This window comes from Streptomyces phaeofaciens (assembly GCF_014648915.1).
Taxonomy (GTDB): Bacteria; Actinomycetota; Actinomycetes; order Streptomycetales; family Streptomycetaceae; genus Streptomyces; species Streptomyces phaeofaciens.
The window spans coordinates 114,160-169,719 of the sequence record NZ_BMSA01000012.1 but is presented as its reverse complement, the minus strand read 5'-3'; the positions used below and the strand labels follow the sequence as shown (position 1 = coordinate 169,719).

Annotated in this window: 52 protein-coding genes and 3 tRNA genes (2 of these 55 cut by a window edge); 28 read left to right on the top strand and 27 right to left on the bottom strand. The window is 70.4% G+C overall.

Going from position 1 to position 55,560, the window contains the following annotated elements; genetic code table 11:
- From IE275_RS21340 to IE275_RS21320, 5 genes are all read right to left on the bottom strand, one after another.
- Nucleotides 1–853, bottom strand: the 5' end (the start) of a protein-coding gene (locus tag IE275_RS21340) for a copper resistance CopC/CopD family protein (protein WP_189712936.1). It extends 1,169 nt beyond the left edge of the window; the window shows 853 of its 2,022 coding nt (coding positions 1–853); the start codon lies at nucleotides 851–853; the stop codon falls past the left edge of the window.
- 13 nt (nucleotides 854–866) lie between these two features.
- A complete protein-coding gene (locus tag IE275_RS21335; protein ID WP_189712935.1) occupies nucleotides 867–1,340 on the bottom strand; it encodes a copper chaperone PCu(A)C in 474 nt (157 codons plus the stop codon).
- Between the two features lie 14 nt (nucleotides 1,341–1,354).
- The gene (locus tag IE275_RS21330) at nucleotides 1,355–2,008 is read right to left on the bottom strand and encodes an SCO family protein (RefSeq protein WP_189712934.1); all 654 of its coding nucleotides are present in this window, start codon (nucleotides 2,006–2,008) and stop codon (nucleotides 1,355–1,357) included.
- 138 nt (nucleotides 2,009–2,146) lie between these two features.
- The gene (locus IE275_RS21325; RefSeq protein ID WP_189712933.1) at nucleotides 2,147–2,893 is read right to left on the bottom strand and encodes a YcnI family copper-binding membrane protein; all 747 of its coding nucleotides are present in this window, start codon (nucleotides 2,891–2,893) and stop codon (nucleotides 2,147–2,149) included.
- Nucleotides 2,894–3,072: 179 nt separating this feature from the next.
- Entirely contained in the window at nucleotides 3,073–3,942 is an 870-nt protein-coding gene (locus tag IE275_RS21320; protein WP_189712932.1) for a hypothetical protein, read from the bottom strand.
- A gap of 264 nt (nucleotides 3,943–4,206) precedes the next feature.
- Here IE275_RS21320 and IE275_RS21315 point away from each other — a divergent pair, with 264 nt between their 5' ends.
- From IE275_RS21315 to IE275_RS21305, 3 genes are all read left to right on the top strand, one after another.
- Entirely contained in the window at nucleotides 4,207–4,656 is a 450-nt protein-coding gene (locus IE275_RS21315) for an ATP-binding protein (protein WP_189712931.1), read from the top strand.
- Nucleotides 4,657–4,816: 160 nt separating this feature from the next.
- Nucleotides 4,817–5,767 carry an intradiol ring-cleavage dioxygenase gene (locus IE275_RS21310; protein WP_189712930.1) on the top strand — a complete coding sequence of 317 codons (951 nt, stop codon included), beginning with the start codon at nucleotides 4,817–4,819 and terminating at the stop codon, nucleotides 5,765–5,767.
- A gap of 35 nt (nucleotides 5,768–5,802) precedes the next feature.
- Complete coding sequence (locus IE275_RS21305) at nucleotides 5,803–6,633, top strand: triphosphoribosyl-dephospho-CoA synthase (RefSeq protein WP_189712929.1); 831 nt, start codon at nucleotides 5,803–5,805, stop codon at nucleotides 6,631–6,633.
- Between the two features lie 79 nt (nucleotides 6,634–6,712).
- Here the strand turns inward: IE275_RS21305 and IE275_RS21300 are convergent, their stop codons facing one another.
- Both IE275_RS21300 and IE275_RS21295 read right to left on the bottom strand, forming a co-directional pair.
- The gene (locus IE275_RS21300) at nucleotides 6,713–8,179 is read right to left on the bottom strand and encodes an aminopeptidase P family protein (protein WP_189712928.1); all 1,467 of its coding nucleotides are present in this window, start codon (nucleotides 8,177–8,179) and stop codon (nucleotides 6,713–6,715) included.
- An 89-nt stretch (nucleotides 8,180–8,268) separates the two neighbouring features.
- Nucleotides 8,269–9,786, bottom strand: coding sequence for a PP2C family protein-serine/threonine phosphatase (locus IE275_RS21295; RefSeq protein ID WP_189712927.1), 1,518 nt, complete (start codon nucleotides 9,784–9,786; stop codon nucleotides 8,269–8,271).
- Between the two features lie 515 nt (nucleotides 9,787–10,301).
- Here IE275_RS21295 and IE275_RS21290 point away from each other — a divergent pair.
- Nucleotides 10,302–10,967, top strand: a complete 666-nt coding sequence (locus tag IE275_RS21290) for a bifunctional DNA primase/polymerase (protein WP_189712926.1) — start codon at nucleotides 10,302–10,304, stop codon at nucleotides 10,965–10,967.
- A 55-nt stretch (nucleotides 10,968–11,022) separates the two neighbouring features.
- Complete coding sequence (locus IE275_RS21285; RefSeq protein ID WP_189712925.1) at nucleotides 11,023–11,682, top strand: hypothetical protein; 660 nt, start codon at nucleotides 11,023–11,025, stop codon at nucleotides 11,680–11,682.
- 316 nt (nucleotides 11,683–11,998) lie between these two features.
- On the opposite strand, the gene IE275_RS21280 is transcribed toward IE275_RS21285, so the two are convergent.
- The 3 genes from IE275_RS21280 to IE275_RS21270 all read right to left on the bottom strand — a co-directional run bounded on the left by IE275_RS21280 (nucleotide 11,999) and on the right by IE275_RS21270 (nucleotide 14,986).
- Nucleotides 11,999–12,964 carry a DUF5926 family protein gene (locus IE275_RS21280; protein WP_189712924.1) on the bottom strand — a complete coding sequence of 322 codons (966 nt, stop codon included), beginning with the start codon at nucleotides 12,962–12,964 and terminating at the stop codon, nucleotides 11,999–12,001.
- Nucleotides 12,965–13,239: 275 nt separating this feature from the next.
- A complete protein-coding gene (locus tag IE275_RS21275) occupies nucleotides 13,240–13,878 on the bottom strand; it encodes an ATP-binding protein (RefSeq protein WP_189712923.1) in 639 nt (212 codons plus the stop codon).
- A gap of 271 nt (nucleotides 13,879–14,149) precedes the next feature.
- A complete protein-coding gene (locus IE275_RS21270; protein WP_189712922.1) occupies nucleotides 14,150–14,986 on the bottom strand; it encodes a glycerophosphodiester phosphodiesterase in 837 nt (278 codons plus the stop codon).
- A 259-nt stretch (nucleotides 14,987–15,245) separates the two neighbouring features.
- Here IE275_RS21270 and IE275_RS21265 point away from each other — a divergent pair, with 259 nt between their 5' ends.
- Nucleotides 15,246–16,898, top strand: coding sequence for a S1C family serine protease (locus IE275_RS21265; RefSeq protein ID WP_189712921.1), 1,653 nt, complete (start codon nucleotides 15,246–15,248; stop codon nucleotides 16,896–16,898).
- 64 nt (nucleotides 16,899–16,962) lie between these two features.
- Nucleotides 16,963–17,047, top strand: a tRNA-Ser gene (locus IE275_RS21260).
- A 116-nt stretch (nucleotides 17,048–17,163) separates the two neighbouring features.
- Here the strand turns inward: IE275_RS21260 and IE275_RS21255 are convergent.
- On the bottom strand, nucleotides 17,164–17,361 hold the full coding sequence (locus IE275_RS21255) for a hypothetical protein (protein ID WP_189712920.1): 198 nt from the start codon (nucleotides 17,359–17,361) through the stop codon (nucleotides 17,164–17,166).
- Between the two features lie 466 nt (nucleotides 17,362–17,827).
- On the opposite strand from IE275_RS21255, the gene IE275_RS21250 reads away from it, so the two are divergent.
- Nucleotides 17,828–18,406, top strand: a complete 579-nt coding sequence (locus IE275_RS21250) for a hypothetical protein (protein ID WP_189712919.1) — start codon at nucleotides 17,828–17,830, stop codon at nucleotides 18,404–18,406.
- A 466-nt stretch (nucleotides 18,407–18,872) separates the two neighbouring features.
- Here the strand turns inward: IE275_RS21250 and IE275_RS21245 are convergent, their stop codons facing one another.
- Nucleotides 18,873–19,607 (bottom strand): GntR family transcriptional regulator, encoded by a 735-nt coding sequence (locus IE275_RS21245; RefSeq protein ID WP_189712918.1) that lies wholly within the window; start codon nucleotides 19,605–19,607, stop codon nucleotides 18,873–18,875.
- Nucleotides 19,608–19,846: 239 nt separating this feature from the next.
- Between IE275_RS21245 and IE275_RS21240 the strand changes: the two genes are divergently transcribed.
- The 5 genes from IE275_RS21240 to IE275_RS21220 all read left to right on the top strand — a co-directional run bounded on the left by IE275_RS21240 (nucleotide 19,847) and on the right by IE275_RS21220 (nucleotide 24,014).
- The gene (locus tag IE275_RS21240) at nucleotides 19,847–20,122 is read left to right on the top strand and encodes a hypothetical protein (RefSeq protein ID WP_189712917.1); all 276 of its coding nucleotides are present in this window, start codon (nucleotides 19,847–19,849) and stop codon (nucleotides 20,120–20,122) included.
- Between the two features lie 47 nt (nucleotides 20,123–20,169).
- Nucleotides 20,170–21,549 (top strand): replication initiator protein RepSA, encoded by a 1,380-nt coding sequence (gene repSA / locus IE275_RS21235; RefSeq protein ID WP_189712916.1) that lies wholly within the window; start codon nucleotides 20,170–20,172, stop codon nucleotides 21,547–21,549.
- A complete protein-coding gene (locus tag IE275_RS21230; RefSeq protein ID WP_189712915.1) occupies nucleotides 21,546–21,761 on the top strand; it encodes an excisionase family DNA-binding protein in 216 nt (71 codons plus the stop codon). Before repSA ends, IE275_RS21230 begins: the two co-directional genes overlap by 4 nt.
- The gene (locus IE275_RS21225) at nucleotides 21,761–22,939 is read left to right on the top strand and encodes a tyrosine-type recombinase/integrase (protein WP_189712914.1); all 1,179 of its coding nucleotides are present in this window, start codon (nucleotides 21,761–21,763) and stop codon (nucleotides 22,937–22,939) included. The genes IE275_RS21230 and IE275_RS21225 overlap by 1 nt, the downstream gene beginning before the upstream one ends.
- Nucleotides 22,940–23,357: 418 nt before the next feature.
- Nucleotides 23,358–24,014, top strand: a complete 657-nt coding sequence (locus IE275_RS21220) for a hypothetical protein (RefSeq protein WP_189712913.1) — start codon at nucleotides 23,358–23,360, stop codon at nucleotides 24,012–24,014.
- Here the strand turns inward: IE275_RS21220 and IE275_RS21215 are convergent.
- Nucleotides 24,004–24,918 (bottom strand): bifunctional DNA primase/polymerase, encoded by a 915-nt coding sequence (locus IE275_RS21215; protein ID WP_189712912.1) that lies wholly within the window; start codon nucleotides 24,916–24,918, stop codon nucleotides 24,004–24,006. The genes IE275_RS21220 and IE275_RS21215 overlap by 11 nt on opposite strands.
- Before the next feature lie 363 nt (nucleotides 24,919–25,281).
- Between IE275_RS21215 and IE275_RS21210 the strand changes: the two genes are divergently transcribed.
- The 6 genes from IE275_RS21210 (at nucleotide 25,282) to IE275_RS21185 (ending at nucleotide 30,763) form a co-directional block, all read left to right on the top strand.
- Nucleotides 25,282–25,596 carry a hypothetical protein gene (locus IE275_RS21210; protein WP_189712911.1) on the top strand — a complete coding sequence of 105 codons (315 nt, stop codon included), beginning with the start codon at nucleotides 25,282–25,284 and terminating at the stop codon, nucleotides 25,594–25,596.
- Nucleotides 25,597–25,796: 200 nt separating this feature from the next.
- Nucleotides 25,797–26,711, top strand: coding sequence for a bifunctional MaoC family dehydratase N-terminal/OB-fold nucleic acid binding domain-containing protein (locus tag IE275_RS21205; protein WP_189712910.1), 915 nt, complete (start codon nucleotides 25,797–25,799; stop codon nucleotides 26,709–26,711).
- The gene (locus IE275_RS21200; protein ID WP_189712909.1) at nucleotides 26,708–27,103 is read left to right on the top strand and encodes a MaoC family dehydratase; all 396 of its coding nucleotides are present in this window, start codon (nucleotides 26,708–26,710) and stop codon (nucleotides 27,101–27,103) included. Before IE275_RS21205 ends, IE275_RS21200 begins: the two co-directional genes overlap by 4 nt.
- Nucleotides 27,100–28,269: a lipid-transfer protein gene (locus tag IE275_RS21195; RefSeq protein WP_189712908.1), complete on the top strand. Its 1,170-nt coding sequence runs from the start codon at nucleotides 27,100–27,102 to the stop codon at nucleotides 28,267–28,269. Before IE275_RS21200 ends, IE275_RS21195 begins: the two co-directional genes overlap by 4 nt.
- Nucleotides 28,270–28,416: 147 nt before the next feature.
- Nucleotides 28,417–28,965 carry a SigE family RNA polymerase sigma factor gene (locus IE275_RS21190; RefSeq protein WP_189712907.1) on the top strand — a complete coding sequence of 183 codons (549 nt, stop codon included), beginning with the start codon at nucleotides 28,417–28,419 and terminating at the stop codon, nucleotides 28,963–28,965.
- Nucleotides 28,966–29,083: 118 nt separating this feature from the next.
- Nucleotides 29,084–30,763 carry a long-chain fatty acid--CoA ligase gene (locus IE275_RS21185; protein ID WP_189712906.1) on the top strand — a complete coding sequence of 560 codons (1,680 nt, stop codon included), beginning with the start codon at nucleotides 29,084–29,086 and terminating at the stop codon, nucleotides 30,761–30,763.
- 207 nt (nucleotides 30,764–30,970) lie between these two features.
- On the opposite strand, the gene IE275_RS21180 is transcribed toward IE275_RS21185, so the two are convergent.
- On the bottom strand, nucleotides 30,971–32,197 hold the full coding sequence (locus tag IE275_RS21180; protein WP_229870418.1) for an MFS transporter: 1,227 nt from the start codon (nucleotides 32,195–32,197) through the stop codon (nucleotides 30,971–30,973).
- 188 nt (nucleotides 32,198–32,385) lie between these two features.
- On the opposite strand from IE275_RS21180, the gene IE275_RS21175 reads away from it, so the two are divergent.
- On the top strand, nucleotides 32,386–32,967 hold the full coding sequence (locus IE275_RS21175; RefSeq protein ID WP_189712905.1) for a TetR/AcrR family transcriptional regulator: 582 nt from the start codon (nucleotides 32,386–32,388) through the stop codon (nucleotides 32,965–32,967).
- Between the two features lie 73 nt (nucleotides 32,968–33,040).
- Here IE275_RS21175 and IE275_RS21170 read toward each other — a convergent pair whose 3' ends face one another.
- A complete protein-coding gene (locus IE275_RS21170; RefSeq protein WP_189712904.1) occupies nucleotides 33,041–37,348 on the bottom strand; it encodes a PAS domain-containing hybrid sensor histidine kinase/response regulator in 4,308 nt (1,435 codons plus the stop codon).
- A gap of 433 nt (nucleotides 37,349–37,781) precedes the next feature.
- Nucleotides 37,782–38,282 (bottom strand): SSI family serine proteinase inhibitor, encoded by a 501-nt coding sequence (locus tag IE275_RS21165; protein ID WP_189712903.1) that lies wholly within the window; start codon nucleotides 38,280–38,282, stop codon nucleotides 37,782–37,784.
- A gap of 157 nt (nucleotides 38,283–38,439) precedes the next feature.
- Between IE275_RS21165 and IE275_RS21160 the strand changes: the two genes are divergently transcribed.
- A tRNA-Ser gene (locus IE275_RS21160) sits at nucleotides 38,440–38,530 on the top strand.
- Nucleotides 38,531–38,740: 210 nt separating this feature from the next.
- A tRNA-Arg gene (locus IE275_RS21155) sits at nucleotides 38,741–38,813 on the top strand.
- A gap of 92 nt (nucleotides 38,814–38,905) precedes the next feature.
- On the opposite strand, the gene IE275_RS21150 is transcribed toward IE275_RS21155, so the two are convergent.
- From IE275_RS21150 to IE275_RS21125, 7 genes are all read right to left on the bottom strand, one after another.
- Entirely contained in the window at nucleotides 38,906–40,189 is a 1,284-nt protein-coding gene (locus tag IE275_RS21150) for a site-specific integrase (RefSeq protein ID WP_189712902.1), read from the bottom strand.
- A complete protein-coding gene (locus tag IE275_RS21145) occupies nucleotides 40,189–40,371 on the bottom strand; it encodes a helix-turn-helix domain-containing protein (RefSeq protein WP_132835788.1) in 183 nt (60 codons plus the stop codon). The genes IE275_RS21150 and IE275_RS21145 overlap by 1 nt, the downstream gene beginning before the upstream one ends.
- Entirely contained in the window at nucleotides 40,368–41,831 is a 1,464-nt protein-coding gene (locus IE275_RS21140; protein ID WP_189712901.1) for a replication initiator, read from the bottom strand. The genes IE275_RS21145 and IE275_RS21140 overlap by 4 nt, the downstream gene beginning before the upstream one ends.
- Nucleotides 41,832–41,983: 152 nt before the next feature.
- Nucleotides 41,984–42,679: a DUF2637 domain-containing protein gene (locus IE275_RS21135; protein WP_189712900.1), complete on the bottom strand. Its 696-nt coding sequence runs from the start codon at nucleotides 42,677–42,679 to the stop codon at nucleotides 41,984–41,986.
- A 50-nt stretch (nucleotides 42,680–42,729) separates the two neighbouring features.
- Nucleotides 42,730–44,133, bottom strand: a complete 1,404-nt coding sequence (locus IE275_RS21130) for an FtsK/SpoIIIE domain-containing protein (protein WP_189712899.1) — start codon at nucleotides 44,131–44,133, stop codon at nucleotides 42,730–42,732.
- A complete protein-coding gene (locus tag IE275_RS46830; RefSeq protein WP_268255280.1) occupies nucleotides 44,130–44,255 on the bottom strand; it encodes a hypothetical protein in 126 nt (41 codons plus the stop codon). Before IE275_RS46830 ends, IE275_RS21130 begins: the two co-directional genes overlap by 4 nt.
- A gap of 83 nt (nucleotides 44,256–44,338) precedes the next feature.
- On the bottom strand, nucleotides 44,339–44,689 hold the full coding sequence (locus IE275_RS21125; RefSeq protein WP_189712898.1) for an SCO3933 family regulatory protein: 351 nt from the start codon (nucleotides 44,687–44,689) through the stop codon (nucleotides 44,339–44,341).
- Between the two features lie 171 nt (nucleotides 44,690–44,860).
- Here IE275_RS21125 and IE275_RS21120 point away from each other — a divergent pair, with 171 nt between their 5' ends.
- On the top strand, nucleotides 44,861–45,349 hold the full coding sequence (locus tag IE275_RS21120; protein WP_189712897.1) for a GntR family transcriptional regulator: 489 nt from the start codon (nucleotides 44,861–44,863) through the stop codon (nucleotides 45,347–45,349).
- A 961-nt stretch (nucleotides 45,350–46,310) separates the two neighbouring features.
- Here the strand turns inward: IE275_RS21120 and IE275_RS21115 are convergent.
- From IE275_RS21115 to IE275_RS21105, 3 genes are all read right to left on the bottom strand, one after another.
- Nucleotides 46,311–47,147: a protein kinase domain-containing protein gene (locus tag IE275_RS21115; RefSeq protein ID WP_189712896.1), complete on the bottom strand. Its 837-nt coding sequence runs from the start codon at nucleotides 47,145–47,147 to the stop codon at nucleotides 46,311–46,313.
- 69 nt (nucleotides 47,148–47,216) lie between these two features.
- The gene (locus IE275_RS21110) at nucleotides 47,217–47,660 is read right to left on the bottom strand and encodes a glycine-rich domain-containing protein (RefSeq protein WP_189712895.1); all 444 of its coding nucleotides are present in this window, start codon (nucleotides 47,658–47,660) and stop codon (nucleotides 47,217–47,219) included.
- A gap of 195 nt (nucleotides 47,661–47,855) precedes the next feature.
- Nucleotides 47,856–48,098: a hypothetical protein gene (locus tag IE275_RS21105; protein WP_189713013.1), complete on the bottom strand. Its 243-nt coding sequence runs from the start codon at nucleotides 48,096–48,098 to the stop codon at nucleotides 47,856–47,858.
- Nucleotides 48,099–48,205: 107 nt separating this feature from the next.
- Between IE275_RS21105 and IE275_RS21100 the strand changes: the two genes are divergently transcribed.
- Nucleotides 48,206–48,949, top strand: a complete 744-nt coding sequence (locus tag IE275_RS21100; protein WP_189712894.1) for a helix-turn-helix domain-containing protein — start codon at nucleotides 48,206–48,208, stop codon at nucleotides 48,947–48,949.
- 2 nt (nucleotides 48,950–48,951) lie between these two features.
- A complete protein-coding gene (locus IE275_RS21095) occupies nucleotides 48,952–49,422 on the top strand; it encodes an NUDIX domain-containing protein (RefSeq protein ID WP_189712893.1) in 471 nt (156 codons plus the stop codon).
- A gap of 101 nt (nucleotides 49,423–49,523) precedes the next feature.
- On the opposite strand, the gene IE275_RS21090 is transcribed toward IE275_RS21095, so the two are convergent.
- Nucleotides 49,524–50,462, bottom strand: a complete 939-nt coding sequence (locus IE275_RS21090; protein ID WP_189712892.1) for a DUF3800 domain-containing protein — start codon at nucleotides 50,460–50,462, stop codon at nucleotides 49,524–49,526.
- A gap of 334 nt (nucleotides 50,463–50,796) precedes the next feature.
- On the opposite strand from IE275_RS21090, the gene IE275_RS21085 reads away from it, so the two are divergent.
- From IE275_RS21085 to IE275_RS21075, 3 genes are all read left to right on the top strand, one after another.
- Nucleotides 50,797–52,317 (top strand): type I restriction-modification system subunit M, encoded by a 1,521-nt coding sequence (locus IE275_RS21085; RefSeq protein WP_189712891.1) that lies wholly within the window; start codon nucleotides 50,797–50,799, stop codon nucleotides 52,315–52,317.
- The gene (locus IE275_RS21080; RefSeq protein WP_189712890.1) at nucleotides 52,314–53,525 is read left to right on the top strand and encodes a restriction endonuclease subunit S; all 1,212 of its coding nucleotides are present in this window, start codon (nucleotides 52,314–52,316) and stop codon (nucleotides 53,523–53,525) included. Before IE275_RS21085 ends, IE275_RS21080 begins: the two co-directional genes overlap by 4 nt.
- Nucleotides 53,526–53,726: 201 nt before the next feature.
- Nucleotides 53,727–55,560: the 5' portion of a DEAD/DEAH box helicase family protein gene (locus IE275_RS21075; protein WP_189712889.1), read on the top strand. Its footprint extends 1,763 nt past the window's final position; 1,834 of the gene's 3,597 nt are visible here — the first part of the coding sequence; its start codon is at nucleotides 53,727–53,729; its stop codon lies beyond the right edge, outside the window.

Below are 55,560 nucleotides of genomic sequence, written 5' to 3'. Positions count from 1 at the left end.
GCTTCTCCTCGGCCTCCCTTGAATCGGGCAGGCGGCGCGAAGTGCCGTCGTTCTGGGTGGTGGTGGGAGACGGGCGCGCGAACGCGCCGAAGAGCACGGCGATGAACAGCGCGGCGGCGGCGAGCAGCATCAGCCGGGAGACCAGTGCGGCGCCCGTCTTGGTCTGGAGGACCTGGCCGAGCAGCTCCAGGTCGAAGACGTCTCCGACCTTCCCGGAGCTCGTGTAGGAGCCGCGCAGAAGCAGCAGGAAGAGGGTGGCCGCGGTGATCGCGACCCAGCCGGAGACGACCAGCCGCTGGACCGCCCGCACCCCGCTCCCGCGCTGCCAGCAGGCCAGCACGAAGGCGGCCCCGCCGGTCAGCACGATGAAGCCGGCGTACGAGACGTACCGCCCGAAGCCGTACAGCCAGCCGACGACTCCGCCGCCGGCCTCCCGGTCGGACACCGAGACGGTGGTCTCGGAGGGGGCGCCGATGGAGAAGGTGTAGGCGCCGGCGACCGGATGGCTGTCGGCGGACACCACCTGGTAGGTCACGGTGTAGGTGCCGTCGGGCAGTCCCGAGTGCAGCTGGACCGCGTACGAGGCGCCGCTGACATGGGACGGGCTGCCTTCGTCGACCTGGGCGCCCTTGGGGTCGAGGACCCGCAGCGAGTCGTCGTTCAGGGAGACGGTCTCGGAGAAGGTCAGCGTCACCTGCGTGGGAGCCTTGTCGACCACCACCCCCTGCGCGGGGTCGCTGCCGGTCAGCGCGGCGTGCGCGGAGGCCGGTCCGGCGCCGGCCAGGAGCGCGCCGGCGACCGCCAGCAACAGCAGCACGAACATCCGGACGCGGGGGGCGATGCTCTGCCTCACGGTGGTCCCTCCCTCAGTGGCCGGTCTTGGGGTTGTACACGGCGGACTCCACCGGGATCTCGACCGTCAGGGGGCCGGACGAGGCGAAGTGCAGTTCGACGGTGACCTTCTCTCCCCGCACGGGCTTGCGCTTCAGCTTCTCGAACATCAGATGGTTTCCACCGCTCTTGAACACGAGTTGACCGTGCGCGGGGACGTCGAGGGAGCCGACCTCCTCCATCGAGGAACCGACGGTCTCGTGGAGGGTGACGCTGCCCGCGGCGGTGCTGGTGACGGAGGTCAGCTCGTCCTTCGCGCCGCCCTGGTTGACGATGGTGAGGAAGCCGGCGGCCATGGTGTCGGAGACCGGCTGCGGGATGTAGGCGGAGCGGACGGACAGCGCCGCGGCGGTGTCCGAGTCCGATCCGCAGCCCGTCAGGAGCAGCGCCGCCGCGGTGACGGCCGCGGTGGGGGCGGCGAGACGCCGCACGGATTTCACGGACCTCATGAGCCGTACGGACCTCACGGATTCTGCCCCTTGATGATCTTGGGGAGGTCCTTGGTGTACTCGTCGACCGTGGCTTCGTCGTTGTAGAGCAGATAGCCGCCGTCGGTCTTCGGGGAGAAGGCGATGACCTGGGTGCCGTGGGTGGACACCATCTTGCCGTTCTCCTTGTGCGGTGCCTCGATGGTGATGCCGACGGACCGTGCGGCGGCCTGGATGGTGTCGAACTCGCCGGTCAGGCCGACCACCTCGGGGTCGATGCCCTTGAGCCACTTGCCGAGCGCGGCCGGGGTGTCACGGTCGGGGTCGGTGGTGACGAACACGATCCGCAGCGCGTCCTGGTCCGCCTTCGACAGCTGCTTCTTGGCGACGGCGATGTTGTTCATCGTCAGCGGGCAGACGTCGGGGCAGTTGGTGTAGCCGAAGTAGATCAGGGTGGGGCGGCCCTTGGTCGCCTCGCGGAGGTCGTAGCTCTTGCCCGTGGTGTCCGTGAGCACCAGGTCGGGCTTGGTGAACGGCTGGTCCAGCACGGTCACGTGCGACTGCGAGGACTCCTCGGAGACCACGGCGACGGGGCTGCCGTCGCTGTCCCCGCTGCCGCTGCCGCAGGCAGAGAGGGTGAGGGTGGCGGCGGCGAGCAGTGCGGCCGCGGCGAACGTCTTCTTGCGCATAGAGAAATGTCCCAGATGTATGAACTCCGGCGGGCGCCGGGGGTGTACGGACGGTCTGTACGCCCCCGGCGCGCACCGTGGACGAGCGGGCACCGGGCGGTGCCGGTGCCGATGCCGGCGCCGCCCCGGGCGTCAGCCTCAGGCGTCGGTCGTCGCCCGTCGGCGCCCGGCCAGTACGCCGTACGCCACACCCGCGGCGCCGACGACGATGCCGACCACGCCGAGAACCCGGGCGGTGGTGTCGCTGCTGTCGGTGTCGGCGGCCTCGGTCGTCGTGGCGGCCGCCTCGGCGTCGTCGGCGGACTCGTCGGAGGCTTCGTCGGCGCTCGCGCCGTGGTGGCCGTCCTCGGAGGCGGCGGACAGGGCCAGCACGGGCGCCGGGTTCTCCGGCTCCTCCGCGCCGTCCTCCTGCACCTCGATCCAGCGCACGACCTCCTTGTTGGAGTACGTCTGGATCGCCTTGAAGACCAGCTCGTCGGTGTCCTCCGGGAGCGTGCCGACGGACACCGGGAACTTCTGGAAGAAGCCGGGCTCGACGCCCTTGCCGGTGGCGGTCCAGGTGATCTTGGAGACGGCCTCGGAGATCTGCTTGCCGTGCAGCTCGATGGGCTTGGCGAGGGTGGCCTTGGTGACCTGGATCTTCCAGCCGTCGATCGGCTCCGGCATGGCGGAGGCCAGCGGGTGGTCGGTCGGGAAGGTCACTTCGAGCTTGGTGGTCGAGGCGTTGTCGCGCTCGTTGGGGACCTTGAAGTCGACGACCGCGTAACCGCCCTTGGCGGCGGTGCCCTCGGGCTGCACGGAGACGTGCGCGAACGCGGGTCCGGACAGGACGAGCACGGCGGAACCGGCGACGACGGCGGCGGCGGCGAAACGAGAGGCCTTCATGACAGTGAGCACTCCACTCCGAGTGAGAACGGTGAGACCGCTGAGAAACGGTGAGACCGCTGAGAAACGGTGAGACCGCTGAGAAACGGTGAGAGACGTGCGCGGAGAGACGCGCACGCGCGCGTGCCGCATGACAGCGGCCCGCGCTCCCCGTGTGGTGGAGTGCCGGTCGTGTCGCGTCAGGCGGCGAGGGTGAGAACCCCGGCGGCCGGGGGGCCGCGCCTGATCACCGTGTGCTGGAGTGCGGTGGTCCGCGGTTCGGCCGGCGCGGGCAGCGCCGTGCGCGGGGTGTGCGGGCCCGTCGTGGGCGCGGTGGGCAGTCCCGCGAGCAGCGCGCGCACCAGCGCGAGCGCCCCGCGCAGGGACCGTACGGACGCGCCCTCGGCCACTCCGTGCGCCGACAGCTGGATCAGCCGCCGCAGGGCCGCGTCACCGCGCCGCAGCAGCCAGCCGGCGGCGAGGCCCGCGAGGACATGGCCGAGCAGCATGGGCAGCGACGGCAGCAGCGACATCGTCGAGCCGCCGGCCGTGGCCAGGCTGTCGGCCGGATGGTGCATGGAGTCCATGCCGCTCATCGCGCCCGTGCCGGCGTCGCTCGGGTAGAGCCGGGCCTCGACCAGGATCTTCTGGGCCTGCGCGGGGCTGATCGCCGCCGCCGTGGCCCCGCAGACCAGCCGGGCCGCCCGGGCGACCAGTTCGGAGTCCGTGACGGCCGTGGCCGTGGACGCGGCGGCCGCCGTACCGTGCTGCCCGAGCCCGAACAGGGTGTGCAGCACGCCCTGTCCGACGGCGAGCAGTGCGGCGACGCACGGCAGGGAGCGCTCGCGCCCGGCGAGCGGCACCACCACCGCGAGCGCGCCGAGGAACCCCGCGCCGAGCGTCCACAGCGGAACGGCGGTGCAGGCGGCCATGGTGTGCCCGGCGGCGGCCAGGACGACACAGACGGCGGCGAACACCGCGGCCCGCAGCAGCCGGGGGCCGACTCCGGAACGCACGCCACGGGGGCGCTCGTCTCGGAGGCGCGCCGCGCGCGCGTGGGGGGCAGTCATGGCGGGCTCATCATCGCACTGGCCCGACCACCGCCCTACGGCAGGTCGGCAAGATTCCGTACACCTGCCCCGGACAGGGAGGATCATCCTATGATCCACTTCTGGGACGACTGGTACGACTGATACCCCCTGCGCCCCACATACACCGATTCCGGGCTTCCGCGCATCCCCCATATGGGCGGCATCACGCGGAATTCGCGCTTACACAGGTGCCTCAGCGGCAATACGTATCGGTATGTCGAGCCGCAGCCAGGAGGCTGGAGCATGAGCATCTGGTGGTCACTCCATCTGCGGCGTGAAGCCGCGAGTGTTCCGCTCGCCCGCCGTCTGCTCCTCGGCACCATGGAGACGGCGGGCGTCGATCCCGACGTCAGTTACGACCTTTCCGTCGCCCTCAGCGAGGCCTGTGCCAACGCCGTCGAGCACGGTGGGGACTTCGGGCACGGCGGCGGGTCCGAGGCGTACCGGGTCACCGCCTACCTCGACGGCGAGAAGTGCCGGATCGAGGTCGCCGACTCGGGCCCGGGCTTCCACGGCGAGCGCCCCAGCCGCTCCGTCGCTCCCGTCCACGCGGAGGAGGGCCGCGGGCTCCACCTCATCCAGGAACTCGCCGACCACGTCCACATCGCCAACAAGCCGGGGCGCGACGGGGCCGTGGTGAGCTTCGACAAGATCCTCAAGTGGCGCAAGGACGCCCCGCTGATGGCCGTGTGACGGCCCGGACGGCACATCGCGGCGGCGGGGCCGGGTGCCGGCCGTGTGACGGCCGCTCAGCGGGCAGGACCGCGCCGGGGTTTCAGCTTTCTCAGCACTCACAGGTTCCTCTCAGCCTCCCCCCAGGACCCTGACGGCCGGCGTTCCTAACTTCCTGGTCATGACGGGAAACCACAAAGACACCTCCATCACCCGGCGCCGCGCCCTCGTGGTGACCGGGGGCACGGTCGCGGCCGGCGGGCTCGCCGTCGTCGGCTACCAGGCGGCGTTCGCCGACACCACGACGGAGACCGGGGCGACCGCGACGGAGTCCGAGGCGACGGCGTCGGCCACCTCGACCGCCGGTGAGTGCATGACGCTGATGACGAGCGTCACGGAAGGGCCCTATTACCTCGACGGTGCCTTGGTGCGCAAGGACATCACCGAGGGCAAGAGCGGCGTCCCGCTGACCCTGCGCCTCACCGTCGTCGACGCCACCGACGGCTGCACCCCGGTCAAGGGCGCCGCCGTCGAGATCTGGCACTGCGACGCCTGGGGCTACTACTCCGGCTACACCACCGCCAACCCCGGCGGCTCGGCCCCGGCCGAGAGCGAGGACGGCTCCACCGCCGACGACAGCACCTACCTGCGCGGCTACCAGATCGCCAACGCCAACGGAGTCGTCAAGTTCGAGACGATCTTCCCCGGCTGGTACACGCCCCGCACCTGCCACATCCACGTCAAGGTGCACACCGGCGGCGAGAAGGAGGACGGCAGCTACGAGGGCGGCAAGGTCAACTACACCGGCCAGTTCTTCTTCGACGACACCGTCGCCCAGGAGATCTTCACCCTGGAGCCCTACTCCAAGCACTCCGGCAGCTACACCACCCTCGACAACGACATGGTCTACGACGGCGGCGGCGCCTCCAGCGGCCTGCTGACCCTCAAGCCGGTCAAGAAGGCCGACCCCTCCAAGGGCTACAAGGGCTTCCTCACCCTGGGCATCGACCCGGACGCCGAGAGCACCGGCGCGGGCAGCGGCGGTGGTGGCGGCGCGGGCGGCACTCCCCCGAGCGACGCTCCGACGGGCACGCCGCCGAGCGACGCGCCCACCGCGACGGCGTCCTCCTGAGGCACGGCCATGAGCAGCCGTGAGGAGGCACGGCCATGACGGGCCGTGAGGACGACGTGCTCGCGCGGGCCGCGGTGGCCGCGCTGACCGGTCAGCTCGCCCTGGCTCCCAAGCCGGGCCTGCCCGACCCCCGTGACCTGGCCGCCCGTGTCACCCGCCGGGACCACTGCGGGATGCGCTGGTCGGCGAAGGCGCTCACGCCCGGCCTCGCGGCGATGGCCGCCGCCGCCCGCCGCACCGGCGAGCCCTCGCCCCGGCTCCGCGCCGAGCTGGGCGCGATCGGGCGGTGCACCGAGCACTCGGTGGGCCTGGCCGGAGGCGGGCACCGGGGCGCGCTGTGGACGCTGGGCCTGCTGGTCGCGGCCGCCGCCCTCGACCCCCGCGCGCGGGGCGCCGAGGTCGCCGCGACCGCCAAGCGGATCGCCGCCCACCCGGACCGCGGCGCCCCGCGCCGCCCGTCACGGGGCTCGACGGTGTCCGCGAAGTACGGCGCGGCCGGCGCCCGCGGCGAGGCCCGCGCCGGGTTCCCGCACGTACGGCGGGCGCTGGACGCCCTCGCCAAGGCCCGCTCCGCCGGCGCGGGCGAGGCCGAGGCGCGGCTGGACGCCCTGCTCACCGTGATGTCCACGCTCCAGGACACCGAACTGCTGCACACCGCGGGCCCCCTGGGCCTGCGCCACGTCCAGTCGGGCGCCCGGGGCGTCCTGGACGCGGGCGGCGCCGCGACGCGGGCGGGCGCCGCCGCGCTGGACGCCCTCGACGCCGACCTGCACGCGCGCGCGTGGAGCCCGCGCGGCAGCGCGGGGCTGCTGGCGGGGGCGCTCTTCGTGGACTCCCTGCCGCCGGCGCCCGCCCGCGCCGCCTGAGCGGACGACTGGAGTCCCACCGGAGGGCGGCATGCCGAAGGGCCGGGCACCGGTGGGTGCCCGGCCCTTCGCCGTCACGTCAGGCCTTGAGCGAGGCCATCCACGCCTCGACCTCGTCGGACCGGCGCGGCAGCCCGTCCGAGAGGTTCCGGTTTCCGTCCGCCGTGACGAGCAGGTCGTCCTCGATCCGGACGCCGATGCCCCGGTACTCCTCGGGCACGGTCAGGTCGTCGGCCTGGAAGTACAGCCCGGGCTCGACGGTGAGCACCATGCCCGGCTCCAGCGTGCCGTCGACGTACGACTCCACGCGCGCGGCGGCGCAGTCGTGGACGTCCATGCCGAGCATGTGACCGGTGCCGTGCAGCGTCCAGCGGCGCTGGAGGCCCAGCTCCAGCACCCGCTCCACCGGACCCTCGACCAGGCCCCACTCGACGAGCCGCTCGGCCAGCACGCGCTGCGCGGCGTCGTGGAAGTCGCGGTACTTGCCGCCCGGCTGCACGGCCGCGATACCGGCCTCCTGGGCGTCGTACACCGCGTCGTAGATCTTCTTCTGGATCTCCGTGAACCGGCCGTCGACCGGCAGGGTGCGGGTGACGTCGGCGGTGTAGTACGTGTGCGTCTCGACGCCCGCGTCCAGCAGGAGCAGGTCGCCGGCGCGGACCGGGCCGTCGTTGCGCACCCAGTGCAGCGTGCAGGCGTGCGAGCCGGCGGCGGCGATGGTGCCGTAGCCGATGTCGTTGCCCTCGACCCGCGCGCGCAGGAAGAACGTTCCCTCGATGTAGCGCTCGGAGGTGGCCTGCGCCTTGTCGAGCACGCGGACGACGTCCTCGAAGCCGCGCACCGTGGAGTCGACGGCCTTCTGGAGCTCGCCGACCTCGAAGTCGTCCTTGACCAGACGGGCCTCGGAGAGGAAGCAGCGCAGCTCTTCGTCGCGCTCGGCGGTGACCTTGTCGGTCAGGGCGGCCTCGATGCCGGCGTCGTAGCCGCGCACGACCCGGACCGGGCCGGTGGCCTCGCGCAGGGTCTCGGCGAGCTTGCGCACGTCGGAGGCGGGCAGGCCGTACAGCTTCTCGGCCTCGGTGAGGGAGTGGCGGCGGCCGACCCACAGCTCGCCCTGGCCGGAGAGCCAGAACTCGCCGTTCTCACGGTCGGAGCGCGGCAGCAGGTAGATCGTCGCGTCGTGGCCCGCGTCCGTGGGCTCCAGCACGAGGACGCCGTCTGCGCTCTCATCGGGCCGGCCGCCGGTGAGGTAGGCGTACTCGACCGAGGCACGGAAGGCGTACTCGGTGTCGTTCGAGCGCGTCTTCAGGTTGCCCGCGGGGATCACCAGGCGCTCGCCCGGGAAGCGCGCGGAGAGCGCGGCCCGGCGGGCGGCGGTCTCGGCGGCCTGGGCGATCGGCTCCAGGTCCCGCAGTTCCGTGTCGGCCCAGCCGGACTTCATGTTCTCGGCCAGCTCGTCGGACACGCCCGGGTACAGGCCGTTCTTGCGCTGCTTGATCGGCTCTTCGGCCTCTTCCGGGGTCTCCGGGGTGAGCTCGTCGGCCACGGTCTTCCTCCTTGATACGGCACTGGACCCCCTCCATCGTACGGTCGCACGGAAGGGGGCCCAGGGCCGGAGGACCTCTTACCGCTTCCTCACTCGAAGCGGGCCGCCAGCAGCACCACGTCCTCCTCGCTGTCCTGGTCGGCGGGCCCGTCCGGCAGGACCGTGCGCAGCACATGCTCGGCGATCGCGCCGGGATCCTGCCGCAGCGCCCGCGGCACCCCCGCGGCGGCCGCGTGCAGCCGGGCGAAGGCGCGGTCCACGGGGTCGCCGGTGCGGTGCAGCAGCCCGTCGCTGTAGAGCAGAACCGTCTCGCCCGGTTCGGCCTCCAGCTCGACGCTCGGCGCCTCCCAGCAGGCCAGCATGCCGAGCGGCGCGGAGACGGACGTCTCGACGAACTCGGTGCGCCGCTCGCCGACCAGCAGCGGCGGGCAGTGCCCGGCACCGGCCAGGGTGATCTTGCGCAGGGCGGGCTCGCAGTAGGCGAACAGCGCGGTCGCGGAGCGGGCGGGCTCGGTCAGCCGCAGCAGCAGCTCCAGGTCGGACAGGACGGCGACCGGGTCCTCGCCCTCCATCACGGCGTACGCGCGCAGCGAGGCGCGCAGCCGGCCCATCGCGGCGACGGCGCTCGGCCCGGATCCGGTGACCGACCCGACGGCGAGGCCCAGGGCCGCGTCCGGCAGCGGCAGCGCGTCGTACCAGTCGCCGCCCCCGCGCGGGCCGGTACGGTGCAGGGCCGCGAGCTGGACGCCGGGCACCCTCGGCAGCCGGGACGGCAGCAGTTCCTCGGCCATCGTCGCCATGGCGGCGCGGGTCCGCTCGACCTCCAGCAGTCTCGCGAGGTGCTCGGCGGCGTGGCGGACGTACAGGCCCACCAGGTGGCGCTGGCGCTCGGCCGGCTCGGCGGGCTCGTCGTACAGCCAGACGGCCGCGCCCAGGCGGCCCTTCGTGCCGTCGGCGACGAGCGGCAGCGCGTAGCTCGCGGCGTAGCCGAGACGGGCGGCGACCTCGCGGTGGCGGGGGTCCAGGCCGTCCTCGGCCAGCAGGTCGGGCTCGGCGATCCCGTCCTCGCCGCCGGGCAGCCCGTCGAGGATCCGCCCGTAGGACAGGGCGCTGCGCGGCACCGTCTCGATGTGGCCCAGGTCGGCGCGGCCCAGGCCCAGGCCGATCGTGGTGTCGGGGCCGAGTCCGTCGGCCGGCTCCAGGACGACGAGACCGCGCCGGGCGCCCACGAGGGCGGCTCCGGCGTGCAGCAGCTCCTGGAGTGCGTCGGACAGTGCGTCCGTGCGGGTCAGGCGCTCGGTGAGTTCGTGGAGGGTCGTGAGGTCCGAGACCCAGCCGGCGAGCCGGTCCTGGAGGAGCGCTCCCGCGTCGGAGGAGGCCGCGGGGACCGGTGGTGTGCCCGAGGACGCGGGCGCGGGCGCGACAGTGTGTGCGGGCGAGGGAACCGTCGAATCGATTCCAGCCACTTTCGGAGGGTGAGGGGCGTTCATGGCACCCGGCTCTCGGACCGGAGCGTATTGCTCAAAAGCATCGCAAACCCCCATGTCAATCTGCGCCGCTAGCAGTGTCTCCACATGTACACGCACTCGTAAGGGGATGTCCAGCATTGTCCTGCTGGGATTGCTGGTGTCCACGGGGCCTTTGGGGGGAATGGGGCATGCCCCTTCCGGAGCCCTTGCGAAATAGCAAAGTTGGCTTAAAACTGACTCGGGTAACGGGTGTTTGCGGTCGACTGGCCTTGCTCCACAGAGCGTCACAGCGGTCGTGATGGGTACGTACTCGGTAAGGACCAGGGGTCGTCGGGAGCCACCCGGAACCTGGTGACCGACCCGGGCGTCTTAGCCACCGACGACCGTGCCCCATCCTCCCGTGGCGGAGGCGGAGAGAAATACACGCGACGGCAAAACGCCAGACTTCGCCACCCCGCGCCATGCCCATGATGTAGATGGACGCAAGTCGGACTCGGTGGCCGCGGAAGCAGCATTCTCCCGGCCCCTAGGGGATCCCCCTGTCGAGGACAGGGGTGTGATGCGCCAAAAGGTACGCACAGTGAAGTGATCGACACATGGTGTGATGTGGCCCACGGTGTTGCCAGCGGTGCAACGGAAAGGAACGAGCGCTCATGCGCGAGATCCTCGGAAAGCGACGCAGGCTCCTGTCCCAGCGCAGCGACGCGGGGCCTGAGTTGATCGACTCGGCCCTGACCTTCGCGACGGAATGGCAGTGGCCCGTCCTCCCGGGCGTGACGGCGGACCAGCGGAGCATGTCCCGCTGCGGCTGCCCCGACCCGGAGTGCACGGTGCCCGGCGCGCACCCCTTCGACCCCGGTCTTCTCGCCGCCACCACCGACGCGCGCATGGTGCGCTGGTGGTGGGGCAACCGGCCGAACGCGCCGATCGTCCTGGCCACCGGCGGCCAGGCCCCCTGCGCGGTCAGCCTCCCCGCCCTCGCGGCGTCCCGCGCGCTCGTGGCGCTGGACCGCAAGGGCATCCGCCTCGGCCCGGTCGTCGCCTCGCCCACCCGCTGGGCGATCCTCGTACGGCCGTATTCCATGGAGCAGCTGGGCGAGCTGCTGTACGCCCAGGACTTCGTCCCCGGTTCCCTGCGTTTCCACGGCGAGGGCGGCTATGTCACCCTGCCCCCGTCCGAGACCGGCCACGGCGACATCCGCTGGGAGCGCGCCCCGCTCCCCGGCTCCGCGTCCCCCTGGGTGCCCGATGTCGAGGCCGTGGTGGACGCCGTGGTCGACGCCCTCACTCGTACGGGTGTGAGCGCCCCCGAGTTGTAGGGGTGTCGGGCGCGCACCGGACGGCACGACCGGGTCCGCCCCTTATCTTCCGGCTATGAACCTTCGTCTCGTTGCCCTCGGCGGCGCGGTGGCCTGCGCGCTGGCCTTGCCTCTGGCCATGGCGTCCGCGGGTTCCGTGGGGTCTGCGGGTTCGGTGGGGTCTGAGGGTTCCGTGGCTTCCGCGGGGAACGAAGGGCGGGCCGCCGTGCGATCGGCCGTACGGTCCGCGGCGGGTTCGGCCGACTCCGCGGCCGGGGGATCTCGGCTGCGGGACGCCGGCGTCCTCGGGGGTGCGGGGCATCCCGATGTCGCCGGCGGCCGTACGGATCCGAAAGCGCCCCCCGCCGAACCCTCCGGCTCTCCGCTGCTGCTCGGCCTCGGGCTGGCCACCGCCACCCGCTGCGGCCCCGAACTCACCTCCCCCGACGGCGTCGAGGCCCAGACCTGTGTCCTCACGCAGGGTGCGGACACCTGGGCGCGCACCTACTACCGCAACGCCACCGGCCACGCCCTGAACGCCGTACTGAGCCTCATGGGGCCCGAAGGGCGCACGGTGCAGATGCGGTGCGCGGTGGGCGCCGAGGACGAGCCCTCCGCCTGCGAGACGCCCCGTGAGCGGACCCGGGGCGTACTGGACGCCTACGCGGCGGTCGTGGAGTTCGCCGGTGCGACGGGCGAGGGGCAGCTGCTGCTGCGTTCCGGGAGCAACTCCTGAGCAACTCCCGGGCAGACAGCGGGAGTTGGCATCCGGCGACGAACGGGCCAGGTCAGCCGGGCATGGAAAGACCCGGTTGCTGGCGACGGGGGATGCACCAGCAACCGGGCTATTGGAACGGTAACAAGAGATCGGCTCCAAGCAAATTCGATCTCTTGTTTTCATCGGGCTTTCGGACACCCGCCGGTCGGCGGATTCGGCGCCGACTCACCTTGCACAGCCGGGAGTTGTGAGCGGAGTCACGTCTCCCGAGAGGCTCCGAAGAGGCCGGGCGGCTGACCGACCGGTCAGCCGGACCCTGTCTCCCCGCTGTGCCTCAGCTGAGCGTCACCTGCCGGTTGGTGAGCCCGCCACGGGCCCGGCGCTCGTCGGCGGTGAGCGGCGCGTCCGAGGCCAGGGCGGCCGCGAGACGCTCGCCGAACTCGGCGGCGGGCTTCTCCACGTCCTCCGCCGACACCCCGCTGGGCAGGTCCCAGACCGGCACGGTCAGACCGTGCGCCCGGAACGAGCCCACCAGACGCGTGCCCTCGCCGAGGCTGGAACGGCCCGCCGCGTGCAGCCGCGCGAGCGCGTCCAGAAGCTGCTCCTCCGGGTGCGGCATGACCCAGCGCAGGTGGTTCTTGTCCGGGGTCTCGCACCAGTACGCGGCGTCCACACCGGTCAGCTTCACGGTCGGGATCGCCGCCGCGTTGGCCCGCTCCAGGGAGGCGGCCACGTCCGGAGCGGCGTTCTCCGGGTCCGGCACCCAGAACTCGAAGCCGGTGTGCACAACTGGCTCGAACGCGCCTTCGGCGTCCAGCAGGTCCTGCATCCGGGGGCCGTCGGCCGGCGCGCGGCGGGCCTGCACCGGGGTGCCCGGCGCCGCCTCGAGGGCCCGCTGGAGGGTGTCGGCCAGGTCGCGGCTGATGTCACCGGACGGCGTGTCGTTCTGGAGGCCGAGCAGCACCGAGCCGTCGTCGCGGCGCAGCGCGGGCCAGGCCATCGGCAGGACGGTGGCGAGCGTGACCGACGGGACGCCCTCCGGCAGGCCGCCCTTCAGCTTCAGCTCGACCGTGGCGGCCGGCACCAGCTCGCGCAGGGCCACCCAGTCGCACTCGCCCGGCACCCCCTCGAAGGGGCGCTGCACCAGCTCGGTCACGGCGTGCGCGGCGGCCCGGCCGTGGCAGGCCTTGTAGCGGCGGCCACTGCCGCACGGGCAGGGCTCCCGGGCGCCGACGACCGGGATCTCCCCGTCGCTGCGCTGGGGCCGGCCGGCCTTCGTCTGGGGTCGCTTCTTGGCCATCTGGGTGTCTCCCGGGTACGGCTCGTCTGGTACGGGCGGGAGCCTAGCCGTTCGCACGCGGAGCCACGGGAACCTGTGGACAACGTACGGGTCGTGGACGTCGGGAGCCGGTTCTTCGGCGGACCGGTCGACGTGTCGTGCGAGCCGTTCTGACGGGTCGTTTCCGACGGTTGTTCCTGACGGGTCGTTCCCACCGGTCGGGTCCGACGATCGTCCTCGACGGGCGTCCCCGGCGATCGTCGAGGACGGTCGTTCCCGAGGGGCTGTTGCGGGTCCTAGTCCAAGTCGTCGAACGCGTCCGCGAAGTCCAGGCCCGGGATCGACGACACCGCCGGGGCCGCGACCCGGGAGGCGAAGTCGTCGCGGCGGCAGCCGGCGTCCGGGTCGTGGACGTCGGCGTGGACCAGGACCCACACCGTGACCTCGCCGCGGGCGTCGTCGCGCACGCCCCAGTCGTCGGAGAGCGCGGTGATGATGTTCAGCCCGCGGCCGCCGTGCGCGGTGACGGAGGGGGTGGCCGGAGCCGGTCGGGTGGGTCCGCCGCCGTCGGTCACCTCGACGACCAGCCGGCCGCCGGGATCCACCCGCCACGCGGCCCGTACGTCACCGTCGCCGGCCAGGGCGTTGCCCAAGGGGCGGCCGTGTTTGCACGCGTTGCTCAGAAGCTCGGAAAGAATCAGTACGGCATCGTCGATGACCGCTTCCGGCACCCCACCCGTGCGCAGTTGATCGCGCATACGATGCCTTGCCCTGCCCACGCCCGCAGGGCCATGGGGTACGGCCATGCTCGAAGACGTGGGCACCTCCTGTGCCACCACCAACGCCACCCCCGAGACCTCCTTCGCCCCACGCCACGGTGTGGATGCCCCATTGGCCTGTACCGGAAACCGGCCAATCCAGGTCCGGTGACGCACTCGCAACGAGCGAATACGGACCGAACACGCCGGAGCACTCCCTGTGAGCGCTTGGCTGAATTTCGTCGGTGTGGCCGATTTGGAGGATGGGGGAGGGTTGGCGTGGGGTCAAGGGGGCGTGAGGTATGTGTGAGGCATGCGTGACCTATGGGGTGACTGGGGCTGAGCGGTGGAGCGGTGAGAGGGCTGGGGAGGGATGGAGACGGCTGGAGAGGAATCGCGCGAGGTGCCGGGCGGCGGACGAGGGGCTGTCGGATCGGTGTGAGGCGTGTCACCGGCCCAGTTGCCGCAGCACCGCGCGCGGGCGGTTGGTGATGATCGCGTCGATGCCCAGCTCGACACAGAGGTCGACGTCCTCGGGCTCGTTCACGGTCCACACGTGCACCTGGTGCCCGGCCCGCTTCAGGCGCTCGACGTATCCCGGGTGGTTGCGCACGATCCGGACCGACGGGCCCGCGATCCGCACCCCGGCCGGCAGCCGCCCGTCCCGCAGCCGCGGTGAGACGAACTGCACCAGATAGACCGTCGGCAGCGTCGGCGCGACGGCACGCACGCGGTGCAGCGAACGCGCGGAGAAGCTCATGATCCGCACCGGCGACTCGGCCGCCGAGGCCGGCGCGTCCAGCCCGAACCGCTTCAGCAGCACCAGCAGCCGCTCCTCCACCTGCCCGGCCCAGCGCGTCGGGTGCTTGGTCTCGATGGCCAGCTCCACCCGGCGCCCCGCGTCGGAGACCAGCTCCAGCAGCCGCTCCAGGGTCAGTACGGAGGTGTTCTCGCGGTCCTCGGGGCGGAACTCCCAGTCCGGCTCCTCGTCGCGTCCCCGCCAGGCCTCGCGGGCCTCCCGGTTCTTCCAGGAGCCGAAGTCGAGCGCGGCGAGATCGGCCAACTCCAGGGCGGAGACCGCCCCGCGGCCGTTGGACGTACGGTTGACGCGGCGGTCGTGCACACAGACGAGATGACCGTCCGCGGTCAGCCGGACGTCGCATTCGAGGGCGTCGGCGCCGTCCTCGATGGCCTTCCGGTACGCGGCCAGGGTGTGCTCGGGGGCCTCGTCCGAGGCTCCACGGTGGGCGACGACTTGGATGCGGTGCGGGCGTGCGTGGGTCACCGCGTCATGGTGCCACCCGCCGGCTGTCTGAGAAGCCCCTGAGATGTTTCGGTGAAGCGTACGTATTGCGTCGAATGACCCATGTAAAGAATGGCCAAGGACCCACAGGCACCGCTTATGGTGCTCTGACGGCCCGTGGGAAAAGCTGTGACGTACGAAAACATACGCACAGCTGCCAGCGCGCCGGGTCGACGACAAGCGTGAACGGCCGTGACCCAGTGCGACCGATGACAACAGCCGTGGATCGAGGAGAAGAGCTGTGAGCACCGAGAACGAGGGCACCAACGAGGGCACTCCGGTACCCCCGGCCCCGTCCGCACCCCCCGTGCCGGTGGAGACTCCCTCGGCCGCCCACCAGGCGCCCGCACCCGACGCGGGCGCCCCCACGACCCCGCTCCCGACGACACCGGCCGGCCCGGGTCTGGCTCCCGAGGGCGACTGGCCGCCGCCCGTCGTTCCCGCGGCACCCGCCGCGGGGGCCGACTGGCCGCCGCCGACGGCTCCGGCCGCCCCTCGGACCGCCCCGGCCGCCGGCGACGCCGGCTGGTCCACCCAGCCGCCCGCCACGCCCGCCTACGCCGAGGTCGGCGCCCCCGCCACACCCGCCTACGCCGAAGCCGGCGCCCCGGCCACACCCGCCTACGCCGAAGCCGGCGCCCCGGCCACGCCCGCCTTCGCGGACGCCGGTGTGCCGGGCACGCACGCGTACGGCGCGGGCGGCCCGGGTGACGGCGGCGCCGGGTCCGGTGCCGGACCCGTCTGGGGCGCCTCCTACCAGCAGCCCGCGCCCAAGTCCGGCCGTGGCCGCGGCGGGCTCGTCGCCGCGCTCCTCGTCGCCGCGCTGGTCGCCGGAGGCCTGGGCGGCGGCATCGGCTACACCCTCGCCAAGAACGACGACACCGGCTCCACCACCGTGTCCTCCTCCACCAGCGGCGGCACCGTCAAGCGCGACCCGGGCACCATCGCGGGCGTCGCCGCCAAGGCGCTGCCCAGCACGGTCACCATCGAGGCCGAGTCCAGCAACGGCGAGGGCGGCACCGGAACCGGCTTCGTCTTCGACACCCAGGGCCACATCGTCACCAACAACCACGTCGTGGCCGACGCCGTCGACGGCGGCAAGGTGACGGCGACCTTCCCGGACGGCAAGAAGTACGACGCCGAGGTCGTCGGCCACGCCCAGGGCTACGACGTGGCGGTCATCAAGCTCAAGAACGCCCCGTCGAACCTGAAGCCCCTGACCCTCGGCGACTCCGACGAGGTGGCCGTCGGCGACTCCACGATCGCGATCGGCGCCCCCTTCGGCCTCTCCAACACGGTCACCACCGGCATCATCAGCGCGAAGAACCGCCCGGTCGCCTCCTCCGACGGCTCCGGCAGCAGCTCCTCGTACATGAGCGCCCTCCAGACGGACGCCTCCATCAACCCGGGCAACTCCGGCGGCCCGCTCCTGGACGCCCAGGGCAACGTCATCGGCATCAACTCCGCGATCCAGTCCACGGGCAGCGGCGGTCTCGGCGGCGCCACCCAGTCCGGCTCGATCGGCCTCGGCTTCGCCATCCCGATCAACCAGGCCAAGTACGTCGCCCAGGAGCTGATCAAGACGGGCGAGGCGGTGTACGCCAAGATCGGCGCCTCCGTCTCCCTGGACGAGTCCACGGGCGGCGCGAAGATCACCGACCAGGGCGCGGGCGGCGCCGACGCCGTCGAGTCGGGCGGCCCGGCGGCCAAGGCCGGCCTCAAGCCCGGTGACGTCATCACCAAGCTCGACGACACGGTGATCGACAGCGGCCCCACCCTCATCGGCGAGATCTGGACCCACCAGCCCGGCGACAAGGTCACGATCACCTACGAGCGCGACGGCAAGACCCACACCGTCGACCTCACCCTCGGCTCCCGCACCGGCGACAGCTAACCCCACACGGGCCCGCGCCCACCCGTTACTCTTGTCCCCGCGCCGCATGTGATCAGCGGCGCGGGGTGGGTTGCCCGAGCGGCCTAAGGGAACGGTCTTGAAAACCGTCGTGGCGCGAGTCACCGTGGGTTCAAATCCCACACCCACCGCAGGTGAACGGCCCCTGACCAGGTAACTCGGTCAGGGGCCGCTGCTATGCGCGTTGTCCGTCACCGACCGCTGTTCCCCGCTAGTTCCCGATGGATCGGGCACGGGAAGGGCACGGTCAGTTGTGGCGGTTGCTGTTCTTCGCGGCGGTACCGCCGACTGTGATCAGCAAGGACGCCAGAGCAACGGCGTCGGTGTAAGTAGCCGCGACCGTACCCATCAGTGGCCACGCGATCACGACGAGAACAATCACGATGATCAGCCATGACCTTGTCTCGTGGTTTGACAGATCCCGCGAGGTAGGGGACACACTCATACCTGGGCCTCCATGAGGTTCGGAACCCGCCCCTGCCGTGCACGCCTAGGAACCTGTTCGGCGAGGGCGGGTTTTTGCTGTGTGGATGTGGCTCATAGTGGCCCAAAACCGGGAGTTCGCAAATTCCATCTCGGCTATTCAGACACCGATTTACCTGCAACTGTGGGGAGTTGTGGCGAGCGTCACTTTGTGTTGGCCGGGCCGTGACGCTGGGTTACGTGGGTCGCAGGCGGCGCTCAATCCGCCTGGCCAGGCTAGATGGGCCTCTCGATGCGGGAATACGGACATCTCTTGAGGTGCGATAACGCGGCTGCGTCTGTCCTGCGAGGCCGGCTGCATCTCGGTGACCGAGTCAAGTCACGGACCGTGCCGGTGCCCGATCCGCTGACGTTCGGAGATTGGTGCGCGGTACGTGAGTTTTCGTGATCTACGCGTCTGATCATCGACCGAGGCAGAGGATGGGCAGGTGCTCGAAACTGCCTTCAAGATCTCCAGCATCGTGCTTCAGGTTCTCGGTCTGCTCTCGGCAGCAGTTGGACTGTCGAACACGTTCAAGGACTCGTCAAACGCGGGCGATCGCTTCTTCACTCGGGTGATGGTGACTGAGCTTGGGGTGGCGCGACAGCTGTGGTCTGGCGTCAAGCGCCTCTCACGCCGCCTCTTTGGGCGCCCGCGACCGAGGGTGGTCACTGGTCGCCTTGGTACCGCCATGGAAGTTGGCTTCGCCGGAAGCGCTCGGGGCATCGTCCAGTTCGGGCCGCTGCCTGACCCTGCCCGGGACCCCGATGCCTTCAAGGCTGCGGTTGAAGACCGCTTGAACCGTGCGTTCAAGCTGGCTCAAGACGTGCAGCACCACTTGGGGCAGGAGACGAAGGCGCGCCAGCAGGAGGATCAGGAAATCGCTAACGATCTCCAAGCTCGCCTCACTACTCTCGATGAGGAAGCAAAACGGAAGACGATCCGTGGCTTGCACGAGCAGGTGCTTGGTCTCTTCTGCGTCGCCGCCGGGCTCGCAGCGCAGAGCATTCTTGATCTGGCGTACTGACCCCTCACGGGCACCCCTACCTCAACCCACCACTACCCCAGCTCCCATCCCGTCCGCCGTCGACCCACACACTGTGGAGCGGGCGTGGTTCATGGCGTCCAGGTGGAGCGCGCCACTGTACGAACGACCTGGACGCCATGGGCCGCGTCTGCTCGGCTCTGCCTGGGGCGATGGTGGACGGGATGGGAGCACCCCGCGCACGCCACTACGCACCCGCGGTCGCGAACGGCGCCACCTCCATCCCGGTGCCGGCCGATCCCCCGCCGGAGGCATCCGTCTTGACCGTGGGCCGTGCTTGCGGTGATCGACTCATGGCTTCCGGCCCTATCCACATGTGGGCGCGCGTCGGCGGCGGCAGCGCCGAGCGGGCCGAAGGCAGGAGCGCGGGCGCAGCCAGAGCCGGGAAGCGCGCCCGGCGGAGCGGAGCGCAGCCGGGGCTTGATGAGGTAGAGATTCCTGTAACAGCTCAGCTGCTCAGGCGGTACTCCAGGACGTACGAACCGGCGTCCAGGAGCATCTGGTTGACCTCCACGGGGCGCTCGTCCTCGGTGAAAGCGGTGCGGCAGATCTCCAGGACCGGAGTGCCGGCCGCGAGGGCCAGGGCCGTGCGCTCCTCCTCGCTGGGCATCCGCGCCCGAAGCTCCTCGGAGAAGAGCACGGGTTCCGCGCCCAGCTCGGCCAGGCGGGCGTAGCTGCCTCCCGGCCCCGTGTTCGGCTGGGCGATCGCTGTGTCTCGGACCAGATCCGCGGGGAGGTACGACGTTGCGATTTGCACCGGACGGTCCTCGACGACGAACTTCCGGCTCCGCACGATGACGGCTGCCCCGGGCTCGAGGTTCAGCAACCGCCCGATCTGGCGCGGGGCTTCGGCCTCATAGACCTGGACGTCGGTGACCAGGGGGCGCTGGGCCACGTCGGCAGACCAGATGGACTGACCGGCCTCGCGGCGGGACTTGGAGAGGCGGTCGTTCGCGACCCGTCGGATCGGCCTGAACTCCCGGACATAGGTCCCGGATCCGGGTCGCGCGACCGCCAGGCCCTCGCTCACGAGGATCTTCAAGGCCTGGTTGGCGGTCATCTTGGCGACGCCGTACGTCTTCACCAGTGAGGGTTCACCGGGCAACCGATCGCCCGGCACCAGCTCCCCGGACTCGATCCGCGCCCGGAGATCGTCGGCGATCTGCCGCGCAGTCTCGGGCATGTCTCTCTCCACTCGTCGATGCTCCCTAGGGTGGTCAGCCTACCCGGCACCCCCTTCCGGACGCACGAACGCGTACCCGATCACTTCCCGAACCCACGTCCCTCCGCAGGTTCCGTTGACATCCCTAGGGAGGTTTGGTTTCAATCTCCCTAGGGAGGTGAACACTCCCTGAAGAAGGGCGGCGCCCCTACCGCCAAGCAGATGCGCCGCCCCACCCCTCTTCCAAGGGAGCCTCCATCATGCCTGTCTCGCTGATCCACGCCGGTCGGCCGACCGGGGTCTTAGCGCCGAGGATCATTCGCCGTACGGCCCGTAGCTGCGCGGTGTGCGGCAAGACGCGCTGCCAGGACGCGAAGGCCTGCCGCACGGCCTTCGGCACGACCGAGTGGCTGGAATGCCCGGCCTGCGCGGGCAGCGGCTACGACACCACCGGATTCCAGCTCTACTGCCCCGACTGCGGCGGCGCGAAGGTCCTGGAGGTCGAGATCATCGACGCTCCGGGGGTGGTCGAGTGACGGTGTTCCCCGTCGCCCCTGAGGCCGTGGCCGGTGCTGCGGCCTCCATGGGCACCGACCCAGTGACCCTGGCTGATCTGCTGCGGGTCGCCTCGGCTCCCGGGTTCGACCGGTGGCGTGATCAGGTACGCCGTACGGGTGGATGCTCGGACCCGATCCACCTGTCCGGTACGACGGTCACCCGCGACGCACGGACCGGGGACGTCCTCTACTCGTACTCCACGGCCGAGGAGCCGGGCGGACGTCTGCGGGTCGCCTGTGGCAACCGGCGGGCCTCCCGCTGCCCCTCCTGCGCCTGGACGTACGCGGGCGACGCCTACCACCTCATACGCGCCGGACTCACCGGTGACCCGCGCATGGGTATCCCCGACGGAGTACGCATCCACCCCGGCGTGTTCGCCACGCTGACCGCGCCCTCCTTCGGGCCGGTCCACAACCGTCCCGAGAACGGTCGCTGCCGCTGCGGTGTCGCCCACTCCGAGGACGCCGCCGAACTCGGCACGGCGCTCGACGCTGACACGTACGACTACGCCGGGGCCGTTCTCTGGAACAACCACGCCGGGGACCTCTGGCGACGCTTCACGATCTACCTCCGCCGGGAGATCGCCGCTCGCGCTGGCATCACTCAGGCCACGCTGCGGGAGGTCTGCCGGATTTCCTTCGGCAAGGTCGCCGAGTTTCAGAAGCGCGGGGCGATCCACTTCCACGCCATCGTCCGACTGGACGGTCCGGCCGGTCCCGACGACTCCCCGCCCGAGTGGGCCAGTACGGCACTGCTCGGGGATGCGATCCGTGATGCCGCTGCCCGTGTCTCCGTCCCGGTAGCGCCTGCCGATGACCTCCCGGCGCGAGTCCTGCGCTGGGGTGCCCAGGTCGACGTACAGGCCATCGGCACCGACGGCCAGGAGCTGAACGAACAGGCCGTGGCCGCGTACGTCGCGAAGTACGCGACCAAGGCCGCCGAGTCCACCGGCACGGTCGACCGCCGCGTCGGGGAGCTCTCCGAACTCGACAAGCGGCCGGACCTGCCCGACCACACTCGGCGCCTGATTCGAGCCTGTCATGCCCTTGACCAGCGCTACCCGGACCGCAAGCTCTGGGCCTGGGCTCACATGCTCGGCTTCCGCGGGCACTTCCTCACCAAGTCCCGCCGCTACTCCTCGACCTTCGCGGAACGTCGCCAGGTCCGCGCCGCCTTCCGCGCCCGCCAGGAGCGTCGGGAGCGAGGGCTGTCCGAAGACCTGGACGACTCGGAGGGCTCCACGCTCGTGCTCGCCCACTGGTCCTACGCCGGGCACGGCCATAGCCCCGGCGAATCCTGGCTCGCCGCATCGATCGCAAAGGAGATCCGACTGAACCGAGAGACGGCCCGTGAAGCCCTGGCCGACATATCTGATCTTGATCTTGAAGCTGAGGGGGAGCGGTGAGTGTGGATCGGCTGTTGAGCGTGCAGGAGGTCGCCGATCGGCTCGGTACCGGCGTGAGGTTCCCCCGTCGGCTTGTTGAAGAACGTCGCATCACCTTCGTGAAGGTCGGCCGACACGTGCGGATCCCGGAATGGGCTCTTGAGGCGTACGTGGCCGAGAACACTGTGCAGCCGATCACCCTTCGGCCCAACGCGCTCAGGAGGGCGGCCTGATGGCTGGCAAGCGCAAGTCCCGCCGTGCCTTCGGCCGGATCCGCAGGCTCCCCTCAGGCCGCTTCCAAGCTCGATACCCCGGGCCCGATGGAGTGCTCCGCCCGGCCGACCGGACGTTCGCCACCACGACGGACGCCGACCGGTGGCTTGCCCGGAAGCGCATCGAGATCGAGGAAGGGCACTGGCTCGACCCCGCCGAGGGGCAGACGACCGTACGCGACTGGGCGGCCCGGTGGCTCGCAGCCGTCTCCCCGCAGCTCAAGCACAAGACACAGGCGTCGTACCGGTCCCTGATCAACTCGCTGATCGAACCCGCCCTGGGGGACCGCGAGCTGTCCAGCCTCCGGCCGATCACGGTTGTCGAGTGGGTGGGAGGGATGAAGACCAAGGGGCTCAGCGCTTCCAGGATCCGGCAGGCGTACCGCGTCCTGTCGCAGATCATGCGGGCCGCCGTCGACAACGACATGATCCCGCAGACACCATGCCGGGGCGTGAAGCTGCCTCGGATGCCACAGACCGAGCCGCACATCCTCACCCCGCTCGAAGCCTCACGGGTCGTACAGAGTGCCGCCGAGCCTCACGGCCTGCTGATCGCTCTTCTCGCGTACGCGGGTCTGCGAGTCGGTGAGGCGTTCGCCCTCCGGCGTGGGGACATCGACGTGTCCGGCGGCTTCGTCCTGGTCGACGAGAACCTTGCCGAAGCCAACGGCACCTTGGTCTTCGACACCCCGAAGTCCCATCAGAAGCGGCTCCTTCGCGTCGGCCCGTCGCTGGCGCAGCGGCTCGGCCGGCACTTGGAGACTCTGCCCGGCGGGTATGACACGCTCCTGTTCACCACGCCAGCTGGGAAGCCGTTGCGCTACAACCAGTGGCGCAAGGCGTACTTCGACCCGGCCGTGGCTGCGGCTGGGCTGACCGACGTCACTCCGCATGACCTCCGGGCCTCGCACGGCACCTGGGTGGCCGACCGGTACGGCGTGATGACCGCCGCTCATCGCCTTGGCCATTCGAACGCGAGCGTCACGACCCGGCACTACGCCCGGCCGGTCGCCGGTCGCGACGACCAGGTGGCCGAAGCGGCCGACTCTTGGCTCAGCGGGCACGATCACGAGCCTGGGGCACGTAGCGGGCACGATGACGATGACGACGGCGCTGCCGGGGTCCTCGTACCCACCTGACCTGCGGTGGAGCGGCTCACCATCCCTACCACCGAGAGATCTTGAAAACCGTCGTGGCGCGAGTCACCGTGGGTTCAAATCCCACACCCACCGCAGATGCACGGCCCCCGACCAGGCGAAATGGTCGGGGGCCGTGCTGCGTTCCCGGTGGGGACGCCTCCGGCCCACCCGCGGGTGAGCCGGAACGGCGGGCTCCCGTGGGGGCGGGGTGACGGCGCCGGTGCTGAAGGACGCCGTCGCCAAGGCGGTCGGGCCGGCGGCCGCAGGGCCGCCACGCCGGTCTCCGCCCCGTGACGGCTTTGTCCCGGCTGTGTGACGTAAGGGCTTGCTGGGGTGTCGGGCGGGTGGGGGGCGTTGTTACGGTCCCGCTCCGTGGGCGGCCGGAGAGGGCGGCCCGTGAACAGGGGGGATGTCCCAGATGAAGGTCAAGGTCCAGCGGCTCAGACCCGTGGTCGTCGCGCTCGCGGGTGTCACGCTGGCGGCCGCTCTCACCGGGTGCCAGGGGGACGGGAGCGAGGCAGGGGCGGACAGGACGGCGGGCGCGGGGGCCGCCGCCGTGGCCTCGCCGTCGGCCGCGTCCAAGGCTCCGGCCGCCTCCGCCTCCCCGGCGGGAACGCCGGCCGCCGGTGCCTCCGCCGCTCCCGCCGACCCGGCCGCCGCGGCCACTCCCGCTGCCGGTGCCTCCGCCGGTGCCTCCGCCGGTGCGTGCAGCGACGAACCTCCCACCCCCGAAGAGGTCGATCCCGACGAGATCGCGCTGTTCCGGGTCGAGGAGCTGGACGGCAGTACGGGGAAGGTGAACCTCGTCGTCCAGCACGGTGTCTGGGGGTGTCCGGGGAAGGACACGGACGGGGCGCCCTTCGTCGTCACGGGGGAGGACAGCCGGTGGGCGATGGATCAGGCCGCCTATGTCACGGCCGTCACGCCGATCGTCGAGAGCACGGAGAACCAGCGGATCGGGGTGCAGGAGCTGATCGACTGGGTGGACGCCCATCCCGATTCCGGGCTGGTGTTCCGGTACACCGTCGGTGCGGACGGGGCGATCCACCGGCTGGAGCAGGTCTTCACTCCGTAGGGCGGCGGCTCATGCGGGCCGCGGAGGCCACCGTGGAGCGGGCCTCGCGGTCGGTGAGGCCGGTGTGGACGGCGGCCTGGACGAGGGCGTCGGTGAGGGCTTCGCCGATGCCGTCCTCGTAGGCCCGGCAGGCGGCCCAGAACAGGCGGGTGTTGCGCTGGCCCGCGTGCGCCGCGAGGACGAACTGGACCAGCCCGCGGCCGTGCGCCCCGGTCGCCGACGCGGCGCCCGCCGCCGGGTTCCGGGTGCGCGGCGGTGGCGGGAGCAGCAGGCGCAGCAGGGAGCGGGGGCAGGGGGCCGGAGCCAGGTGGTCCGTGCCGGGGGCGGTGGTGTAGCGGCCCAGGTCCGTGCGGGAGCCGGGGCCGACCAGGTAGCCGCCCGCGCCGCGGATGTCGATGCCGGGGGCGAGGCGGCCGGCGGAGTTGGGGACGACGACGTCCGGCGGGCCGGTGAGCCAGAGGTGGCGGCCGCCGGAGGGGGTGATGACGACGATCGTCGGCGGGATCGTGAAGAGGTGGTTCAGGGCCAGTTCGCGCAGGGCGGTGGTGGAGTCGGTGCCGGTCTTGGTGTCGAGGTCGATGCCGATCAGATGGTGCGGGGGCAGGCCGCAGGCGATGCCGTAGCCGGTGGCCCAGGGGGCGGCGTCGAAGAGTGCGCGGATGCGGGCGGGGTCGGTCGAGGCGTCGTACACGCCATGGCCGGGGCGGCCGCACTCGCCGTGGCAGCGCGGGCCGTCCCGCTGGTCGCGGTGGGGGGAGCGCAGGGCCGGGAGTTTGGTGCGGGACAGGGGGATGACGGCCAGGCCGCGTTCGGCGGCGGACAGGGCGTGGGCGAGGGCCAGTCGGGTGGCCTGCCGGGGGTACCGGGCGGGACCCGGGGCGGGGGGCCGGTCTGTGGTGGCCATGGCCCCATTTTCGTACTGGTGTTCGAGGAAGGGAAGAGGGCCTGCCCCGGCCCGCCCGCGACGCGCCGAGGCTCCCGTGGTTGGCCGGAAATCTGCGGGAACGCTTCACCTGTTGTGGGGCTTGAGGGGTGAGTGTCCGACTTGCCGGGGGTTAGGGGCAGACGGGTAGGAAAAGTGGTGCTAGGGGTTTATCGACTTGTCATCACGCTTGCGTGCTAATCACGGCTTCCGGTGTGGTTCGCCGGGGACGCGGTGGGCAACTCTGGTCTCGCGACGTCGTCACAGCGCCGGGACGGTCGGCCAACTGCCCTGGTGAAAGCCGTATTTCAAGCTCCGTACATGCATGGTTCTGGAGGAACAGACATGGCAAGCATCCGTACCGCCCGCGTCATCGCCGCCGTTTCCGCCCTTCCGCTGGCAGTCGCGCTCTTCGGCGGTGTCGCGGTCGCGGACAACGGCGGGTCCGCGGGCAGCGGATCGAACGCGGGTGTCGCGAGCGTCGTCGGCAGCGGTGTCGGGCGTGACAACAGCGGCAACTCGTCCACCACCCAGCAGAACGCGGTGGGTTCCGGCGCCTCGAACCAGAGCAACACCGCGCAGGTCGACGGGGCCGCGTTCACCGCGGTCAACCAGGGCAACAACAACGTGGCGGTCGGCTTCCCGCCGCTGTGGTGGTGAGCCGCGGGGGGCCGCTGCCGGTCCCCCGGGTTCTGTGACGGGTGTGCTTCGTGGGGTGCGACAGCGACTGCGCGGCGGTACTTCGGTGCCGCCGCGCAGTCGTGTTCGCGCGCCCTCGGCGGTTGACAGCCACCACTATCTGACGGACAGTCAGAAACCTGTTCCGGCAAGGGTTCCGGTGGTCCGGGGAGGAGTGCTCCGTGGGTGACGACGACGGCCTCGACGACGATCTCCACGCACGGCTGAAGGGCTACGAGGGCCGCCCCTCCACCGTCGCCGGCGCCGGCCGCGACCCCGTCAACGCGCCCATGATCCGGCACTGGTGCGAGGTCCTCGGCGACACAAATCCCGCCTACACCGGCCCCGGCGCGACCGCCCCGCCCACCATGCTCCAGGCGTGGATCATGGCCGGCCTGAGCCCCCACACCGGCCGCGCCCGGCCCTACGAGGAACTGCTCGCCCTGCTCGACGAGGCGGGCTGCACCTCCATCGTCGCCACCGACTGCGAGCAGGAGTACCTGCGCCCGCTGCGGCCGGGCGACGAGGTCACCTACGACTCGGTGATCGAGTCGGTCTCGCCGCGCAAGACGACCAAACTGGGCACCGGGTACTTCGTCACGACCCGCACGGACGTCAGGGTCGGCCCCGACCTCGTCGGCACCCACCGCTTCCGCGTCCTGAAGTACGCCCCGGCCCGCCGCCCGGCGAAACCCCCGGAGCGCCGCCCCCGCCCCGTCGTCAACCGCGACAACGCCGGCTTCTGGGAGGGCGTCCGCGACCACCGTCTCCTCCTCCAGCGCTGCGCCGACTGCGCCGGCCTGCGCTTCCCGTGGCTGCCGGGCTGCGCCGACTGCGGCTGCCCCGACTGGGACACCGTCGACGCGTGCGGCGAGGGGACCGTGTTCTCGTACGTCGTCCTGCACCATCCGCCGTTCCCCGCCTTCGAGCCGCCGTACGCGATCGGGCTGGTCGAGCTGGCGGAAGGGGTGCGGATGGTGAGCAACGTGGTCGGGGTGCCGTACGACAAGGTGCGGATCGGGATGCCGGTGCGGCTCGAGTTCCGGCGGTACGACGACGAGTTGGTCCTTCCGGTGTTCAAGGGGGTGACGGCATGAACGTGGGGGACGCGCTGCCGCCGCTGGAGATCGAGGTCACCCGGACGCTGATCGTCGCGGGCGCGCTCGCCTCACGCGACTACCAGGACGTGCACCACGATCCGGAGGCGGCCCGGCGGAAGGGCTCGCCGGACATCTTCATGAACATCCTCACCACCAACGGCCTGGTCGGCCGCTATCTCACCGACCACTTCGGCCCCACGGCGGTGCTCCGCAAGGTCGCCGTCCGGCTCGGCGCGCCCAACTATCCGGGGGACACCCTGGTGTTGCGGGGCAGGGTCGAGGCGGTCGACGGGGAGACGGCCGTGGTCCGGGTGACCGGCGACAACGGGATCGGCCGGCACGTCAGCGGCACGGTGACCGTGACCGTCCCGGCGGGAGGAGCGCGGTGAGCGCGCGGACGCGGGACTCCCTCGGCGGGCGGGCCGCGGTCGTCGGGATCGGGGCGACCGAGTTCTCCAAGGACTCGGGGCGCAGCGAGCTGCGGCTGGCGGCCGAGGCGGTGCGGGCGGCGCTCGACGACGCCGGGCTCACCCCGGCCGACGTCGACGGGCTGGTGACGTTCACGATGGACACCAGCCCCGAGATCACCGTCGCGCAGGCCTGCGGGATGGGCGAGCTGTCCTTCTTCTCCCGGGTCCACTACGGCGGCGGGGCGGCCTGCGCGACCGTGCAGCAGGCGGCGCTCGCGGTCGCCACCGGCGTGGCCGAGGTGGTCGTCTGCTACCGCGCGTTCAACGAGCGCTCCGGCCGCCGCTTCGGCTCCGGTGTACGCCACCGGGAGCCCTCGGCGGAGGGGGCCGCGCTGGGCTGGACCCTGCCGTTCGGGCTGCTCACCCCGGCCTCCTGGGTGGCGATGGCGGCGCAGCGCTATCTGTACACCTACGGGCTGACCCCGGAGGAGGCGTTCGGGCCGGTCGCCGTGACGGCTCGGCGGCACGCGGCGGCGAACCCGGCGGCGTACTTCCACGGCCGTCCGATCACCCTCGCCGACCACGCGGCCTCCCGCTGGATCGCGGAGCCGCTCAGACTGCTGGACTGCTGCCAGGAGACGGACGGCGGGCAGGCGCTGGTGGTCACCTCGGTCGAGCGGGCCCGCGATCTGCCGCGCCCACCGGCGGTGATCGCCGCGGCCGCGCAGGGCGCGGGCCGGGCCCAGGAGCAGATGACCAGCTTCTACCGCGACGACCTGACCGGACTGCCGGAGATGGGCGTGGTGGCCCGCCAGCTGTGGCGGACCTCGGGGCTCGCGCCCGCCGACATCGAGGTCGGGATCCTGTACGACCACTTCTCGCCGTTCGTGCTGATGCAGCTGGAGGAGTTCGGCTTCTGCGCCCCGGGCGAGGCGGCCGGTTTCGTCGCGGCGGACCGGCTGCCGCTGAACACCCACGGCGGCCAGCTCGGCGAGGCCTATCTGCACGGGATGAACGGTGTCGCCGAGGCCGTACGGCAGCTGCGCGGCACGTCCGTGAACCAGGTGCCGGGGGCGTCGCGGGTCCTGGTGACCGCGGGCACCGGAGTGCCGACCTCGGGCCTGGTGCTGACCGCGCAGGGATGAGCCCCCAGGGGTCAACCCGGAGTAGAGGCCACGTCCTCGTCCACCTTCAGGAGGTGGAGCCGGCACCACCCCTACAACCTGAGTCGGACGCGGCTTCGGCACCTGCGGCCGATCCGCGGCACGGGGGTCCGCTCCTAGCGTGGAGCCATGACCACACCCGTCTGCACCAGCGCTTCGAACGCTATGACGCGGCCCTCCCCGTACCCGTCCTTCACGTCGTACGTCAGGGCCCGTCAGCCGGTGCTGCTGCGTACCGCACGGTCGCTGACCGCGAACCCGAGCGACGCGGAGGACCTGCTGCAGACCGCCCTCACCAAGACGTACGTCGCGTGGGAGCGGATCGAGGACCACCGGGCGCTCGACGGCTATGTCCGCCGGGCCCTGCTGAACACGCGCACCTCGCAGTGGCGCAAGCGCAAGGTCGACGAGTACGTCTGCGACGAGCTGCCGGAGCCGGAGCCGCAGTCCGGCGCGGAGGACCCGGCCGAGCGGCAGGCGCTGCGCGACGCGATGTGGCGGGCGATCATGAAGCTGCCCGCGCGGCAGCGGGCGATGGTCGTCCTGCGGTACTACGAGGACCTCAGCGAGGCCCAGACGGCCGCCGTGCTCGGGGTCTCCGTGGGCACGGTGAAATCGGCGGTCTCCCGGGCGCTCGGGAAGCTCCGCGAGGACTCTGAGCTGGGGCTTGTCCGGTAGTGGGCCGACATGGTGTTTTGACCGGGGCTTTAACGTGACGCGATCGATCATCGCTACCTAGTGACATACCGCGCGGTATGTGCGCAGAATCAGCGCAACCGTTACCACCGCGTAGGCAATGTCGCCGCCCTGGGAGGACGCCGTGCTGAGCACCATGCAGGACGTACCGCTGCTGATCTCGAGGATCCTCACCCATGGGGCGAAGATCCACGGCACATCACAGGTCACCACCTGGACGGGCGAGGGCGAGGCCCATCGCCGCTCCTTCGCCGGCATCGGCACCCGCTCCGCCCAGCTGGCGCACGCCCTGCGCGACGACCTCGGCGTGAGCGGCGACGACCGGGTCGCCACGCTGATGTGGAACAACGCCGAGCACGTCGAGGCGTACTTCGCGATCCCCTCCATGGGCGCCGTCCTGCACACCCTGAACCTGCGGCTGCCCCCCGAGCAGCTCGCGTGGATCGTCAACCACGCCGCCGACAAGGTCGTCATAGCCAACGGCTCCCTGCTGCCGCTGCTCGCCCCGCTGCTCCCGCACCTCAAGACGGTCGAGCACATCGTCGTCTCCGGCCCCGGCGACCGCTCCCTCCTCGCCGGCGTCACCCCGCGCGTCCACGAGTACGAGGACCTGATCGCCGGCAAGCCCGAGAGCTACGACTGGCCCGAGCTGGACGAACGCGCGGCCGCCGCCATGTGCTACACCTCCGGCACCACCGGCGACCCCAAGGGCGTGGTCTACAGCCACCGCTCGATCTACCTGCACTCCATGCAGGTCAACATGGCCCAGTCGATGGGCCTCACCGACGAGGACACCTCGCTGATCGTGGTCCCGCAGTTCCACGTCAACGCCTGGGGCCTGCCGCACGCCACCTTCATGACCGGCGTGAACATGCTGATGCCGGACCGGTTCCTCCAGCCCGCGCCGCTCGCCGAGATGATCGAGGCGGAGAAGCCCACCCACGCGGCCGCCGTCCCCACCATCTGGCAGGGCCTGCTCGCCGAGCTGACCGCCAAGCCGCGGGAGGTCTCCTCGCTCGGCCAGGTCACCATCGGCGGCTCGGCCTGTCCGCCCTCCCTCATGAAGGCCTTCGACGACCTCGGCATGCGGGTCTGCCACGCCTGGGGCATGACGGAGACCTCCCCGCTCGGCACCATCGCCCGCCCGCCGGCCCACGCGGTCGGCACGGACCAGGAGTTCGCCTACCGCCTCACCCAGGGCCGCTTCCCGGCCGGTGTCGAGGCCCGCCTCACCGGCCCGGGCGGCGAGCGCCTGCCCTGGGACGGCGAGTCGGCCGGCGAGCTGGAGGTGCGCGGCACCTGGATCGCCGGCGCCTACTACAACGGCCCCGACGCCGAACCGCTGCGCCCCGCCGACAAGTTCAGCGAGGACGGCTGGCTCAAGACCGGCGACGTCGGCACCATCTCCCCCGACGGCTTCCTCACCCTCACCGACCGTGCCAAGGACGTCATCAAGTCCGGCGGCGAGTGGATCTCCTCGGTGGAGCTGGAGAACGCGCTGATGGCCCACCCGGACGTCACCGAGGCGGCCGTCGTCGCCGTCCCCGACGACAAGTGGGGCGAGCGCCCCCTGGCCACGGTCGTCCTGCGGGAGGGCTCCGCCGCCGACTTCGAGATGCTGCGCGCCTTCCTCGCCGAGGAGGGCAAGATCGCCAAGTGGCAGCTCCCGGAGCGCTGGACGATCGTCGAGGCCGTCCCGAAGACCAGCGTCGGCAAGTTCGACAAGAAGGTGCTGCGCCGGCAGTACGCCGAGGGCGGGCTGGACGTCACCCAGCTCTGACAGGCGCCCCCGTCCGTACGCCGGGCAGGTCACCTCGCGGCACCTGTCCGGCGTACACCTGCGTTGTCGGGTGAGGCCGTCACCTCCGTACGGCCTCACCTCCGTACGGCCTCACCTCCGTACGGCCTCACCTCCGTACGGCCTCACCTCCGTACGGCCTCACCTCCGTACGGCCTCACCTCCGTACGGCCTCACCTCCGTGGGGCCTCACCGGCGTACGGCGGTCGTCGTCCACCCCAGCAGGAGCCAGACGCCGGCCACCGCCACGACCCCGCCCCAGCCGACGTGGGTGTAGGCGAGGCCCGCCAGGGCCGACGCGGTGGCACCGCCCGCGAAGCCCGCCACGACATAGGCGCTGTTGGCGGTGGCCGGGGCGGAGGTGGTGGTCAGGGCCAGGGTCTGGTTGGCCACGTGGGAGGCCACGAGCGCCGCGTGGATCGCGATCGCGGCCACGAAGAGCGCCACGATCACCTGCCCGCCCAGCCAGAACAGCGGGACCGAGACGGCGGCCAGCGCGTACGCGCCGCGGACGACCTTGGCGGCGCCGAAGCGGTCGACCAGTCCGCCCGCCAGCGGGGCCACCACGCTCGCCGCCAGCCCGAACAGGCCGAACAGTCCGGCGGTCGCGGTGGACAGGCCGTACGCCCCGCCCGTCAGCAGCAGGGCCAGCGAGGTCCACAGCGCGCTCCACGCGCCGTACATCCCCGCCTGCCGTACGCAGGCCCGCCACAGGTCGGGTGAGCGGCGCACCAGGCCGGGCATGGTCCGCAGACCGTGGAAGAGCCCGCCTTCGTGGACGCGCGGGCGCTCGGCGGGGAGCGCGGCCGCGGTCAGCAGGCCGAGGACGGCCGTGAGCACGGCCGCGCCCACGAACACCGCCCGCCAGCCGAAGGCCTGGCCGGCCAGGCCGCCGAGGACCCGGGCGGCGACGATTCCGGTGAACAGTCCGGCGATGACGGCGGCGACATGGCTCGCGCGGCGGTGGGCCGGGGCGCGTTCGGCGACCAGCGGGACCAGCAGCTGCGGGACGACGGTCGCGGCGGAGGCGACCAGCACGGCGGCCGCGAGCGCGGCGGTCCCGGCGGCCGCCGCACCGGCGACCAGCGCGGCCGTGGTGACCAGGGAGAGGGCGGCGACCAGGCGGCGCCGGTTGACGCGGTCGCCGAGCGGGGCGAAGAAGAGCAGACCGGCCGCGTAGCCGAACTGGGCGACCGAGGCGATCCAGGCCACGGACGAGGGCGCGGAGCCGAAGTCGTGGGCGATGAGGGGGAGCAGCGGGGCGGCGACGTAGATGTTGGCGGCCGTGACCGCGGTGCACAGGGCGATGAGGACGAGCAGGAGGTCCGTGCGCCGGCCCGTGGCCGGGCCTGGCCCGGCGGCGGTGTGCGGGGCGGTGTGCGGGGCGGTGACTGCGGACGGGGGCGGGGACGACATGGAGGCGCTCCTCGGAGCCGGCTCTAACAAGTAACCAAACAGTTGGAACGAGCGGTGCAACAGTCGGCGGGGGGCGGGCATTCCCGGTTGCCAACGCATCGGTCACCGCTGCCGACCGCTGCCGACCGGCTGGTTGCCCACCCCAGGCGGCCCAACCGGTTGGTTGCAAACCTGGCTACGATGGCCCCATGGCAGCCACCAGGGACCCCGAGGCCACCCGGGCGCGGATCTTCGACGCCGCGGTCGCCGAGTTCGCCCGGCACGGCATCGCGGGCGCCCGCATCGACCGCATCGCGGCCGCCGCCAAGGCGAACAAACAGCTCATCTACGCCTATTACGGCAACAAGGCGCAGCTGTTCTCCCAGGTCCTCGGCCGCCGCATGGTCGACCTCGCCGCGGCCGTCCCCGTCGACCCGGACGACGTCGAGGGCTGGCTCGACCGGCTCATGGACTACCACGCCGCCCACCCCGAACTGCTGCGCCTGCTCTACTGGGAGGGCATCGAGTACGGCACCGCCGAACTCCCCGACGAGGCGCAACGCCAGGAGCACTACGCCCTCAAGGTGGCCACCGTGCGGGACGCGCAGGAGCGGGGCGTGATCTCCGACGCGATTCCGGCGGGCGACCTGTTCTTCCTGCTGCTCGCGCTCGCCAACTGGGTGACCGTCGTACCCCAGCTGAACCGCTTCCTGGCCGGCGGCACGGACGACGACCGCGACCGCCTGCGCGCCTCCGTGAAGGAGGCGGCGCGGCGGCTGGTCGCACGGTAGGAACGGGTCCGGGGGGCCGGATCCCGTAGGCCTTACGGAACCCGTAGGGACAGGCCCGTAGGGGCGGGCGGGCCTAGTTGGTGCCGATCCGGGCCAGCAGGTCCACGATCCGGCTCTGCACCTCAGGGCTGGTGGACCGCTCGGCCAGGAAGAGGACCGTCTCGCCCGACGCCAGCCGGGGCAGGTCCGCAGGCCCGACGGCGGCCGTGTAGACGACCAGCGGGGTGCGGTTGAGCTGGCCGTTCGCCCGCAGCCAGTCCAGGATCCCGGCCTGCCGGGGCTGCACCTGCATCAGGTCCATCACCACCAGGTTCGGCCGCAGCTGCCCGGCGAGCGTCACCGCGTCCGCGTCGCTCGCCGCCCGCGCCACCTGCATCCCGCGCCGCTCCAGCGTCGAGGTCAGCGCCAGCGCGATCTCCGCGTGCTCCTCGATCAGCAGGACCCGCGGCGGGTGCTGCTCACTGTCCCGGGGCGCGAGCGCCTTCAGCAGGACGGCGGGGTCGGCGCCGTACGCCGCCTCGCGCGTCGCCTGCCCGAGCCCGGCCGTCACCATCACCGGCACCTCGGCGGCCACCGCCGCCTGGCGCAGCGACTCGAGCGCGGTCCGGGTGATCGGCCCGGTCAGCGGGTCCACGAACAGCGCGGCGGGGAACGCGGCGATCTGCGCGTCCACCTCCTCGCGCGAGTGCACGATCACCGGCCGGTAGCCGCGGTCGCTGAGCGCCTGTTGGGTGGAGACGTCCGGCGCCGGCCAGACCAGCAGTCGGCGCGGGTTGTCCAGCGGCTCCGGCGGCAGCTCGTCGTCCATCGGCACCGGGCGCGGCGGATCCGCCACCTCGACGGCCCCACCGGGACCGTCCAGCGGCTCCGGGCCCTCGGCCGCGTTCTCGTCCGGGGCTCCTATGGCGTACGACCGCCCGGCTCCCTCGGTGTTGGACCCGCCCGGCACCAGCCGCGCCTGACCCGCGAGGGACGGCTGCGCAGGCAGCGGGGCCTGCGGGGCCGCGCCGGGCGTCTGCGGTGCCACGGCCGGCTGCTCGGCCGACGGATGCGGGCGCGCGGCCGGGTCCGGCGGTGTCCCGAGCTTGCGGCGCCGCCCGGAACCACCGGGGGCGTGCGGGGCCGGCGTGGCGGTGGCCTGGGCCTGCGACTGCGCCTGCTGGACCTGCGCCGCCTGCCGGGTGAACGGGACACCTTGCCCCAGGGTGCGCACGCTTATGGCACGGCCCTGGGTGGAGTGGGGGTCCATCGGCGCGGCGGCGGCCGCCTCGGCGGGCAGCGGCTGAGCCACCCGCGGTACGGCGACGGCCGCCTCCGGGGGGAGGGGGGTGCCGGTGCTGGGCGTGGAGGTGGGGGACACGGGGGCCGGGGCCGCCGCGGCCGGGAGGGCGTTCGGCGGTACGGGGGTGCCCTGGGCGGAGACGGTGGGGGCCGCGGGTGCGGCCGGTGCCGCCTCGGCGGGCAGGGGCTGGCCCTGGCCCTGGGGCAGGGGGGTGCCGGGGACCGGGGCGGGGACCGCCTGCGCGAGGGCGGGCAGCGCGGGCAGGGGCTGGCCGGGCAGGGGCTGGCCCGCCGGGGTCGCGCCGGCCGGAAGGGCCAGGGGCTGTCCGACGGCGTCCGGCGCCGGAGCCGGGGCGGGCGCCTGGGCCTGGGCCGGAACGGTCACCGGAACGCCCGCGGCACCCGCCGCCTCCTGCGGCGCGGCGACGGCCCGGCGGCGGCGGCCGGTCGGCGCGGTGGTGGGGTGCGGCTGCGGCGGGGTGTGGTCGTCGGACTGGCCCGGCGCGGCGGCGTCGTGCCGGCCGTGGTCGATCAGGGCGTCGTCGGACGGGCCCGCCACAGCCATCTGGGCAGGTACGGGCAGTGCCCCGGCGGCGGCCTGCGGCGACACCGGTGCCTGGGCCTGCGCGGGAATCTGCAGCGCGGGCTGGGGCTGCGGCTGTGCCGGGACGGGGTCGGCGGTCGCGGCGGAGCTCTCCGTCGACGACCGGTCCGCCTCGGCCGGCGGCAGGGCGAAGACCGCGCGCGGTCCCGCCTCCTGCGCGGCGGCGCGCTCCGACGCGGCGGCCAGCGCACGGCGCCGACGCCCCGTCGGCTGCCCCTCGTCGGCCTGGACGGCTTGATCGGGCGCCTGGCCGGTGTCGGCGGGCGCGCTCGCGAGAGCGGGCAGAGCGGGCGGCAACGCGTGTTGCTGGGGCTGGGGTTCGTCGGCCGGGCGCCGGGCGCGCCGGCCGGCGCCCGGCGCGGGCACGCCCTGCGGCGGAACGGTGCCACCGAGCCCCGTACCCGAGGCGGCGGTGCCCGCCGCATGCTCGGCGGCCGTCATGACGGCACCCTCGGAGACGCCTTCGGCGACCTCCGCACCGGAGTCCGCGCCGGCGCCCGGATCGGCGTCCGCGCCCTCGGCGGGACGTCCGCGCCGGCGCCCGGTGCCACCGGACGCGCCGTCCTCGACGACACCCTCCGGCAGCTCGGCCGGGGTCTCCTCGGCGGCCATGCCACGCCTGCGGCGCCGTCCGGTGGGAACGGCACCCTCTCCGTCACCGCCCTCGGCCGTGCCGGGGACCTCGCCGTCCAGGAAGGCGTCCACGGAGGAGCGGCGCGCCCGTCGGCGCCCCGCGCCGGAACCCTGCTCGACGGCGGCCTCCCCGTGCCCCGCGTCGGCCGTGCCCCCGGCGAGGACGGGCAGCGCGGCGGGCGCCGGAGCCGCGACGGCCCCCGCCCCGCCGCCCAGCGGCACCTCCAGCACGAACGCGCTGCCGCTCATCCCGGGCACCTCGTGCGTCTGGAGCACACCGCCGTGCGCCCGCACGATCCCGCGCACGATCGGCTCGTGCACGGGGTCGCCGCCGGCGTAGGGCCCCCGCACCTCGATGCGTACGACCTCGCCCCGCTGGGCCGCCGCGACGACGACCGTGTTGTCCATGTAACCGCCCGCCGAGACGGGCGCGTTGCCGGTGGCGTCGACGCCCGCGACGTCCGCGACGAGATGCGCGAGCGCGGTCGCCAGGAGCCGTGCGTCGACCTCGGCCTCGATCGGCGGCGCGTGTACGGCGAACTGCACCCGGCCCGGCCCGATCAGCTCCACGGCCCCGTCGACACCGGCGGCGACGACGGCGTCGAGCATCACCTTGGTACGGGAGATCGCCTCACCGCCGGTGTCGAGCCGCTGGTAGCCGAGCACGTTGTCGATCAGCGTGGTGATCCGCGAGTACCCCGCCGACAGGTGGTGCAGCACCTGGTTGGCCTCGGGCCACAGCTGCCCGGCGTCGTCCGCGGCGAGCGCGGCCAGCTCGCGGCGCAGCTCGTCCAGCGGTCCGCGCAGGGAGGTGGCGAGGAGGGTGAGGAGCTGGTCGTACCGCCCGGCGAGCGCGTCGTAACGGTCCTTCTCCCGCTCACCGAGCGCCGCGTAGCGCTCCTCCGCGGCCGCGACCTCCTCCTCCTGCTGCTCGCGCAGCTCCTCCAGCTCGGTGACGTGCTTCTGGCGCAGCGCCGTGAGGTCGGAGGCGTGCTCCTCGGAGAGCTGGTCCAGCTCCTCGGCGTGCCGCTGCTCGACGGAGTCCTTCTCCTCGGCGAGGGAGTCGTAGGGCCGCCGGTCGGTGAAGGTCATGACGGCGCCGACGAGCTGGTCGCCGTCGCGCACGGGAGCGGTCGTCAGATCGACCGAGACCTTGTCCCCGCCCTTGGACCACAGCACCTGCCCGCGCACCCGGTGCTTGCGCCCGGAACGCAGCGTGTCGGCGAGCGGCGACTCGTCGTACGGGAACGGCGAGCCGTCCGCGCGCGAGTGCAGCACGAGGGTGTGCAGCTCCTTGGCGCCGAGATCACTCGCCCGGTACCCCAGGATCTGGGCGGCGGCCGGGTTGACGAGCACGATCCGGCCGTCGGTGTCGGTCCCGACCACGCCCTCGGACGCGGCCCGCAGGATCATCTCGGTCTGCCGCTGCGAACGCGCCAGCTCGGCCTCGGTGTCGACGGTGCCCGACAGATCGCGCACGACGAGCATCAGCAGCTCGTCGGCGGCGTAGCCGTAGCCGTCGTAGGCCTGCTGCCCGTTCTCCAGGTTCGCGCTGGTGACCTCGACCGGGAACTCGGACCCGTCCGTGCGCCGCGCGATCATCCGCGTCGGCTTGGTCCGGGCCCGCGGATCGATGTGATCCGGGCGCCGCATGGATCCCGGGATCAGCTTGGAGTCGAACTGCGGCAGCAGATCGAGCAGTCCCCGCCCCACCAGAGCCGTACCCGGCGTCTCGAAGGCCTCGAGCGCGATGGTGTTCGCGTTGACGACGGTCCCGTTCGCGTTGACCAGGAGCAACGCGTCGGGAAGCGCGTCGAGTATGGCTGCGAGGCGAGCAGCGCCTCGGGATGGCCTGCTGCTCACGAGTCGCTTCCTCCCTGTTACCGCAACGTGCCGACCGCTCGGGCCATATTGCCAACCGGTCCGCAGCGTGTCACGCGAGGGAGTCTAAGGGCTCGGTTCCGGTCGCAGGCGCCGGATGAGAGGCACCTCGCACAACGAAGTGACACAGAACGTGTGACCGCACGCATGACCTTCGCGGGACATTTACGCGGCTGATGTTTCCGCCGTGCGGTACCTGTGCGCCCCGGCGCCCCGCCCGGGGAACGGAATCCGGTCGACCGCCCTCGGGCCGGACGAGACGGTCCCGGGCCCGGCCGGGCGGGGCCGGGGACCGGCGTGCGACCGGCCCTCGGCGGGTGCGGGGCGGGTGTGGGGCGATCCTGGGCCGGGTCGGGGGACGGCCCGTGAAGGGTCTGGAAAGGCGACCGGAGGACCGCCGGCCGGTGGACCGCGTTCAGGACCGGTCCCCCGCGTGCAGGTCGGGCAGCAGGGGCACGAACCGTTCCCAGCGCTCGATGGCGCACCCGTTGCTGCGGTCGAACGTCGCGTCGACGGGTCGCCCGGCCCAGCGCCCGGTGACGTGGGCGGTGGCCGGCCCGCCGTACTGCATGGTGCAGAGGCCGCCGGAGGGCACCGGCGCGAAGGTGTCCCGCCCCCAGCGCGTGTTCCGGTCGACCGCGCGACAGGCACCGGAGACGTCCGGATGGCTGCCGTACCCCCGGCCGCGGCCCGGACGGCAGTACACCTCGAACGTCCCGTCGGCCCGGCCGCCCGCGCGACGGACGGTGACGACGAGGTGATCACCGCGAGCCTGGTCCTCGTCCCGCACGGGCGGGGGCGAGAGGGCGTACGCGGTCCAGGCCCCGGCGCCCGAGGGGACGACGAGACCGGCGCAGACGGCGGTGGCGGCGGAGGCGGTGAGAAACAGCCGGCGCAGCGGGGTGACCTGGAGCATGCCCTGACCAACGCGGCACCGACGACGACGTTGCGCCCGGCCAAGTGTTTTGCCCTGCGCCCCGCCTGCCTAGTACCGTGGACGTCGATTGGTGACAGCACGCTCGACTGTGTCATCATCTGCACGCACCACTCGCACGCACGCGAGGGGTTGTGCTGGAGGCGTCGCCTAGTCCGGTCTATGGCGCCGCACTGCTAATGCGGTTTGGGCCTTCAAGCCCATCGAGGGTTCAAATCCCTCCGCCTCCGCGCGATACACCGAAGCCCCGGTCCTCACAGACCGGGGCTTCGTCGTTCCCGGACATGATCCACCACTACCCCCTCAGAAGGGGTTTCCCCAGGTCACAAGGGGTGAGGCAAACGGATTTCACATGTCGGCGGCAGTCATGTAATGTTCTTCCTGTCGCCGCGAGCGGGCCGGAAGGGCCGGGAGCGAAAGACAGAAAAACCGAATAACAAGCACTCGTAGCTTAACGGATAGAGCATCTGACTACGGATCAGAAGGTTGCAGGTTCGAATCCTGCCGAGTGCACAGCAGACCAGAGGCCCTAAGGATCACTCCTTAGGGCCTCTAGCTTTTGCGTTGGACGGCAGCGTTTGACGGCAACCGCCTTCGAGAGCGAATCAGACGGCTACCAGGACACCGGCCGCGCCGTCGTCATCGTCCGGGTCGTTGCCGTCACCCCTGAGGGCATCCCCGACGCGATCGAACGCCGAGCGCTGCGAGTCGAGCCGGACGAAGGTGTAGATGTCCATGGTCACGCGGATCGAGCTGTGGCCGAGGACTTCCATGATCATGCGGGCGTCGGCGCCCTGTTCGTGGAGGAGTGACGCGCAGGTGTGGCGCAGGTCGTGGAAGCGGACCTTGCGGACGCCGGCGCGGAGGCTCAGCGCCTCGAAGGAGCGGTTCAGGTTGCGTGGCTCGATGGGAGTCCCGTTACGGGTGGTGAAGATGAGGCCCTGGCCCGTCCCCTTCCAGTTGTTGCCCGCGCCCTTCCGATCGGCGATCTGCTGCGCGCGCTGGGCCCGGAGCGCGGTCACGCACTCGGCGGGCAGAGCCACACGGCGGGCCGAGCGCTGCGTCTTCGGCGCGACGATCAGCAGCTCGCCGCCGACCCGCTGAAGGGCTTGCCGGACGGTGAGGACGCCTTCGTGAAGGTCGACGTCCGACCAGCGCAGCCCGAGCAGCTCACCGCGTCGCAGGCCGATGCGGACCGCCAGCTCGTACGCGGCCCAGAGCCGGTTGTCGCGGGCCGCCGTCAGGAGCTGACGCCCCTCCCGGACCGTGAGCGGTTCGATCTCGCGCTTCGTTCCCATGCTCAGCTCCACGTTCCGGGCCACGTTGCGGGGCAGCTCGTCCTCACGTACGGCGTGCTGGAGGGCGGCGCGCATGATCACCAGCAGGAAGCGCACGGTCCGGTCGGACGGGAGCTTCTTGCAGCACTTGCCGAGGGCGCAGCAGCGCCGCTTGTGCTCGGGCCGCTTCTTGTCCTTGCCCTGCGCACAGCACTGGCAGGTGACGGCCGTCTTCGCGAGGAAGGCGCGGATGTCGCGGGCCGTGAGACGGACCAACTTCTTCCGGCCGAACTCCGGGGTGACGTAGTTGCGGACGAGGGACTCGTAGTTGACGTAGGTCGTCCTGCGGACCTTGCCCTTGGCGATGTTGGTCAGCCAGTACGCCAGGTACTCGGCGATGGTCATTTTGTTGGTGGCGACCGGGAGGCCGTTGAGGGAATCGGCCTTGAGCTTGGTGAGCTTCTCGTGCGCGTCGTCCCAGGTCTTGCCGTAGACGCTGCGCCGCTTGTAGGTGCCATCTGTCGTGAGGACGTAGGCACTGCCCTCCCAACGGCCGTCCTTGCGCTGGTAGATGGTGCCCTCGTTGTTGGCGTTCTTCTTCGGCTTGGCCATCAGGCGGCTTCCTGTTCGGTGCGGAGGGATATGTAGGCGTCCACGGCCGCTTCGCTGATGCGTCGGCAGCGGCCGATCTTGAAGGAGGCGAGTTCGCGGGAGCGGATCAGGTCGTGGACCTTCCAGCGGCTGATGCCGAGACGCTCGGCGACCTGGTCCACGGTGAGTACGGCGGTCGTCATGCAGGCACCAGCCCTTCGCGTTTGGCCTGTTGGTTGTGGGCGATGTCGTGGCGGACCTGGGCGGCGAGGAGTTCTTCGCCGGGGCGGTAGCCGCTGCTGAGGTAGGTCCATGAGGAGTCGGTGACGAGGGTGGTGTTCTCGTCGTCGACCGGGAGGCCGGCGCGGATGCGGGCGGCTTCGGCTTGGGCTGTGCGCCAGGCCCGGCGGACGTCGCGGAGCGCTCCGAGGGTGGTCGAGTAGGCGCGTGACTTGCTGGAGAAGTGGCCGCGGAAGCCGAGCATGTGAGCCCACTTCCAGAGCTTGAGGTCGGCGAATTCCGGGAGGTGGCCGAGTGCCCAGGCGGTGCGGATCATCTGCCGGGCGTGCTGCTGTACCGGGAGGTCGGTGAGGCGTTCGGCCTGGCCCGTCCCGTCGCAGTCGGCGCAGAGGTCGCGGAAGCCGTCGGGGCCCCGCAGGTAGCCGCGTCCGGAGCAGGAACCGCATACGAGGGTGCGGTCCACGGTGCCCGCGCCTTCGGCGTTCTTGGTGGCGTACTTCGCGACGTATCCGGCCACCTTGGCGTCCGTGAGTTCGCCGTCGCCGAGCGCGGATATCTGGTCCACCTTGAAGCGGTCGCCCCACCTGATGACGCGTTCGCCGACTGCGTCAGACACGACCGTGAGCCGGGCACGCTCGACCGCCAGGCCGACGGCCGCGCGGAGGGCATCGAAGGTGGCCCAGGTCGGGGGCGAGGTGGTGTGGCCTTCCGGACCGTCGAATCGGACGACCGCATGGAAGTGGACCAGGCCGCGTTGCTGGTACTCGGCGACCTTGGCGAAGGAGACGCGGAGGGCCGCGTTGAGCGCCTTCTGTGTCATGCCGAGGTGTTCGGCAAGGGCGCGGCGGAGGTAGGTCGTGAAGCGTGCCCACAGGGCCCCGGCGTGAGCGTTCCACAGCACGGCGCCCGTGTAGCCGTAGCTTGCCGGGCGGAGCGGGGCACCGAGTTCGGGAGCGTCCTCGGTGTGGCTCTTGCCGCATGTGCAGGGCCGGGGCTTGCCCGCATCGGTCGTGGGGCGGTTGTGGACCGGACCGAAGGACGGGGCGGTGAGGGTGACGAACGCGCGCGGGTGGTCACGGACGGCTTCGGCGACGTTCTTGCCACCGGACAGCCCGGCCTTGATCAGGTGGTAGGTGTCGGCCGCGTAGAGGCGGGAGCAGGCGGGGCAGCGGGAGGCGCGGCGATTTCCGCAGGTGGTGAGGAGGCGTCCGGAGGGTTCGTCCTCCGAGTGGTAGGAGCGGACCACCTGCCTGGTGGTCTGGTCGGTGGTGATCGTCCAGCCGTGCAGGTTGATCGGACTGGTGCAGCCCCGCAGGTTGCGGACCTGTTCCGTCACACGGTCGAAGTCGTCGGTGTTGGCCAGTTCGACCAGGTCCCGCAGGCCGGGACTGATGATGTGGTGCAGGTCGAGGGAGCGGCGCATGACGGGCGGGGTGTCCTTTCTGGCGCGAGGGTGAGCGGGCGGGCAGCAGCCGGTTTCGTGCGCTCGGGTTGCTGCCCGCAGGCATGGCGAGGCGAGCCGAGGGGCGGGCGAGGGTGAGAGATGCCGGAACGGCCGGCGGAGAGTGCGCGGTACTACAGGGCGGCGTGGAGGGCAGTGGCCATGGGCAGGCCGATTCCGAGTCGCGCCTTGAGCTGGGCCGCTGTGATGGGCTCGCCGTGCTCCATGTGGTGGGACTCCGCGATCGAGCGCGCTTCGGTCAGCAGTGGCTCAGGCACCTTGACCGCAGGCGTGGCGGCGACGAGGGGAGCGACCGGCACGGTGGTCGGTTCTGGCGTGACAGGCAGCGCCCTGGGGGCGACCGGGGCGGGCGTCGTATCGGCTTCCGGCCCTGTCTCGTCGAGTGAGGGGACCGGGGTCGCCGGGCGGGCGACTGTGTGGAAGGCGCGCAGGAGCTGCGGGCCGACGGCGCCCCAGCCGAGGAGGAGCAGCGGAGCCACGGCGTCCACGGCGGCACGGCCGTAGTGTCCTGCGACGATCGGTTCGGCGACGTTGAGAGCCAGGGTCAGGAGTCCGGAGAAGTGCATGAGCCGGTTGGCCGCCGTCATCTGTTCGGCGGGCAGCCCGCGAAGGGAGAGGTAGCGCAGGGCAACGAGGAGGCCGACTACGGACAGATCCACCATCGGAGCAATGAGCGGTGCGATGGGAGCGGGGACGCCAAGGCGCAGGGCGAGAGACCAGACGTTGCCGAAGGAGAAGACGAACGCCAGCGCGGCAATGACGATCATGACGGCGGTGATCGTGCGCTGAGTGATCCGGTCCTCAGTCATGGGTGTTCACCTCCTCTCAGTGGTGTCGTGTGCGTCCAGGGCGGAGGCAGTCAGGCCGCCTCGGTGTCTGCCTTGGCCAGGTCCAGGTCCCCCAGGCGAGGGCCAAGGAGGGCGTACGGGTCTGCGGTGAGGCTCGCGGTCTGCTTGGCGATGCGGGCCGCGTCCGCGTCCGCCACGTACGGCGTGCGGATGCGGGTGAAGCCGGGCTGTGACTGGTGGTTCATGGACGCGACGCCGACGTAGGTGGGGTCCTGGAGGTTGATCGGGTTGGCGTCCGGCCATTCCCGGATCTCCTCGCCGAGCGCGGCTACGGCGGCTTCGGCGGTCTTCTGCGCGAAGCTCAGGCCCACGGGGCACACGTCGCGGATGAAGGTCGGGATCGCGTCGCCGGTGGACTTCTGGGTGGTGAGGATGACGAGCAGGCCCACGGAACGGCCCTTCTTCACCAGGTCTTCGACGAGCCGGGCGTTCTCGGCGGCCAACGCGGCGAGCTTCTTCGTCTTCGGGTCGCTGCCCTTGTGGTCGCGGAAGTAGGTGTGGGCTTTGTCGATGATCAGCACGACCAGAGGCCAGCGGTCGGACGGGCCCACGTCCCACATGGACTTCACCCCGAGCACCGAGCGCACCGAGGCCGACCGCGCACGCCGGAGCTCCACGAGGTGGCCGAACAGCTTGTTGGCCTCTTCCAGGTCATCGCCCACGAAGGCGAACATGCGCTGTACCCAGTCGGCGTAGTCGCCCTCGTACGCAGCCGAGACCTTGCCGTCCGCGCAGGCGAACTGCACCGCGGACGAGGGCGCCCAGTCCGAGAGAAGTCGGTTGACCAGGCTGGTCTTCCCGAAGCCGGGCAGGCCGGCCACGGTCACGCCGGGTACCTGTGTGAGGTTCACGGACACCGGCTGGGCGTACTCGTCGACACCGAGGTCCCACCGAGCTGTCTCGTCCGGCACGTCACCTGTAGGGCGGTGCTTGGTGGGGAACTTCAGCGGGTCCAGGCGTACACCCCGGATGACGACTTGCCCCGGCCGGTCCTGCGTGACGGCCACCCGTGTGCACCGCCAGGCATCCGCCAGATGTGGGGCAGCCTTCTGGAACTGTTCGAGGCCAACGCCGGGCAGGCACTGGGCCCGCGCGATCACTCCGTACGCGTCGTGTGTCACCTTCAGAGCCGGTATGAGGATGCGCGGCTTGATGGGCTTGCCGTTCGTGTTCGCCAGCGTTGCCAGCGCGGTCGGGGTCTTGTCCGTGGCCGACAGCTTCAGCATCGGTGCGAGCCGCTTCCAGCCCCACCGCACACGTACGGCCTGCCGGATGGACTGCCGGGTCATGGTGTCAGCGCGCAGGTAGCGGACCACCCACCACACCGTCCAGCCGACGATCACGGCGAGCACCAGGACGACGACGAGGGGCGTGTTGCCAACGATCCCTCCAGCCGGGGCGTTCGGATCCTTCATGCGTGGTTCTCCTGAGGGTTGTAGAGGAAGGTCACGAGGGCCGATTCGAGGGCCGCCCGATCCGCCGAGGAACCGAGGCGGGGGTAGCCGTAGCCGACGAGCACGGCCGCCACAGAGGTCACGAGCGATTCGGTGAGCCGGGCATCCGGCCCGGCGTGAGGCAGCGGGTAGCTGCGCTCAGCGCCGGACCGGTAAGCGGTGCCGCTCACGCCGCCTCAGCGGCCGGGGCCACCAGGTCGAGCCGATCAGCGCGGTAGGCGATGCCGTCCGAGAGCGAGCCGTTGAAGATCCGCGCCCACGGGGTGGCGAACAGCTCCATCGGCATGACCGGGACGCCGGGCCGGAGGCCGTTGGGGAGACCGGTTTCCGGGACGGTGATCTTCAAGGCTTCGGCGCGGTCCTCCTCCATGAAGAAGAGGGTGATCGTGTAGAGCTTCGCGCCGGTCTCGCGGTCGGTCGCGAACTGCGTCTTCTCGGCGTCCGCGTACTTCGGTACCGGCAGGGTGCCGACCATGAACGACGAGGTGGAGAGCAGGCCAACACGGATGCGTGCCATGGGAATTGAGTCCTTTCGGTTGCGCTCCGCCGGAGCGGTGGGGCGTGATCACCATTGAACATAGCTGACCTAGCAGTGTCAAGTGAGTGTGGTGAGCTAGGTGTCATCTGGCATAGGACACCTATGTCAGCGGGGTGTGCTAGGCGTGCTAGAGGTCGTTACTCTTGGGCCATGAGCCCCGCGCCAGAGAACAAGCAGGACCGTCGGCCGCCGTATCAGCACGCTGCCGACGAGCTCCGGCGCGACATCTTGCAGGGACGGATCAAGCGGGGCGAGCAGATGCCCGCCATTCGCGAGCTACAGGAACGCTTCGGCGTGGCCAACATGACCATTCGGTCCGCGCTCAACGTGCTGCGCGAAGAGGGTCTGGTCTACACGATCCACGGTCGGGGCAGCTTCGTCGCGGATCACGATGGCGGTGACGAGTTCTCGGCGGTCTACACCCCGCCAGCTTGGTACCTGGTCAAAGATGACAAGAAGCCCAGCCAGGCAGAGCAAGCGGAGGGAAGGCCCGACGACGCTGAAGCCGCCGGCGCCACCCTCGCTGAAATGCTCACAGCGCTACGAGACGAGATTCGTGCCCTCAGCGCTGATCATCAGGAACTTCGGCGTGAGGTCGAGGAGCTGAAGGCTGCCCAGCAGGCGAAGCCGCAGCCCTGAGCTTGATCACTTCGTCTCGCAACTCTCTGGTCTCCCTACTGAGGCGACCGACCATGGCTCGCATTTCCTTGATCAGTGCGGCCACCTGTTCCGTGTCCCCGACGTGAATGCTGGTCAACCCCATTTCGTTGTCCGGTATGCGCTCGGTCATCGCTCCCCGTTTGCCGCCGTGCCGTCGCTTGCGTCGGTGTTAGCTCGAACCGCCAAGGCACCGCTCGATCGCTTGCCCAACGGAGCCTCTGATGCAGATCAGGAGCTTGTTCGTCGTGCGGTCGCGTGTCTCTCGCGCTGCTCGACCGTTGCCCTGCCCTGCGGAGCTGTTCAGAGTTTCTTTACTGGATCAAGGCGGCCCGCCTACGGCGGGCCGCGCGCGCTGGCGGCCAGGGGCCGCCGCCGCTCCTTGTCTCCGCCACCGCTCCGGCGGCCCCCACCCGCTCAGCGCGCAGTCCTGCCAAGGCGGACGACCAGACCAGGAAGCAACCCGACCACTCCGAGCATCAGGACCAGGCCGACGCCCACCAAGCGTGACCACGCCACCAACCGCCCACCGCTTGACGCCGCATGGCCCACAGAGCCGCAGCCCGAGCCCAGAGGGCTGGCCACGTCGGCAACGTCCAAGTCGGATCGAGGTGCGGCCCGTGACGATGGAAGAAGCGTGGTTGAGGACGGCACGGGGTTGCTGGAAACACACGTGACGGGTGCTCAGTCGGCGCACCCGCCGTCGTGGCTGACTTTCGCTGGCTCAGCTCAGAACCCTCTCCAACTCGACATCGCGAAGCCGGGGTTGCAGCCGCACCCGCGTTCGAGCACGCCAACCGCCCCGGTAGCATCGGCACCGGGGTCCTGATCAGGGCTTCCGTGACCGGACCACCCGGAATGCTGTCCAGGCTGAGGGGTGGTCCGGTCTTCGAGTTGTCGGTCGTAGTCGTGCGAGCGGCGCCGACGAACTGGCGCTTCGGAATCAGCTCAGAGCCTTGCCCACCTCGCAGATGGTGGGGCGGTCCCCTGGCGCATGGCTGAGCATCGCGTCGATCAACTCGCCCAGCTCACCGGGCGCCTTCACAGGTCGGCGCCGACCGTTCGCCACGGCCTCTCTCTGCACCGAGCGGGGAGCGTCGTCCGGGTACTCCATCGCCCGCCAGCCGGTAGCGGAGATCAGTAGGGAGGCGCCGAGCGCGTACACGTCGGCTTCCGGCGTCGGCTCGGCTTCTCCGGTGTCGAGGACGCTGCGCGCGACCTCCGGTGCCTCGTAGTGAACGAGGCAGCCGCGGAACGGGAAGTTGTACCCCTCGGGCACGTGGCCGCCTTGGGCAAGGGCGAGGTCGATGAGGTGCGTTCGTTCCGGCCCGATGATGAAGTGGGCGGGCTGTACGTCACCGTGCGCCCAGCCCTTGGCGTGCAGTTCGGCCAGCGCCTCGACGCAGCCCAACGCCACGCTGGTGTGCGGTGTGATGGAGGAGTCTGGCCTACGGCAGGGCTCCCACAGTTGGTACAGGTCCGGCCCCTCACGCCACGGCTGGAAGTTCCAGGTCCCGTCTTCCCACTCGCCGTACGCGAAGTCAGCGAGGCCGAGGCGATACAGCACGGCACCCTCGCGGGCGGGCGCGAGCGCGGTCCAGGGCTGGGCGGGCCAGTCGGCTGTGGCCTCGATCGGATAGCCGACTTTCACGGCGTGGCGGCCGCGAGGGCCCTCCACCTCCCAGACCATGGAGCCCCGACGGTTGAGGACCAAGCGCTGAGCCGTGGGCATGAGCGCGTTGAGCACCACGATCGGCAGTTCAGGGGTTGAGCCGGGCAACTCGCTTCTCCTTCCGGGCGAACGCGGCCGACCACGAGTCGAGGCCGGCCGCGCCGCTGCTGTCGTGTGCTACGCCTGTCCGTACGGTCGTCCGCAGTCCGAGTCGCACTGCACGAGGTTCGTGCCGTCCACGGTCCACAGGTCGTCGAAGACCATGAACCCCGCCGCCTTCATGGCGCGTGCCGAGGTGGCGACCTTCTCAGGGTCGCGGGCCCCTCCGCCTGGCTTCGGGTTGTGGTGCAGGAAGCGGCCCGCGTACCGCTCGCACAGCTCCGCGTACTCCTTCGTGTGCAGGATGAGCGCGTGCAGACCGAGGTCCACGTCATCCGACGGGACCATGGGAACCGTGGCGGTGGCCGCCGTGACCAGGAAGGCCACCGCCTGGTCCGCGATTCGCTCGGCACGGTCGGGCGACTGCCCGTTGTGGATGACCACGAAGTGGGCGAGGCTCTCGAACAGCTCCTCACCAGCCACCGCGCGTCCGGTCTTCTGATCGTTTGCCGTTGCCGTCATGCGACTGCTCCTTGTGTGTGTCGGTGCGTGGGTTGGATGGCCGGCCTCGAACGGGGAAGGGGGAGCCGGGGGTTGGCGCCCGTCCGGGGCGGCCCGTTTACTAGCCCATGGCGAGAGCCATGCCGATCACCAGGCCGCACGACCCGCTGATCACCACGATGAACAGGACTCCCGCGTACTGGCCGATAACGCGCATCACAGCCCGGCCCGACGATTGCGGTTCTTGATGGCCAGACGTGCGCTCAGTTCCTCCCGCGCACTCGGCGGCTCCACGTCGTCCGGCATGGCGTCCCACTCGGCGCCGCCGCCGATCGGCCTTATCTGCACACGGCCGCCGACCTCATCCATGACGATGCCGATGCGGTTCCTGGAGGTGTCCTTCGCCAGTTCACCGATGCCTGGTCTGGTCTGCTGGTTGCTCGCCATGTGCACGAGCATACTGTCGCTCATGGGGACGTCGAAACCTCCGACAAACACCACTTCGGGACGTCTCTCGTCGGGTAGAACGTCCCTATCGCCGTCCCCGAGTGTTGGGAGAGATTGGGATGCCGAACGAGAAGCTACGTGCTGCCATGGCGGCCGGCGGCTGGACGTACACCGCCCTTGCGGACAGGGTCGAAGTCGATCCCAAGTCCGTTGAACGATGGGTCAATTTGGGGCGTACGCCGCGTCGTGCCACGGCCATGCTGGCAGCGGAAACGCTAGGAGAAGACGTGCACGCTCTATGGCCCGCGCTCCGGCAGGCACGCCCTGCCCGCGCAGTCAGCCCGGAACTTGTGGCTCTCTACGATCAGCGGGCGGACATCCCCGTCTCCACCTTCGTGGACATGTTGACGCAGGCCCGCAGGCACATCGACGTGTTGGTGTATGCCGCCGTCTTCCTGCACGAGGCGTACCCGCGGCTCAACGACCTGCTGCGAGAGCGAGCTGCCGACGGGTGCGCGGTTCGTATCGCGATCGGCGATCCGGACAGCGTGAATGTCCAACAGCGCGGCACAGAAGAGCGGTTCGGCCACGGCATCGAGTCCCGTTGCCGACTCGCCCTCATGCACTATCGCCCCCTTGCCGGGGTACCTGGCATCGAGGTGCGGACCCATGCCACCACGCTCTACAACTCGATCTACCGCGCGGATGACCAGACACTGGTCAATGCCCATGTCTGGGGCGTGAACGCCTACGGTGCTCCCGTGTGGCATCTTCGGCGCAACGGAGAGGGCGGCATGTTCGACACCTACGCCAGCAGCTTCGACGCTGTGTGGGAGACCGCGACACCGGTAACGGAAGAGTGACCATGGCACGGACCGAGTACTACGACGACCCAGCAGCACCCGCGCCGAACAGCTTGGTGGTCGCCGCGTCTGCCGTGATCACCGACGGCGAAGGGCGTGTGCTCCTTCAGCGCCGCCGGGACAACGATCTCTGGGCGCTACCTGGTGGCGGCATGGAGATGACCGATTCCCTCCCAGGAACGGCCGTCCGCGAGGTGAAGGAAGAAACGGGTCTGGACGTAGAGATCACCGGGCTCGTGGGCACGTACACAGACCCTCGCCACGTCATCGCCTACTCTGACGGTGAGGTGCGCCGACAGTTCAATGTCTGCTTTACCGCCCGTGTAGTCGGGGGCCAGCTCGCGATCTCGGACGAGTCCACGGAGTTGCGGTTCGTCCAGCCCGAGGAGATTGACCAACTACCGATGCACCACACGCAGCGGCTCAGGATCCGCCACTTCCTGGAGCACCGTGAGCGGCCCTATCTCGGCTGATCGCGCCCGCAACCCCGCTTTAGAAGAGAGGCGGGGCCATCGTGCCGTTGAGCTGGGCAAATTGGCTGCGAAAGCTGTCGCCCCTGTCGTAGGTCCTCCCACTAGGGAAGAGGCGGCAAACCGCCGTCCGGCTCGGCCTCACACTGCTCGGGAGCCGGAGCTCCCGGTTGTCCCGGGATCGCAGCAGTAGGCACGGTCACCGTCTTCTTAGGTCCGAACATCAGGCTGGACGGCTGCTGCGTCCGCCGGTCGGACACGACGATCCCGCCGCGCCACTTCCCCGTCGGGTCCTGGTACCGGAACTGCAGTTTCTTCAGCCGCCGCCCGAACTGCTCCCGCAATGGCCGGTAAGCGTTGTCGCAGTGCACGTTCCACGTCACGTCGCCCAGGTAGGCATGGCACGCGATGGGGAAGAGCAGGGAGGACACCACGAGATCGGCGAGTTGGAGGAGCGTGTGGGTGTCGCTGTGACCGAAGACCGGCGACTCGATGACTCCGCGGAGGCTGTCACCGCCCGCGCGGTACTTGCGGGTGGTCACGCAGTGGACATTGGGAGCGTTCTTCACCTTCGTGCGGCTGTCGAGGACCATCATGCCGCGCGAGTGCTCATGGGCGAGCTGAGCCTGGAAGGTCTCGTTCAACGCGGCGACGGAGGCTGGGTACACCCCGGACTCGTCGAACGCCAGCCCTTCCTCTTTGATCCACACGCGGGCGAGGATACGGGCTTCGTGAGACTCCAATATGTCGAGCAGCGAAGCCACCAGCTCCATGGCCGCACGTCGCCAGCCGTGGTTGCCGGCACGGAGGTTCTTGCGGACGTCCGAGCCCTTGATCTCGTGCTGGATCACCTCGGAGAGCTGGTCCGTGTTCCGCAACTGCGGCCGGTAGTGCTTCTTGACGTCGAGGAAGGCCCAGGTGAGAGACTTGATCTGGGCTCGGGGCACGGTGAATCCGCCGACGACGAGGACCGGAGGGGCGTCAGGCCTCATGGGCTCGAGCGTCTGCCCGTTGCCCGCCTCGTCGATGTAGCACAGATGCACCGAACCTCCCGAGACACGTCTGTGGCCGCCCCCGAAGGGACGGCCACAGGGTCTGCGCAGCCATATGCGCGATGTTTTGCTTGCTGAGGCCGATCCTGCCGAGAACGACTACGGTCGGTCAAGCCGAGAGCACGTTAGGTGGTACGGGTTTCGGTCAACCTTTACGGGCGAAGCCGAGGAACGCTGCCCAGGCGGCCAGCGACGGCGAAGCTGCGGGATGGTGGGCCGGGCAAGACGGTGTGCGCGGAGGTCGACGTATGAGACCCGGGGTGGCGGAGTCTCGGCCATGTCAAGTCTGGATGGCGCGGGGTTCGGGGGCCGTAGGATCCTCTGTGTGATTACGGGCGAGCTGAAGAGCAAGGTGGGGCGCGTCTGGGACGCGTTCTGGTCGGGCGGCATTTCCAATCCGCTGGAGGTGATGGAGCAGATCACATACCTGCTCTTCATCAAGCGGCTGGACGAGATCCAGACCCGCAAGGACCGCAAGGCGACCGCAACGGGCAAGCCCGACCCGGACCCCTTCTTCTCGGACGACCAGCAAAATCTGCGCTGGCAGAATTTCAAGGTCAAGGACCCCGAGATCATGTACGGGCTCGTCGCCGACGGCGTCTTCCCGTACCTGCGCCGCATGGGTGGGGACGAATCGACGTACTCCCACCACATGAAGGACGCCCGGTTCACGATTCCGGGGCCCAACTTGCTCGCGAAGGTCGTCGACCTACTCGACGACGTCTCTATGGACAGCAGCGACACTAAGGGTGACATCTACGAGTACCTGCTCGCGAAGATCGCCACGGCTGGCCAGAACGGTCAGTTCCGCACGCCGCGCCACATCATCGACCTGATGGTCGAGATGACCCAGCCGGGGCCGCGCGACGAGATCTGTGACCCGGCGTGCGGCACAGCTGGCTTCCTGGTGCAGGCGGCGTCGTACGTGCAGCGGGTGCATCGTGACGCGCTGCTGGGGGTGGAGCAGCGTAAGCACTTCAACGAGTCGATGTTCCACGGCTTCGACTTCGACAACACGATGCTCCGCATCGGCTCGATGAACATGCTGTTGCATGGTATCGAGAACCCGGACATCCGTTATCGCGACTCGCTCGCGGAGAGTGCGGCCGACGAGGCCGAGCGCTACTCCTTGATCCTCGCGAACCCGCCTTTCGCAGGGAACCTGGACTACGAGTCCACGGCGGTCGACCTCCAGCGCATCGTCAAGACGAAGAAGACGGAACTGCTGTTTCTGGCCCTATTCTTGCGGCTCCTGAAGCCCGGTGGTCGGGCGGCCGTCATCGTCCCCGATGGGGTGTTGTTCGGTTCGACCAAGGCGCACAAGGAGCTGCGCCGCATCCTGGTGGAGGAACAGCAGCTCCAGGCGGTGGTCAAGCTTCCGAGCGGGGTCTTCAAGCCATACGCCGGTGTGTCGACCGCGATCCTGTTCTTCACGAGGACGGACTCGGGCGGTACGAACCACGTCTGGTTCTACGACGTGCAGGCGGACGGCCTGAGCCTGGACGACAAGCGCAACCCGCTGCTTCCGGAGGAGCGCTTGGGCGTACGCCCACAGGGCGAACTGCTGACGCCGGACGAACTCCTGAAGAACAACCTCCCGGACGTCCTTGCGCGCTGGCAGGAACGAGACGGCACCGAGAGGGACCGGGCCAGGACCGAGCAAAGCTTCTGTGTATCCAAGGCGGACATCGCAGCGCAGGGCTACGACCTCTCACTAAACCGATACAAGGAGATCGTCCGCGAGGAGATCAAGACGCGCGCGCCGTTGGACATCCTGGCTGACTTGGAGCGCCTGAATGAGGAGATTGCCAAGGGAACGGAAGAGCTGAAGGGAATGCTGGCGTGACCGAGCTGCGCAGGCCATTGCTCGAAGATCTTGTTCGTGAGGTCAAGCCGGGATTTGCGTGCGGAGAGGTTGATCCGAACGGGATCTTCCAGGTCCGAATGAACAATGTTACCAAGTCAGGTGACATTGATCTGGGCAAGCAGCGTCGGGTGCCCCGGAATCATCCGGGTGTCGCTAAAAATAAGCTTCTCGCTGGCGATGTTCTGTTCAATGCCACCAATAGCCCTGACTTGGTTGGGAAGACGCTATTCTGGTCTGGCCTTGACGAAGAAGCGGTGTACAGTAACCATTTTCAGAGAATTCGCACTGACGGAGAAAAGCTCGATCCTGCATACCTTAGCCGCTGGCTGTCATGCCAGTTTGAGTCAGGAATCTTTCGTGGCCTGTGTAAGCAATGGGTAAATCAAGCCACGGTAAGTAAGGAAAGCCTGCTGGCTCTTAGAGTTCCACTCCCTCCCCTTCCGGAGCAGAGGCGCATCGCTGCTGTCCTCGACCAGGTAGACACTCTCCGTGCCAAGCGTCGCGAGGCCATTGCCCTTCTTGACGACCTCGCCCAGTCCATCTTCCTCGACATGTTCGGTGATCCTGCTTCATGTAATGCCTTGTGGGATCGAAAAACAATCGGCGAGCTCGGTGTGGTAGTTACGGGAAACACGCCCTCGCGAGCCAGGCCTGAGAACTACGGTGAGGGTATCGAGTGGATCAAAACCGATAACATTAGGCCGCCTGAATTGAACCCGAGCCAGGCGGCCGAGCACCTGACCGTAGCGGGAGAGAAAGCCGGTCGCGTCGTCCCCGCCGAATCGATTTTGGTGACATGTATCGCGGGCAGTCCGGCCAGTATCGGGAATGCAGTGCTGGCGGGGCGGCGGGTTGCCATCAATCAGCAGATCAATGCCTTCATCTCCCAAGACCCGTTGCCGCGGTTTATGCTGGAGCAGATCCGTGTGGGTAAGGCTCTGATTCAGCAGAAATCGACAGGGGCCATGACAGGCTTGGTCAACAAGACGCAGTTCTCATCTATTTCCCTTATGGTGCCGCCCATGAGTAGGCAACAGGAATTTGTCTGCCGAGTGGAATGCGTGGACAGCCAGCGCGCCAGGAATGTCCGGCACCTCGCCGCCCTCGACGAGCTCTTCTCCTCTCTCCAGCACCGTGCCTTCTCCGGCACTCTCTGGGATCATGAAGCTCCCGGCGAAGCTGCGTAGACCGCTCTCGCCGCACCCGGTGCGCAGCGCCGACCGCACCACCAGCACAACACGCCGTCCGCGGGCCGGGCAGGGGAGCCTGGCCCGCGGGTGGTTCTGCCGTAGGAGACGGACGGAAACGTCGGCCTCGTGCGGGCCGGGATGCCGAGCCCCGGGCCCGTACGACAAGGCCGCCACAGGGGAGAGGGACACCGCACCGCCATGGGTAGCGAGCAGAATGGTCAGAGCGGCCAGAACAGCGACAGCCAGGGCCAGGCAAGTCACGATAAGCACGCCCGCGACCGCGCCGCAGCCGACAACGTCGGCCATACCGCGAACGGCAACTTCAGCTTCCTCCGAGCCGAGTGGCCCGCCCTTTACGACGAGGCGATCCGCGCCGAGCGGCTGATCCATCACGACCCCCGTGCCGCCTGCTTCTACGCCCGCCGCGCTATCGAGATCACCGCCCGCTGGATGTACGACAAGGACAGCAGCCTCAGCGAGCCCTACAAAAAAGATCTCGCGGCGATGCTCCACGAGCCGAGTTTCCGGCAGCTCGTCGGGCCGACGGTCAACGCCAAGATGGACCTCATCCGCCGGCACGGCAACAACGCCGTGCACAAGGCCGCCCCCGTCCCGAAGACCGTCGCCGAGGCCAGCGTCAAGGAGCTGTTCCACTCCCTCTACTGGTTCGCCCGTACCTACACCCGCCAGGCTTCGGCTCTGCCGCCTGCCGGGCTGGACTTCGACACCAGCGCCGTACCGCGTCCCCTCTCCCCGCAGGTTCGCGCGCTGAAGCAGGCCGAACTCAAGGCCAAGGAGGCGGAGGACGAGGCACGCTTCAAGCAGCAGGCAGAGGAGCTGGCCGCCGAGCGCGCCCAGAACGCGGACCTCGCCCGACAGCTCGAAGAGCTCAAGAAGCAGGTCGCCGCCGCCAAGGCCGCCAACCAGGCCGTACAGGACACCCACGACTACGACGAGAAGGCGACCCGCGACGCCTTCATCGACCTGCTCCTCAAGGAAGCGGGCTGGGACCTCCTCATCCCGAGCAAGGACACCGAGTATCCGATAGCGACCGGGATGCCCACCAAGACGGGCAAGGGTTACGTCGACTACGTGCTCTGGGGCGATGACGGCAAGCCCCTCGCCGTCGTCGAGGCCAAGAAGACCCAGCGGGACGCCCGTGACGGGCAGCAGCAGGCGAAGCTGTACGCCGACGCGCTCGAAGCACAGTTCAACCGCCGCCCGGTGATCTTCTACACCAACGGGTACCAGACCTATCTCTGGGACGACAGCCTCGGCTATCCGCCCCGCCAGGTGCAGGGCTTCTTCACCAAGGACGAATTGCACTGGCACATCCGCCAGCGCGCCGGACGCCTCTCCCTCACGTCCACACCGGTGAACGAGAAGATCGCCGGCCGCCCCTACCAGCTCCGCGCGATCAAGCGGGTGGGCGAGACCTTCGAGCGGGACCGGGGCCGCCAGGCGCTGCTCGTCATGGCGACCGGCACCGGCAAGACCCGTACCACCGTGGCCCTCGTGGACCAGCTGATGAAGGCGGGCTGGGCACAGCGGGTGCTCTTCCTCGCCGACCGGCAGGCGCTGGTCACCCAGGCCATGAAGGCGTTCAAGGAGAACCTGCCGAACACCCCCGCGGCCAGCCTCCTCGACGACAAGGCCGCTGCGGCCCGCGTCTACCTCTCCACGTACCAGACGATGATGAAGCAGATCGACGTCATCGACGGAGCGGGCCGCCGCCGCTTCGGGCCTGGCCACTTCGACCTGATCGTCATCGACGAGGCGCACCGCTCCGTGTACGCGAAGTACGGCGAGCTGTTCCGCTACTTCGACTCGCTACTGCTCGGCCTGACCGCCACGCCCAAGGACGAGATCGACCACAACACGTACAAGCTGTTCGCCATGGAGGACGGAGTCCCGACCGACTCCTACGATCTCCATGAAGCCGCCGCCGAGGGCTACCTCGTCCTCCCCAAGGCGGTGAAGGTGCCGCTGAAGTTCATGGAGCAGGGTATCCGCTACGCCGACCTCTCGGAGG

What these genes read in the sequence shown, in the direction of transcription:
- IE275_RS21335 (WP_189712935.1), bottom strand. Translation starts at nt 1,340, where the DNA reads ATGAGGTCCGTGAAATCCGTGCGGCGTCTCGCCGCCCCCACCGCGGCC.
- IE275_RS21330 (WP_189712934.1), bottom strand. Translation starts at nt 2,008, where the DNA reads ATGCGCAAGAAGACGTTCGCCGCGGCCGCACTGCTCGCCGCCGCCACC.
- IE275_RS21325 (WP_189712933.1), bottom strand. Translation starts at nt 2,893, where the DNA reads ATGAAGGCCTCTCGTTTCGCCGCCGCCGCCGTCGTCGCCGGTTCCGCC.
- IE275_RS21320 (WP_189712932.1), bottom strand. Translation starts at nt 3,942, where the DNA reads ATGACTGCCCCCCACGCGCGCGCGGCGCGCCTCCGAGACGAGCGCCCC.
- IE275_RS21315 (WP_189712931.1), top strand. Translation starts at nt 4,207, where the DNA reads ATGAGCATCTGGTGGTCACTCCATCTGCGGCGTGAAGCCGCGAGTGTT.
- IE275_RS21310 (WP_189712930.1), top strand. Translation starts at nt 4,817, where the DNA reads ATGACGGGAAACCACAAAGACACCTCCATCACCCGGCGCCGCGCCCTC.
- IE275_RS21305 (WP_189712929.1), top strand. Translation starts at nt 5,803, where the DNA reads ATGACGGGCCGTGAGGACGACGTGCTCGCGCGGGCCGCGGTGGCCGCG.
- IE275_RS21295 (WP_189712927.1), bottom strand. Translation starts at nt 9,786, where the DNA reads ATGCTGGACATCCCCTTACGAGTGCGTGTACATGTGGAGACACTGCTA.
- IE275_RS21290 (WP_189712926.1), top strand. Translation starts at nt 10,302, where the DNA reads ATGCGCGAGATCCTCGGAAAGCGACGCAGGCTCCTGTCCCAGCGCAGC.
- IE275_RS21285 (WP_189712925.1), top strand. Translation starts at nt 11,023, where the DNA reads ATGAACCTTCGTCTCGTTGCCCTCGGCGGCGCGGTGGCCTGCGCGCTG.
- IE275_RS21280 (WP_189712924.1), bottom strand. Translation starts at nt 12,964, where the DNA reads ATGGCCAAGAAGCGACCCCAGACGAAGGCCGGCCGGCCCCAGCGCAGC.
- IE275_RS21255 (WP_189712920.1), bottom strand. Translation starts at nt 17,361, where the DNA reads ATGAGTGTGTCCCCTACCTCGCGGGATCTGTCAAACCACGAGACAAGG.
- IE275_RS21245 (WP_189712918.1), bottom strand. Translation starts at nt 19,607, where the DNA reads ATGCCCGAGACTGCGCGGCAGATCGCCGACGATCTCCGGGCGCGGATC.
- IE275_RS21240 (WP_189712917.1), top strand. Translation starts at nt 19,847, where the DNA reads ATGCCTGTCTCGCTGATCCACGCCGGTCGGCCGACCGGGGTCTTAGCG.
- repSA (WP_189712916.1), top strand. Translation starts at nt 20,170, where the DNA reads ATGGGCACCGACCCAGTGACCCTGGCTGATCTGCTGCGGGTCGCCTCG.
- IE275_RS21225 (WP_189712914.1), top strand. Translation starts at nt 21,761, where the DNA reads ATGGCTGGCAAGCGCAAGTCCCGCCGTGCCTTCGGCCGGATCCGCAGG.
- IE275_RS21220 (WP_189712913.1), top strand. Translation starts at nt 23,358, where the DNA reads ATGAAGGTCAAGGTCCAGCGGCTCAGACCCGTGGTCGTCGCGCTCGCG.
- IE275_RS21215 (WP_189712912.1), bottom strand. Translation starts at nt 24,918, where the DNA reads ATGGCCACCACAGACCGGCCCCCCGCCCCGGGTCCCGCCCGGTACCCC.
- IE275_RS21210 (WP_189712911.1), top strand. Translation starts at nt 25,282, where the DNA reads ATGGCAAGCATCCGTACCGCCCGCGTCATCGCCGCCGTTTCCGCCCTT.
- IE275_RS21200 (WP_189712909.1), top strand. Translation starts at nt 26,708, where the DNA reads ATGAACGTGGGGGACGCGCTGCCGCCGCTGGAGATCGAGGTCACCCGG.
- IE275_RS21190 (WP_189712907.1), top strand. Translation starts at nt 28,417, where the DNA reads ATGACCACACCCGTCTGCACCAGCGCTTCGAACGCTATGACGCGGCCC.
- IE275_RS21185 (WP_189712906.1), top strand. Translation starts at nt 29,084, where the DNA reads ATGTCGCCGCCCTGGGAGGACGCCGTGCTGAGCACCATGCAGGACGTA.
- IE275_RS21180 (WP_229870418.1), bottom strand. Translation starts at nt 32,197, where the DNA reads ATGTCGTCCCCGCCCCCGTCCGCAGTCACCGCCCCGCACACCGCCCCG.
- IE275_RS21175 (WP_189712905.1), top strand. Translation starts at nt 32,386, where the DNA reads ATGGCAGCCACCAGGGACCCCGAGGCCACCCGGGCGCGGATCTTCGAC.
- IE275_RS21165 (WP_189712903.1), bottom strand. Translation starts at nt 38,282, where the DNA reads ATGCTCCAGGTCACCCCGCTGCGCCGGCTGTTTCTCACCGCCTCCGCC.
- IE275_RS21150 (WP_189712902.1), bottom strand. Translation starts at nt 40,189, where the DNA reads ATGGCCAAGCCGAAGAAGAACGCCAACAACGAGGGCACCATCTACCAG.
- IE275_RS21145 (WP_132835788.1), bottom strand. Translation starts at nt 40,371, where the DNA reads ATGACGACCGCCGTACTCACCGTGGACCAGGTCGCCGAGCGTCTCGGC.
- IE275_RS21140 (WP_189712901.1), bottom strand. Translation starts at nt 41,831, where the DNA reads ATGCGCCGCTCCCTCGACCTGCACCACATCATCAGTCCCGGCCTGCGG.
- IE275_RS21135 (WP_189712900.1), bottom strand. Translation starts at nt 42,679, where the DNA reads ATGACTGAGGACCGGATCACTCAGCGCACGATCACCGCCGTCATGATC.
- IE275_RS21130 (WP_189712899.1), bottom strand. Translation starts at nt 44,133, where the DNA reads ATGAAGGATCCGAACGCCCCGGCTGGAGGGATCGTTGGCAACACGCCC.
- IE275_RS21125 (WP_189712898.1), bottom strand. Translation starts at nt 44,689, where the DNA reads ATGGCACGCATCCGTGTTGGCCTGCTCTCCACCTCGTCGTTCATGGTC.
- IE275_RS21120 (WP_189712897.1), top strand. Translation starts at nt 44,861, where the DNA reads ATGAGCCCCGCGCCAGAGAACAAGCAGGACCGTCGGCCGCCGTATCAG.
- IE275_RS21110 (WP_189712895.1), bottom strand. Translation starts at nt 47,660, where the DNA reads ATGACGGCAACGGCAAACGATCAGAAGACCGGACGCGCGGTGGCTGGT.
- IE275_RS21105 (WP_189713013.1), bottom strand. Translation starts at nt 48,098, where the DNA reads ATGCTCGTGCACATGGCGAGCAACCAGCAGACCAGACCAGGCATCGGT.
- IE275_RS21100 (WP_189712894.1), top strand. Translation starts at nt 48,206, where the DNA reads ATGCCGAACGAGAAGCTACGTGCTGCCATGGCGGCCGGCGGCTGGACG.
- IE275_RS21095 (WP_189712893.1), top strand. Translation starts at nt 48,952, where the DNA reads ATGGCACGGACCGAGTACTACGACGACCCAGCAGCACCCGCGCCGAAC.